General features: G+C 72.9%; 28 protein-coding genes (1 of these 28 only partly in view). 14 read left to right on the forward strand and 14 right to left on the reverse strand.

What is annotated here, in order from left to right:
• Positions 1 to 48 carry the final stretch of a hypothetical protein gene (locus ACFQSB_RS04905; protein WP_380824471.1) on the forward strand. The gene continues 570 nt to the left of window position 1, outside the view, so only the last 48 of its 618 coding nucleotides appear in the window; the start codon falls outside the window, past its left edge; it ends in the stop codon at positions 46 to 48.
• A 159-nt stretch (positions 49 to 207) separates the two neighbouring features.
• Here the strand turns inward: ACFQSB_RS04905 and ACFQSB_RS04910 are convergent, their stop codons facing one another.
• The 4 genes from ACFQSB_RS04910 to ACFQSB_RS04925 all read right to left on the reverse strand — a co-directional run bounded on the left by ACFQSB_RS04910 (position 208) and on the right by ACFQSB_RS04925 (position 6,034).
• A complete protein-coding gene (locus ACFQSB_RS04910; RefSeq protein WP_380824472.1) occupies positions 208 to 918 on the reverse strand; it encodes a GNAT family N-acetyltransferase in 711 nt (236 codons plus the stop codon).
• Positions 919 to 1,103: 185 nt separating this feature from the next.
• Positions 1,104 to 2,258 (reverse strand): dTDP-4-amino-4,6-dideoxygalactose transaminase, encoded by a 1,155-nt coding sequence (rffA, locus tag ACFQSB_RS04915; protein ID WP_380824526.1) that lies wholly within the window; start codon positions 2,256 to 2,258, stop codon positions 1,104 to 1,106.
• A 153-nt stretch (positions 2,259 to 2,411) separates the two neighbouring features.
• Positions 2,412 to 4,484 (reverse strand): DUF4082 domain-containing protein, encoded by a 2,073-nt coding sequence (locus ACFQSB_RS04920; protein WP_380824474.1) that lies wholly within the window; start codon positions 4,482 to 4,484, stop codon positions 2,412 to 2,414.
• 419 nt (positions 4,485 to 4,903) lie between these two features.
• A complete protein-coding gene (locus ACFQSB_RS04925) occupies positions 4,904 to 6,034 on the reverse strand; it encodes an ice-binding family protein (protein ID WP_380824475.1) in 1,131 nt (376 codons plus the stop codon).
• A gap of 174 nt (positions 6,035 to 6,208) precedes the next feature.
• On the opposite strand from ACFQSB_RS04925, the gene ACFQSB_RS04930 reads away from it, so the two are divergent.
• The gene (locus ACFQSB_RS04930) at positions 6,209 to 7,468 is read left to right on the forward strand and encodes a nucleotide sugar dehydrogenase (RefSeq protein WP_380824477.1); all 1,260 of its coding nucleotides are present in this window, start codon (positions 6,209 to 6,211) and stop codon (positions 7,466 to 7,468) included.
• A gap of 64 nt (positions 7,469 to 7,532) precedes the next feature.
• On the opposite strand, the gene ACFQSB_RS04935 is transcribed toward ACFQSB_RS04930, so the two are convergent.
• Positions 7,533 to 8,282 (reverse strand): SDR family NAD(P)-dependent oxidoreductase, encoded by a 750-nt coding sequence (locus ACFQSB_RS04935; protein ID WP_380824478.1) that lies wholly within the window; start codon positions 8,280 to 8,282, stop codon positions 7,533 to 7,535.
• 117 nt (positions 8,283 to 8,399) lie between these two features.
• Entirely contained in the window at positions 8,400 to 9,377 is a 978-nt protein-coding gene (locus ACFQSB_RS04940; RefSeq protein WP_380824479.1) for a pirin family protein, read from the reverse strand.
• A gap of 244 nt (positions 9,378 to 9,621) precedes the next feature.
• Here ACFQSB_RS04940 and ACFQSB_RS04945 point away from each other — a divergent pair, with 244 nt between their 5' ends.
• Together ACFQSB_RS04945 and ACFQSB_RS04950 are read left to right on the forward strand one after the other, a co-directional pair.
• Positions 9,622 to 10,323, forward strand: coding sequence for a hypothetical protein (locus ACFQSB_RS04945; protein WP_354927119.1), 702 nt, complete (start codon positions 9,622 to 9,624; stop codon positions 10,321 to 10,323).
• A 17-nt stretch (positions 10,324 to 10,340) separates the two neighbouring features.
• A complete protein-coding gene (locus ACFQSB_RS04950) occupies positions 10,341 to 13,478 on the forward strand; it encodes an AAA family ATPase (RefSeq protein ID WP_380824481.1) in 3,138 nt (1,045 codons plus the stop codon).
• 54 nt (positions 13,479 to 13,532) lie between these two features.
• Here ACFQSB_RS04950 and ACFQSB_RS04955 read toward each other — a convergent pair whose 3' ends face one another.
• The 3 genes from ACFQSB_RS04955 to ACFQSB_RS04965 form a co-directional block, all read right to left on the reverse strand.
• On the reverse strand, positions 13,533 to 15,074 hold the full coding sequence (locus tag ACFQSB_RS04955; protein WP_380824484.1) for an aldehyde dehydrogenase family protein: 1,542 nt from the start codon (positions 15,072 to 15,074) through the stop codon (positions 13,533 to 13,535).
• A gap of 284 nt (positions 15,075 to 15,358) precedes the next feature.
• Positions 15,359 to 16,336, reverse strand: a complete 978-nt coding sequence (locus ACFQSB_RS04960) for a CHRD domain-containing protein (protein ID WP_380824485.1) — start codon at positions 16,334 to 16,336, stop codon at positions 15,359 to 15,361.
• A 150-nt stretch (positions 16,337 to 16,486) separates the two neighbouring features.
• Positions 16,487 to 17,794: an MFS transporter gene (locus ACFQSB_RS04965; RefSeq protein WP_380824487.1), complete on the reverse strand. Its 1,308-nt coding sequence runs from the start codon at positions 17,792 to 17,794 to the stop codon at positions 16,487 to 16,489.
• Positions 17,795 to 18,097: 303 nt separating this feature from the next.
• Here ACFQSB_RS04965 and ACFQSB_RS04970 point away from each other — a divergent pair, with 303 nt between their 5' ends.
• A complete protein-coding gene (locus ACFQSB_RS04970) occupies positions 18,098 to 19,009 on the forward strand; it encodes a site-specific recombinase (protein ID WP_380824488.1) in 912 nt (303 codons plus the stop codon).
• On the opposite strand, the gene ACFQSB_RS04975 is transcribed toward ACFQSB_RS04970, so the two are convergent.
• Both ACFQSB_RS04975 and ACFQSB_RS04980 read right to left on the reverse strand, forming a co-directional pair.
• Positions 18,996 to 19,595 carry a cupin domain-containing protein gene (locus ACFQSB_RS04975; RefSeq protein ID WP_380824528.1) on the reverse strand — a complete coding sequence of 200 codons (600 nt, stop codon included), beginning with the start codon at positions 19,593 to 19,595 and terminating at the stop codon, positions 18,996 to 18,998. The genes ACFQSB_RS04970 and ACFQSB_RS04975 overlap by 14 nt on opposite strands.
• A 56-nt stretch (positions 19,596 to 19,651) precedes the next feature.
• The gene (locus ACFQSB_RS04980) at positions 19,652 to 20,005 is read right to left on the reverse strand and encodes a VOC family protein (RefSeq protein WP_380824490.1); all 354 of its coding nucleotides are present in this window, start codon (positions 20,003 to 20,005) and stop codon (positions 19,652 to 19,654) included.
• A gap of 87 nt (positions 20,006 to 20,092) precedes the next feature.
• Here ACFQSB_RS04980 and ACFQSB_RS04985 point away from each other — a divergent pair, with 87 nt between their 5' ends.
• The 7 genes from ACFQSB_RS04985 (at position 20,093) to ACFQSB_RS05015 (ending at position 32,236) form a co-directional block, all read left to right on the forward strand.
• A complete protein-coding gene (locus ACFQSB_RS04985; RefSeq protein WP_380824491.1) occupies positions 20,093 to 21,838 on the forward strand; it encodes an SWIM zinc finger family protein in 1,746 nt (581 codons plus the stop codon).
• Positions 21,835 to 23,445 carry a DUF5691 domain-containing protein gene (locus ACFQSB_RS04990; protein WP_380824492.1) on the forward strand — a complete coding sequence of 537 codons (1,611 nt, stop codon included), beginning with the start codon at positions 21,835 to 21,837 and terminating at the stop codon, positions 23,443 to 23,445. Before ACFQSB_RS04985 ends, ACFQSB_RS04990 begins: the two co-directional genes overlap by 4 nt.
• 348 nt (positions 23,446 to 23,793) lie before the next feature.
• Positions 23,794 to 24,858 carry an ATP-binding protein gene (locus tag ACFQSB_RS04995; RefSeq protein WP_380824493.1) on the forward strand — a complete coding sequence of 355 codons (1,065 nt, stop codon included), beginning with the start codon at positions 23,794 to 23,796 and terminating at the stop codon, positions 24,856 to 24,858.
• Positions 24,859 to 25,183: 325 nt separating this feature from the next.
• Positions 25,184 to 27,418: a DUF5682 family protein gene (locus tag ACFQSB_RS05000; RefSeq protein WP_380824494.1), complete on the forward strand. Its 2,235-nt coding sequence runs from the start codon at positions 25,184 to 25,186 to the stop codon at positions 27,416 to 27,418.
• Positions 27,419 to 27,537: 119 nt separating this feature from the next.
• Complete coding sequence (locus tag ACFQSB_RS05005) at positions 27,538 to 28,719, forward strand: VWA domain-containing protein (RefSeq protein ID WP_380824496.1); 1,182 nt, start codon at positions 27,538 to 27,540, stop codon at positions 28,717 to 28,719.
• A gap of 308 nt (positions 28,720 to 29,027) precedes the next feature.
• A complete protein-coding gene (locus ACFQSB_RS05010; protein WP_380824497.1) occupies positions 29,028 to 30,455 on the forward strand; it encodes an MFS transporter in 1,428 nt (475 codons plus the stop codon).
• 665 nt (positions 30,456 to 31,120) lie between these two features.
• A complete protein-coding gene (locus tag ACFQSB_RS05015) occupies positions 31,121 to 32,236 on the forward strand; it encodes an enolase C-terminal domain-like protein (protein WP_380824498.1) in 1,116 nt (371 codons plus the stop codon).
• A gap of 166 nt (positions 32,237 to 32,402) precedes the next feature.
• On the opposite strand, the gene ACFQSB_RS05020 is transcribed toward ACFQSB_RS05015, so the two are convergent.
• From ACFQSB_RS05020 to ACFQSB_RS05030, 3 genes are all read right to left on the reverse strand, one after another.
• On the reverse strand, positions 32,403 to 33,998 hold the full coding sequence (locus ACFQSB_RS05020) for an FAD-binding oxidoreductase (protein ID WP_380824499.1): 1,596 nt from the start codon (positions 33,996 to 33,998) through the stop codon (positions 32,403 to 32,405).
• A gap of 334 nt (positions 33,999 to 34,332) precedes the next feature.
• A complete protein-coding gene (locus tag ACFQSB_RS05025) occupies positions 34,333 to 35,880 on the reverse strand; it encodes an LCP family protein (RefSeq protein ID WP_380824501.1) in 1,548 nt (515 codons plus the stop codon).
• Positions 35,881 to 35,997: 117 nt separating this feature from the next.
• Positions 35,998 to 37,491, reverse strand: coding sequence for an alpha/beta hydrolase family protein (locus ACFQSB_RS05030; RefSeq protein WP_380824502.1), 1,494 nt, complete (start codon positions 37,489 to 37,491; stop codon positions 35,998 to 36,000).
• Positions 37,492 to 37,691: 200 nt separating this feature from the next.
• On the opposite strand from ACFQSB_RS05030, the gene ACFQSB_RS05035 reads away from it, so the two are divergent.
• Together ACFQSB_RS05035 and ACFQSB_RS05040 are read left to right on the forward strand one after the other, a co-directional pair.
• The gene (locus tag ACFQSB_RS05035; RefSeq protein ID WP_380824504.1) at positions 37,692 to 38,819 is read left to right on the forward strand and encodes an exonuclease SbcCD subunit D; all 1,128 of its coding nucleotides are present in this window, start codon (positions 37,692 to 37,694) and stop codon (positions 38,817 to 38,819) included.
• A 268-nt stretch (positions 38,820 to 39,087) separates the two neighbouring features.
• The coding region (locus ACFQSB_RS05040) for an AAA family ATPase (RefSeq protein WP_380824505.1) at positions 39,088 to 40,837 on the forward strand (1,750 nt) is incomplete at its 3' end.

Genomic DNA, 40,837 nt, shown 5'->3' on the forward strand with positions numbered 1-40,837 from the left:
CCCGTAGAGATCGAGGCCCTGCGCCTGGCATGGCGGCGCCTGCCATAAGAGGCACGCGCACTTACCGGCGCGTAGGCCGGTGGGGGAGCGTCTCACCATCGGGAGAGATCAGGCGACGATGGATTTCGCTTCGCCGGCGTCTTAACTCGTCATCCTGTCATCGCCGGGCCGCTCCAGGGCGTCTCCGGCGTGACGGCGGGTGGGGCGTTATCGGAGCAGGTGCACCGTCAGGACCGTGCGGACGGGTTCGAAGCCGTAGCGGGACCAGGCGCGCTGGACGCGGACGTTGTGGGCCTGGGTGGAGATGAGCACGCGCGTCGCGCCGCGGGCGAGGGCGCGGTCCTCCACGCCCTTGAGGAGGTGACCGTACAGCCCGCGTCCCTGGGCCGAGGGGACGACCCCGGCCAGCAGGATCTCCGTCGCGGGGCCGTCCTCGTCCAGGGTGGCCAGGCCGAGCAGCGCCTGGGTGCCGGGGTCGTGCAGCGCGAGGCAGTGCCCTTCCTCGGCGGAGCGCAGCGCCCATTCGCGGTATCCCGCGGTCGCCTGGGCGGCGGTGAACAGGGGGTTGGCCGCGTAGTGGTTGGCGTAGCCGGAGAAGATCGCGTCCACCAGGTCCTCGACCTCGACCGCCCCGCTGATCGGCCTGGTGCCGAGGTCCGGGGACGGCTCGGGCGGGCGGCCGCGCCCGGCGACCAGGTGCCAGTACACGAGCGCGTCGGCGAACAGGGCCGTGCGGCCCAGTCCGGTGAGCCCCGCGTACCAGGTGACGTGCTCGGCGGGGTAGCGCAGGACCAGGACCTCGGCGGTCGAGGCGAGGATCGCCTCGCGCACGTCGTCCAGGCGGGCGGGGGAATCGGCCGTGACGGTGAGGCGCTCCACGGTCCGGCCGAACCGCGCCGTCTCCAGTGGAGAGGGCATGGCGCGCAGATGCGAGGGCCAGGCGCGGGTAAGAGACGGCGCGCCCGAGATCGGGTCCGTTGCCGGTAGTCGAGTCGCGTCCGGCTTCGGGTTCCGTGTCGCGTCCGGGGCCGGGTTCGATGTCGTGGGCGTCGCGGCGTTAGTGGGGGACGCCGGGGTGGGGCCGGTGTCGGTGTCGCGGGGCGTCACGGTGTGCGGGGGGTGTAGGAGCGGACGGCCTCGATGACGCGGGTGATGTCGGAGTCGGTCAGGCCGGTGAACAGCGGGAGCCGGACGAGGCGGTCGGCCACGTCCTCGGTGACCGGGCAGCCGCCCTCGGCCGTGCGGCCGTAGCGCAGGCCCGCCGGGGCGGTGTGCAGGGGCTGGTAGTGGAACGCGGCCCGCACGCCCCGCTCCGCCAGGTGGGCGATGATCCCCTGACGGGAGCCCAGACAGGGCATCAGCAGGTAGTACAGGTGGGCGGGGTGGGCCAGGCCGGGCGGGACGGTGGGCCGGGTGACGCCGTGGGCGTCCGCCCAGTCGGCCAGCCCGGCGTGGTAGGCGTCCCACACCCGGTGCCGCCGCGCCTGGATGGTGCCGAACTCCTCCAGTTGCGCGGTGAGCTGCGCGGCCAGCACATCGGAGGGCAGGTAGCTGGAGCCGATCTCGACCCAGCGGTACTTGTCCACCTGGCCGCGGAAGAACCGGCTCCGGTCGGTGCCCTTCTCGCGGACGATCTCGGCGCCCGCCACCAGGTCGTCGTCGTTGAGCAGCAGCGCGCCGCCCTCGCCGCACTGCGCGTTCTTGGTGACGTGGAAGCTCTGCGCCGCCATGCGGCCGAAGGACCCGAGGGGCCGGCCGTGGTGGGAGCCGCCCAGCCCGTGGGCGTTGTCCTCGATCAGGGCCAGGCCGTGACGGTCGGCGATCGCGCACAGGGTCTCCATCGCGCAGGCCACCCCGGCGTAGTGGACGACCACGATGGCGCGCGTGCGCTCGGTGAGGGCGGCCTCGACCAGCCGCTCGTCCAGGTTGAGCGTGTCGGGCCGGCAGTCGGCGAACACCGGGACCGCCCCGCGCAGGGCATAGGCGTTGGCCGTGGACACGAAGGTGAACGACGGCATGACGACCTCGTCGCCGGGGCGCAGGCCGAGCAGGATCGCCGACATCTCCAGCGCGTGCGTGCAGGAGGTGGTCAGCAGCGCCTGGCGGGCGCCGGTCAGCTCGCGCAGCAGCGCGGTGGCCCGCCGGGTGAACGGGCCGTCGCCGGAGGTGAGCCCCCCGCGCACCGCCTCGGCGAGGTAGTCCAGCTCGTTCGCCGCCAGGTGGGGATGGTTGAAGGGGATCGTGCTCAGATCGATCATGCTCACCCGGGCAGTCGACCACCGGCGGGCGGCGAGAGGAACCGTGTCGGCGCCGGCGTTGGCGAGCTCTTGCGAAAGCCTTACGTCCGCGTCGACCGGGCCCGGCTCCGCCCGCCAGGGGAGAGCCGGGCCCGTCAGGGGGCGGGGGAAGGGCTAGGTGATGGTGAACACGACGTCCACCCAGTAGTTGGAGCTCTGGTGGGTGTTGGTGGGGAAGGTGTTGGTGGCGTTGTAGGCGTAGACGCCGTTGCCGCCCTGCTGGCCGTCCAGCAGCGCTATGAGCGAGCCGCTGGTGAACTGCGAGGTGAAGTACGGGGTGGTGTTGGAGAAGAACCCCGAGGTCGTGTGGTAGGACGCCACGTAGGTGGTGTCGGCGCTGATGGACACCGGGGTGGAGAAGTTGGCCTGCTGCCACCCCGAGGCCGTCTCGCCGCTCGCGGTGGCGCTGGCGAGCAGCGTGCCGCCGGCGGTCCACAGGCTGACGGTGTGGGTGCCATTGTTGAACAAGCCCTTGTAGAACCGGATGCCCTCGATGACGCCGGCCGTGGTGGCCTGGAACTTGACGCCGAGCACGACGGGGCGCGAGTCGGGGTTGTTGGCCACCGCAGGGGTCGCCGTGGGCGCCCACAGGCTCTTGGCCGGCACGAACACCACGTCGACCCAGTAGTTGGCGGACTGGTAGGTGCTGGAGGGGAAGGCGCTGGTGGCGCTGTAGCCGTAGACGCCGTTGCCGCCCTGGACGCCGTCGGCGAGCGCGACGAGCGGGCCGTTGGCGTGCTGCGTGGTGAAGTAGTTCAGAGTGTAGGAGAAGTGCCCCGACGGGGCGAAGTACGAGGCGATGTAGGTGGTGCCGGCGGTGACGGCGACCGGGGTGGAGAAGTTGACCTGCTGCCATCCCGAGGCCGTCTCGCCGCTGAAGGTCGCGCTGGCCAGCAGCGTGCCGCCGGTGGTCCACAGGCCGCCGACGTGGGTGCCGGTGTTGGTGGAGCCCTTGTAGAAGCGGACGCCCCTGATCGTGCCGTTCGACGTCGGCTGGAACTTCACGCCGAGCGTGACGGCGCTGCCGTCGGACGCCGCGGCGACGGCCGGGGTGTCGGAGGGCGCCCAGATCGACGTGGTGACCGTCTGCACGATCTGGTTGGACGTGCTCGGCGCGAAGTGGACGATGCCCTCGCTGCTGGAGGTGTCCCCGCCCAGGTAGACGCCGGTGATCGGATGCTGCCCGGTGGGAAGGGCCGAGGTGGTGAAGGTGGCCACGCCCGAGGGGTCGACGAAGTCGGAGCCGATGACCGAGTCGCCGTCCTTGAAGGCCACCCGGCCCTGCGGCACCAGGGTGCCCGAGACCTGGCTGACCGTCGCGGTGTAGGTCACCGACTGGCCGTCCCTGGTGGGGTTGGCCGAGGTGCTCAGGGCGGTGGTGGTCGGCGGGTCGTTGGGCACCGTGATGCGGGTCTTCGGCCCGCTGGTCGTGCCCTGCAGGACGGCCGTGCCGCCGAGGGCGACGACGCGGCCGAACACGGCGGCGCCGCTGCTGACCGTCACGTTGTCCGCGGCCAGCACGTTGCCGCGGAAGGTGGAGGTGGTGCCCAGCGTGGCCGAGCCGCTGATCTGCCAGAAGACGTTGTCGGCCTGCGCGCCGTTGATCAGGGCGATGTTGCTGACGTTGGCGGTCGTGAGCGTGGCGGCGCGGAAGATGAACAGGGCGTCGGGGTCGTCCTGCGCGTCCAGCGTGAGGGTGCCGGTGATCTGGAAGGTGCTGCCGGTGTTCGGGGAGTACACGCCCGGGGGCTTGGTGGTGGCGCCGAGTTCGGCGGCCGCCGGGACGATCGGGGTGCGGGCGGCGGCGGCGTCGTAGGCGGCGCCGGCGTCGGCGACGGCCGCCGCGGCCGCGGCGTCGCCGGCGTGGGTGGATCCGCTCACGGTGCCGGGCGGGAAGCCGACCACCGAGCTGCCGGGGCTGACCCCGAGGTCTCCGGTGACGGCTGTCTGGTTGGTGTTGGAGACGGCGGTGCCGGCGAGCACGCCGAACGAGGCGGCGTCGCCGAGGGGGATCGGCGGCTGCGCCGCGCCGGCGGGCGCCGGGACGGCGATGGAGACGGCGACCGTCAGCAGGGCCGACAGGGCCGCGGCGAGACAGGCCCGGCCGGCGTGCCGGCGCAGGCGGACGCCCGCGCGCGGGCGGTCGCTGGGGAGAGGGGAACTGCTGGTGTGCGGTGACTTCGACATGCGAATCAACTTCTCGGCGATCTCGGCGCCCGGGAGGGGCGGCCGATGGGGAACGCGTCGAGGCGGGACTCAGGATCTTCCGCGTAGGGGCGTCCGGGTCATCGGGACGGCCGGAGATGGGGCGTGAAGGCGCGCCACGCCTGGGGGAATCTCCTGACATGTGCTGACAATGGCGCCTTTAATAGTGTCGACTGGGATTGCGGGGATCATGGGGCCTCGGTAACGCTTTGCGTCGCCACTTTACGCCGCCGGTTCTCGTGCTGACAATACTTTCCGGAGTGTTATTCGCTTTCCTATTGTTCATATGATGATTTGAAGCCATTTATTATCATAAGGGGCCGCGGAAAGGTCGCGCCCGCCCTCGCCCGTGTGGGGGGAGGCGAGGGCGAAGCGGGCCGGGCGCCCGTGGCCGCCGCGGGTCAGCGGATCACCTGCTGGACGAGCACGGCCGACTGGCTCGGCTCGAAGTAGACCCACCCCTCGTTGACCGCGGTGCCGTTCGGCACGTAGACGGCGGTCATCTGGCGCGCCCCCATCGGCAGCGCCGAGGTGGTGAAGGTGGCCACGGCGGAGGTGTTCAGCGGCGCCGAGCCGATGATGACCGAGCCGTTCCTGAACAGCACCGTCCCGGTGGGCACGAACCCCTGGTCGGTGCCCATGACCGTGGCCGTGAAGGTCACCGGCTGGTTGACGTGCGAGGGGTTGGGCGAGGAGGTCAGCGTCGTCACGGTCGGCGGGTTGGTGGGAACGGTGATGCGGGTGGCCGGTCCGGAGGTGGTGCCCGCGGCCTGGACCACCGAGTTCAGCGCGATGGCCCGGCCGAACATCGCCGCTCCGGAGTTCACCGTGACCGAGTTGCGGGCCAGCACGTTGCCGCGGAAGGTCGACAGGGTGCCGAGGAACGCCGAGTCGCCCACCTGCCAGATGACGTTGTCGGTGCGCGCTCCGTTGAGCAGGTCGATGTTGCTGACCCTCAGCGTGACCAGGGTCGCGGCCTGGAAGATGAACACCGCGTTCGGGTCGCCCTGGGCGTCGAGCTTCAGCGTCCCGCTCAGGATGAACCCGTCGCTCGGCGTGTCGTACACGCCCGGGGTCATCACGGCGTCGTTGCCGATGACCTGGGGCACGGTGGCGGTCGGCGGGCGTCCGGCCGCGTCGTTGTAGGCGACGATGGCGGCGGCCCTCTCCCGCCGCGCCTCGGCGTTGTCCTGGTCGATGCTGCCCCTGACCATGCCGGGGGGAAAGCCGTTCACGGTGGTTCCCGGGCTCACGTTGACGTCCCCGACGACCAGGGTCTGGCCGGTGTTGGTCACCGCGTTCCCGGCCAGGATCGCGCAGTCGGCCGCGTCGCCGAGCAGGACGGGCGGCACCACGATCCGCGCGCCGCGCGGCTGCCCCGCGGCGGCCCGCGCGCCGGGGGGAGACTCCGCCCCGGCCGCGGCGTGCGCGGCCGCGGGGACGAGCGCCAGGCTGGCGGCCACGAGGGCCGCGGCCGGCAGGAGACGGCCGGCGCGTTGCCGGGAGAAAGCCGAGAAAAAGGTCTTCGACATATTATCGTCCGCTCTTCAGGGTCAATACCGCTCTAATCGGCGTCTCGCCTCACTATCTCCGGTGCGGTTCGCGTGCGCGGAACGACACGCCCGGGGCGCCGCCGGATCGGCGTTATAACAAGGGCGGCCTTTTACAGTCGTGCATATCGTTTCCGAAGACCCGGGGGTCTGGATATGCGTGAAAAGCTGGTCGTCGTCGGGCAGGGATATGTGGGCCTGCCACTGGCCATGAGGGCGGTCGAGGCCGGGTTCGATGTCGTGGGCATCGACGTGGACGAGTGGCGGGTCAAGCGCCTGAACGCCTTCGAGTCCTACGTCGAGGACATCAGCGGCGAGGAGCTCGAGGCCGCGCACCGCTCCGGCCGCTACCTGGCCAGCGCCGACTACGCGGACGCCGAGGCGTTCGACGTCTGCGTGATCACCGTGCCGACGCCGCTGCGGGACGGGGTGCCCGACCTGCGCCACATCGGCTCCGCGGGCGCGGCCATCGCGCCGCTCGTGCGGCCGGGCGCCACGGTGGTCCTGGAGTCCACCACCTACCCGGGGACCACCGAGGAGCACCTGCGCCCGCTGCTGGAGGAGGGCTCCGGCCTGCGCACGCCCGAGGACTTCCACCTCGGCTACAGCCCCGAGCGCATCGACCCCGGCAACACGCGGTGGCGCCTGGACAACACCCCGAAGGTCGTCTCGGGCATCGACGAGGCCTCCCTGGAACGCATCCGCGCCTTCTACGGGCGCATCGTGCGCGAGGTCGTGCCGGTGTCCTCCCTCCAGGTCGCCGAGCTGTGCAAGCTGCTGGAGAACACCTTCAGGCACGTCAACATCGCGCTGGTCAACGAGCTGTCCATCTTCGCCCAGCAGTTGCGCATCGACGTCTGGGAGGCCATCGACGCCGCCTCCACCAAGCCGTTCGGCTACATGCGCTTCACCCCGGGGCCCGGCGTCGGCGGCCACTGCCTGCCGATCGACCCCTCGTACCTGTCGTGGCGGGTCAAGCGCAGCCTCGGGCACAACTTCCGGTTCGTGGAGCTGGCCAACGACATCAACGACCACATGCCCGACCACGTCGTGCAGCGGCTCGCCCTGGCGCTGAACCAGCGAGGCAAGCCGGTGAAGGGCAGCCGCGTCCTGGTGCTCGGCCTGTCCTACAAGAAGAACGCCGGCGACTGCCGCGAGTCGCCGGCCATCGAGGTGACCAAGGCGCTGTGCAAGCTCGGCGCGCGGGTGAGCGTCGCCGACCCGCACGTGGACACCTTCCTGATGCCCACCGACTTCGACATGGTGCGGCTGAGCGAGGCCGAGCTGTCGCGCGCGGACGCCGTCGTGGTGCTCACCGACCACGACTGCTTCGACTACGAGCTGGTCCAGAGGGCGAGCGCCTTCGTCTTCGACGCGCGCAACCGCTGCCGGGGGGACAACGTCGAGCGGCTGTGACCCCCGGGACCCCCGGGACGCCCGGCGGCACCGGCTTGGGCGGCCCGGGGAACGCCTGGGCCGCTCAGCGGCCGGCGCGGCGGGACAACCGGCCGAGCACGCCGCGCGGGACGTACCTGCCCACCGCGGCGATGAGTTTGTAGCGGGGGTCGGGCACGCTCACCGGCACGCCGCGGGCCAGGTCGCGCATGGCGGCGTCCACCACGCGGTCGGCCGACAGCCACAGGTAGGCCGGGATCTCCGATGCGTCGATCGAGGCCCGCTCGTGGAACTCGGTGCGCACGAACCCGGGGCACAGCGCCATCACGCGCACCTGCGGCTCGGGGATCTGCGCGGCCAGTGACTCGCTGAAGTTCACCACCCACGCCTTGGACGCGCTGTAGGTGCCGTAGGGGAAGAACGCCGCGACCGAGGCGACGTTGATCACGCCGCCGCGTCCCCGGGCGCGCAGGCCCGGCAGGGCGGCCAGCGTCAGGCGCAGCACCGCCTCGCAGTGCACGCGCAGCATGACCAGTTCGTCGGCGACCGGGACGTCCAGGGCCTCGCCCGGGTGACCGAATCCGGCGTTGTTCACCAGCAGGTCGACGCCCTCGCGCAGCCGTTCCTCCACCGCCGCGATGCCCTTGTCGGTGGCGAGGTCGGCGGGCAGCGTCTGGCAGGACACGCCGTAGCGCCGGTGCAGCTCCGACGCCGAAGCGGCCAGGCGCTTCTCGTCGCGGGCGACCAGGATCAGCGAGAAGCCGTCGGCGGCGAGCCTGCGGCAGAAGGCGGCGCCGATGCCGGCGGTCGCGCCCGTGATCAGTGCGGTGGGCATGCGGAAAGACTAGCGAGAAGTGCCGTCCGGTCGTCGGCCGCCCGGCGGCAGGGGCGGGGTCGCGCCCTGCCGCCGGGGATCGCCGGGGATCCCCGGGGATCGGCGGGGACCGGTGGATCAGCCCCGGGGGCCGCCCTCGGACATCCCGTGCACGGCCGGGATCGTTCCCAGCCGCCCCGCCTGGAAGTCCTCGAACGCCTGCTGCAGCTCTCGCTGGGTGTTCATGACGAACGGCCCGTAATGCGCCATCGGCTCGCGGATGGGGCGGCCCCCGAGCAGGACCACCTCCAGGTCGGGCGTGTGGGAGTCCTGCCTGTCGTCCGCGCGGACGGTCAGCGAGGAGCCCTCGCCGAAGACGGCGGTCTGGCCGAGGTGGACCGGGCGGCGCTCGGCGCCGGCCGTGCCGCGGCCCGCGAGCACGTACGCCAGGCCGTTGAAGTCCTCGCGCCACGGCAGGGTGACCTCGGCGCCCGGCGCCAGCGTCGCGTGGATCATCGTGATCGGCGTGTGGGTGATGCCGGGACCCGCGTGGCCGTCCAGTTCGCCGGCGATGACGCGCAGCAGCGCGCCGCCGTCGGGGGAGGTGAGCAACTGGACGCTGCCGCCGCGGATGTCCTGGTAGCGGGGCGCCATCATCTTGTCCTTGGCCGGAAGGTTCACCCACAGCTGCAGACCGTGGAAGAGCCCGCCGGACACGACCAGGTGCTCCGGGGGCGCCTCGATGTGGAGCAGCCCGCCTCCGGCCGTCATCCACTGGGTGTCGCCGTTGGTGATGGTGCCACCGCCGCCGTTGGAGTCCTGGTGGTCGAAGATGCCGTCGATGATGTAGGTGACGGTCTCGAAGCCCCGGTGCGGATGCCAGGGGGTTCCCTTGGGCTCTCCGGGCTGGTAGTCAACCTCGCCCATCTGGTCCATCATGATGAACGGGTCCAGGTGACGGTAGTGGATGCCGGCGAAGGCCCGGCGGACCGGGAAGCCCTCGCCTTCGAAGCCGCTCGGCGCGGTCGTGACCCCCCGCACGGGACGGGGCACGGCATCGGCCGGCGCGGCCACGCGCGGCAGGCTCAAAGGGTTGTCGATGGTTACGGCCGGCATGGGAACCCTTCCTACAGGTCGGCGGCGAGGAGCCGCCAGGGGAGCGACGATACTCCCCCTAACAGAAGTTTAGATTTCAACTATTCCCGGAGCGGTGGCGGGGTCGCCGAACGTCCGGGCATGTAACAAGTTGAGCTAACTTGCGGCAAGATTTGGTCAAGATTTCCCCAGCCGGGGAAGGGGAGGAGCTCCGAAAAGCGGGCACAGTTACCGTGTTGGCCCGCAAAGCGGAGGTATGGCCCCTGTGGAGAGAACGCGGGTGGGGGCACGGCTGGTCGTGGCGGCGGCGATCGCCGTCCTGGTCGGGGCGTCGGCCGGCTGTGGTGGTGCGGATTTCACCTATGTGATGGGCGGCGACGGGCAGAGCTACTTCAAGGTGCCCGCGTCGTGGCGCAAAGTGGACCAGAAGTCCCTCGACGAGAAGATCTTCGGCGACATGAGCTCCGCGCTCGCGCAGGCCGAGAAGAAGTTGTCATGGACCGTCGCCTATGACGGGTTCGGCACCCCGTCCGCCGACCACCTGCTCGCCCCGGCGGCCGTGCCCGACGAGCCCTTCGCCTTCGCCATGGTGTCCGCCCTGACCGAGGCGCAACGCGACCAGGTCTCGCTGAACGGGCTGCGCAACGCCGGGATGCTGCCGGTCGTGGTCACCGACGAGCTCCGCAAGCAGATGGAGGAGTCGGCCGCTTATCCCTTCAAAGGTTTCGAGCTCCTGCACGACGAGGTGCTGCCGTCCGACAACGGCGTCCGGGGCGTCCACGTGGTCTACAACTTCAAGGTCCTCGGAGGACCGGTGCAGACCTTCGACCAGACCGCCTACCTCGCCGCCGACGGCACGCGCGTATCGGTCCTGCTCATCCGCTGCTCGGCCACCTGCTACCGGGAGCGCGCCGGGGAGATCGGGAAGATCGCGCAGTCCTTCAAGGTCAAGCGAATTCCCGGGTGACCGGGTGAGGAGCCCCGATGAACCAAGCCCCCGCCCCTGACCGGCCCATGGGCCTTCGCGCTCCGGACTCCGGCCCCGCCGACCTCGGCAGGGGCACCATGCCGTTCTGGGACCGCGTCAAGTTCCTGTTCGTGCTGACGCTCGCCTTCTTCGTCCTGGTGTGGCACACCATGGCGGAGTACGAGGGCATCATGCCGTTCGGCGATGCCGTGCGGGTCATGGCGGCGGACCGCACCGGACAGATCATCATGGCCCTGATGGGCCTGGAGGTCCTGCGCCAGGTGCACTTCCTGGTCAGCGAGCGCTCGCCCCGCTACCACCGCCTGTGGACGGTGCGGGTGTTCGGCGGGTTCGACCGGTGGAGCCGCCGCCGGTTCAGCGACTGGAACCGCTACCGCATCGCCCGGGCGCTGAAGTGGCTGTTCTGGATCGCGGTCCTGGCGCTGGTGCTCGGCCAGGTGCTCGACGTCTCGCCCGCCCTGGCCCTGTTCCAGGCCCCCGCCCTGCTGTGGCAGGTGCTCCCCTACGGGCTGCAGCTCGCGTTCGGGTTCTTCTTCGTCATCGTCCAGTTCGTCGGCCTGTTCTGGTTCATGTCCAGAGGCGGCGTCGAGACCTACTTCCCCGACGACATCAAGACCCGCTTCTCCGACGTGTGGGGACAGGACCACGTCGTCGAGCGGGTCAAGGAGAACATCGTCTTCCTGGAGAAGCCCGACGAGATCGAGGCCAAGGGCGGCTACGTGCCGAGCGGCCTGCTGCTGTGGGGACCGCCCGGCACCGGCAAGACCCTGATGGCCGAGGCCGTCGCCGGCGAGACCGGCCGGCCCTACGTCTTCGTCGACCCGGGCGCCTTCATCAACATGTTCATGGGCATCGGCATCCTGAAGGTGAAGTCGCTGTTCCGCAAGCTGCGCAAGCTCGCCCTGCGATACGGCGGCGTCATCGTCTTCTTCGACGAGGCCGACTCGCTCGGACGGCGCGGCGCGCTCGCCCAGCAGGCGCCTCCCGGGTCGGCCGGCTTCTCGCCCGCGGCGCCGTTCCGCACCGACGGCTGCCACGGGTTCGGCTACCTGTCGGAGAACACCCGCGCGGAGCTGACCCGCCAGGCGCTCGGGCCGTCCCGGGCCGAGGCGCCCGCGCCCGGCCGCGACCGGGTCGTCAGCCCCATGGGCGGCATGATGGGCAGCGGCGACCAGGGCACCCTGCAGGCGCTGCTGACCGAGCTGTCGGGTCTGAAGAAGCCGCGCGGCTTCCTCAACCGCTACGTGCGGCGGCTGCTCGGCATGCGGCCCAAGCCGCCGCCCAAGTACCGCATCCTGGTCATGATGGCCACCAACATGCCCAACTCGCTGGACGAGGCGCTGCTGCGGCCCGGCCGCATCGACCGCATCTACAAGGTCGGCTACCCCTCCAAGGCCGGGCGCGTGCGCACCTACCAGGGCTACTTCGAAAAGGTCCGGCACGAGCTCACCGCCGAACAGCTCGACAAGCTCGCCACGATCACCCCCTACGCCACCGGCGCCACCATCAAGGACCTGGTCAACGAGTCGCTGATCACCGCCATCCGGGGCGGGCGCGATGTCATCACCTGGGCCGACGTCCTGACGGCCAAGCGGCTCAAGCAGCTCGGCCCGCCCGAGGACGTCGAGTACATCGAGCGCGAACGCCACGCCGTCGCGGTGCACGAGGCCTGCCACGCCGTGGCCGCCTACCGCACCCGCCAGCACCTGGAGATCGACCTGGCCACCATCGAGAAGGGCTCGGACTACCTCGGCATGGTGTCCAGCATCAAGCCCGAGGACCAGTTCACCCGATGGCGCAGCGAGTACGAGGCCGACATCATGGTCTCGCTCGCCTCGCTGGCCGGAGAGCGCATGTTCTTCGGGGAGGACAACTCCTCGGGCGTCTCCGGGGACCTCGAGAGCGCCACCATGGTCACCGGGCTCATGGAGGCGTACTGGGGCATGGGCGTCGGCGTGGCCTCCCTGCCCGCGCTCCAGCAGCTCGGCATCCGCGACGGCAAGGCCGCGCCGCCCGCCGGCGGCGGAGGCGGCATCGGCTACACCCAGGAGCCCGGCGGGCGCCGCGACCACCTCACCCCCGACATGCTCGCCGAGCGCATCGAGTTCAACCTGGCCAGGCTGCTGAAGAAGACCGAGGACCTGCTGCGGGCCAACCGCCGTGAGATCCTCTGCGTCGCCCACGCCCTCGAGCAGCACAAGACCCTCAACGGCGACGACGTCGTCGCGGTCATCGAGTGCACCCGGGGGCCGCTGATCGACGGCGCGGACTACGGCTCCGACGCGTTCTTCGAGGAGATCGAGGCCTACCACGAGGTGGCCGCCGACGCGCACCGCACGCACAGCCGCGTCACCACGGCGCTGCCCCGCCCCCGCGTGCCCGAACCGCCCGTGCCGGTCATCGCCGGCCGGCTGCTTCCGTACACCGGCACCGCGACGCCCACCCTGATGCCGCACGCTCCGGGCGAGGGGCACGGGCCCGCCGGGCCGGGAACCGGCGACGGCCCGGGTGCGGTGACCGGTGAGGGAACGGGGCTGATCGCGGCACCCGGCAACGGCTCGGGAACGGGCAACGGCTCGGCGGCCGGGAACGGTTCGGCGCGCGCACCCGGAAGTCAGGCGGTGCCCGGGGGTCAGGCGGTGTCCGGGGGTCAGGTCGTGCCCGGGGGTCAGGCGGTGCCCGGCTCGGCCGGGTCGCCGGAGTTCATCCCCTGGAGCCCCGACCGCCCGCGCTCCGGCCCGGGCCCGGGGTCGCAGCACGGCATGGAACCGCCCGCCGTCAAGGCCCGGCGGATCCGTCCCGTCCTCATCGCGCTGGCCGCCGCCGTCGCCCTGGTGGTGTTCGTCCTGGCCGGCCTGGCCCTGTTCGGCGGCGCGCCCGCGATGGGCGCGGACGTCTCCGCGCTCTCCTCCACCAACCTGGTGGCCGGGCTGGTCGTCCTGATCGGCCTGCTGATCGTCTGCGGGGTGCTCGCGTTCGTCATGCTCAGGGCCCAGCAGGCGACCCGGGCCAGGGCCGAGGAGGCCAGAGACCGGGCCACCGAGCGCGCGCAACTGCTGGCGGCCGCGATGGACCCCGAGACGGCCATGCGCCTGCTCGGCTACGACGGGCGAGGCGGCCCCGGCGCGCCCTGACATCACCGGCCTGCCCCTGAAGACCTCCGGCCGTGACACCGCGCGCTCCGAGGGTCACAGGCGGAACTCCAGGTCGGGGATGATCTCGGCGACGTCCATCTGCGCCTTCTGCAGACGGCCCGAATAGTCCCAGTTCATCGCCTGCCAGCGGGTGAACTGGTCGAGCACCCACTGGCCCGACTGCCGGCTGCCGTTGCCCGATTTGCCGTTGCCACCGAACGGCAGGTGGGCCTCGGCGCCGGAGGTGGAGTTGTTGACGCTGACCATGCCCGCGCCGATGCCCGACCGGAAGCGGAACGCCGCCGCCGGGTCGGTGGTGTAGATCGACGACGACAGCCCGTACCCCGGCCGGTTGGCCAGTTCGATCGCCTCGTCCAGTCCGCCGAACGCGGTGACGCCGACGATCGGCCCGAAGGTCTCCTCCATGAACAGCCGGTCGCCCGGACGCACCCCGTCCACGACCACCGGGTGGTAGTACAGGCCGCCCGCGCCGTCGAAGCCGCCCCGGGGATTGTCGGCGGTGATGCGGCCGGTCGGCCCGGTGACCACCGTGTGGTGCGGCTCCACCCAGCCGAGGTAGTGCTCGTAGCGTTCGGCGAACCGGTGGTCGAGCATCGGGCCGTACAGCACCTCACCGGTGGGGTCGCCGACCGTGGCCTTGGCCACGGCCCTGGCGTACCGGCCGACGAACTCCTCGTGCACCGACCGGTGCACCAGGACGGTGCCCAGGGACGTGCAGCGCTGCCCGGCCGTGCCGAACCCCGAGAACAGCGCCCCCTCCACGGCGAGGTCGAGGTCGGCGTCCGGCATGACCACCATGGGGTTCTTGCCGCCCAGCTCCAGGCACGGCGACTGCAGATGGCGCCCGCACAGCGCGCCGATCTCGCGGCCCACGGCCGTCGACCCGGTGAAGCCGACCTTCTGCACCGTGCCCTCCGTCAGTGCCTGGTCGAGCCCGGCGAAGGTCGTCGCCCCGTCGGCGAACACCAGGTTCAGCACCCCGTCGGGCAGGCCCGCCGCCGCGAACAGCCGGTACAGCGCGTGCGCGGAGGCGGAGGCGTACTCGGCGGGCTTCCACACCACGCTGTTGCCGCACAGCAGCGCCGGCACCAGATACCAGCTCGGGACCGCCACCGGGAAGTTGCCGGCCGTGATCACCGCGGCCACCCCGACCGGCGTCCGGAAGGTGAACAGGCTCTTGTCCGGCATCTCCGACGGGACCGTCTGGCCGTACAGCCGCCGGCCCTCGCCGAGGAAGAAGTCGCACGTGTCGACGATCTCGCGGACCTCGCCCATGGCCTCGGCGTACGGCTTGCCGATCTCGTCGGTCACCAGCCTGGCCAGCGTCTCGGCGTTGGCCTCGACCAGCCGGCCGATGGAGGCGATGACCCGCCCCCTGACCGGCGCGGGCACCCGCGCCCACTCGCGCTGCGCCGCCGAGGCCACGCTGCACGCCCACGCGAACGTCGCGGCGCCGGCGAGCCGGACGCTCGCCACGGTCTCGGCCGTCCTGGCGGGGTTCACCGAGTCGTAGGTCGAGGCGTTGGCGTCCTCGGCGGCCTTGCCACCGACGACGGAGACGATCTGGCGGGTCACCGTTGACCTCCTCGCATGGGCGCTTGCCTGCCATTGTTCCGCCTGACCAGTCATTCCCCAACTCGCGCCGCCCTCCCGCGCGGGCCTCGCCGGACCCGCCGGCCGCGTCCGCGACGTCCTGGAACGCCACCGCCCGCCGCACGAGGACGCACGGCGGGCGGGGCGGTGAGGGTCCGCGGAGACCGCGGGGGACCGGAAGATCTTCCAGCGTCCGGGGTCACCAGAGGACTTCCGGGGTCATCGGGAGGTTCCGGCTCCGTGGAGCGTCCAGGGGGCCTCGGGGGTCACCAGGAGCCGTGGTCGGAGTGGAGCTGGCCGCGTACGGCGCCGTCGGGGAACCCGGTGGTGTGCAGGTTGGTGTACCAGTTCTTCGGCGTCTTGACGATGCCCCTGGCGATGTCGCCCTTCACCGGCGCGACGCCCGCGATGCCGTACACGCCCGCGGGCAGGCCGTTGGCGTCGGCGAACAGGTCCACGACCACCGGGCCGTTCTTCCCCCTCTTGCCGCGGTGGATGTGCCCGTTGGTGACCGGGTCCAGCCGGGTCCAGACGGTGGCGTAGTACAGCTTGGAACCCTTGACGCCGACCAGCCACTGCGAGGCGCCGTCGGGGTCTCCGACCTTCTTGCCCGGTTCACGGACCTCCTGCGCGCCGCTGCCCTCCGAGTGCAGCCGCGTGTGGGTGTCCCGCGCGAGGACGCCGGCCAGGTCGATGGGGTGCGACACCCGCTTGAGCTGGGCGCGTACCGCGCCGCCGGGGAACTCGCCGGTGTGCACGTTGAGGTAGAACTTCGACGGGCTCGCCTTGATCGAGGCCAGCAGCCCCCGGTCGGCCTTCACCGTGCCGGCCACGGCGCGGGCGCTGCCCGGCAGGGCTTCCCCGAAGAACGGGATCTTGACGTCGCCGTTGACGCCCGCCTTGCCCTTGTGGATGTGGAACGCGGTGGGGACGGCGATGCCTTCCCACCGGACGGCGTAGGTGACGCGGTCGCCGCTGACCCGCAGAGCGACGAGAGCGGCGCCGTTCTTGTCCCCGACGGCGGGCCCGCCCTTGACCGGGACCTCGTTGCGGCCGGTCAGATGCCCGACGAAGTAGGCGTCCGACGAGACCGCCGCCGCCGGGGCCGCCGAGGCGGAGGCCGGTGCGGCGGCGGTCCCGGCGCTCGCGGACCGCGGCGCCGCCTGGGCCGCCGACGGCGCGAGGGCCGCCGCCGCCAGCCCGGCGGCCAGGACGACGCCCGGAAGAGCGAGGGTCTTGTTCATTTCCGGTACCTCTCATGTCACTGCTCGGTTGCGGTGCTTGCCCCCTTCATTCGCGGGTGAGCCACTGTTGGATTGCCTGTCGAATGTGCACATTTACTCATTCGCATCACCGAACAAATAGGACATAAGCCGCTACAATCCCACCCTCGGTCAGACCCGCGCGGCCTCTTCGGTGGTCGCGGCGGCATCGGCGTCCTCCACCCCGGCCGGGGCCGCGGGCAGGCCGCGCACGCCGGGAACGGCGAGGACGACGCAGCAGGCGACCGCCTGCCAGACCGCGCCGAAGGCCAGCACGCCGGTCACCCCGGCGGCCGAGGCCGCCGGACCCGCGACGGCCAGCCCGACGGGGCCGAGGACGAACGCCCCCACACCGGTCAGAGAGGTGACCCGCGCGAGCACCCCCGCCGGCAGGTACCGCTGGTTGGTCGTCGCATAGAGCGTGCCGCACACCGCGGAGCCGGCGCCCGCGACCAGCGCGCCGGTCGCGATCACCGCGACCGGCGCCCCGGCGGCGATCGCGCCCGACGGCAGAGCCCAGCCGAAGGTGGCGACGGTCGCGACCAGGAGGGGGCGGCGCACCGCCCGTCCGCCCATCATGGCGAGCCCTCCTCCCACGGCCCCGCCGCCGTAGCACGCCATGATCAGCCCCCACGCCCCGGCCCCGCCCAGCCGCTCCTGCGCGACGACGGGCCCGAGCACCAGGAACGGCGCCCACACGAGCATGTTGAACAGCGTGAACTGCAGGGTCGTGACCCAGAGCCAGGAGTGTGCGCGAAAGTGCCGCCACCCCTCCGCCAGTTCCCCGATCGCCCTTCCTCGCATGGCCGGCACCGGTGGGGGACCGGGGCCGGCCAGGCGGAGGAGCATGAGCGCGACGGCGCTCACCGCGTACGTGCCCGCGTCCAGGGCGACCACCGCTCCCGGGCCCAGCGCCGCCACGGCGACCCCGGCGAGCGCCGGGCCGCTCACCGACGCCAGGGACTGCGCCAGGCCCGCGAGCGCGTTCGCGTCCCGCAGCTTGCCCGCGTACCGGTCACCGCCGGCGGCGACCCGCGGGATGAGGGCGCCCCGTGCCGGCATGAAGAACGCCTCCCCGGCCCCCCACACCGTGACGAGCGCGACGAAAGCCCACAGGGGCGGACGTCCGGCGAGCAGCAGCACGGCCAGGATCGCCTGGGTGACACAGCGCAGGACGTCCGAGCTCACCATGACGCGCCGCGGGCCCACCCGGTCGGCGACGACTCCGGCGAACGGCATGAGCACGACCATGGGGACGATGCGGGCGGCCATGACGTATCCCAGCTCCGACTGCGTGCCCCCGCCGCCGAGCAAGGCGAAGGCCAGGGCCAGCGACGCCATCGCCGAACCGAGCAGCGAGGTGGCCTCGCCGACGAAGAACAGCCACAGATCCCGATGAGCCGGCGCGGCCATGCGCCGCCGAAGCCTTCTCCCGACCATGCCCCTCACCCTGCGCGGTGGGCATCACGCCATGCAACGGTTCGGCTGAGAGAAGTTGAGTCCCTTTACTGCATCATCTGTCAGCGACGCATCCGCTCTCGACGTAACACCATTGACCTGATGATCCGTCCGGCTAGACTTCGACCGCCGACGGTCGTCCGACAGGTCTTTTACTGCGGCAGTGCTCGTCTCGAAGATGCCGGTCGGCGATGTTTTACTGCGGTTTCGTGCATTCGGCAACGAGGTGGCGAAGCGACGCCACCTCGGCACCGCCCGTGGCGGGCGAGAGGGAGGCGACACGTCGTGCACCCGAGCACGCACGGTGGCGAGGGCGATGTGACCACATCCCCGCCGCCCGTCGAGTACGCCGTCGCGATCGACCACTATCTGGCCACGCTCCGGCTGGGAGAGGCGTCGCGGCGGGTCTACCGCATCGCGCTGGCCACCTGGGCCTGGGCGCTCGTCGGCAGGACCCCGCCGCGGGGGAGGGCGCGCCGCGGCGCCGTCCCGCCCATCGTGCCGCTGGCCCTGCTGGACGCCCCGGCCACCGCGCTGCGCCTGCGTTCGGCGCTGGACGAGCGCGCCGCGAGCGCCGACCCGCGCACCGTCGGGCGCGAGCTGTCGATCCTGCGCGGAGCCCTCGCGTGGTGGCGCGTGCGCGGCTGGATCGACGGCGATCCGCTGCACGTCGCGGGCGCCCGGCTCCGGTCTCCCGCGGCGCCGGCGGCCGCGCTCGCGGTGCTCACCCCGGAGCAGGTGGCGCAGATCTTCGGCCTGCCGGCCGACCTGCGCGAACAGGCCTGCTGGCGCCTGCTGTACGAGACCTCGGCCACCGTGGAACGCGTGCTCGCCCTCGACGTCGACGACCTCGACCTGGCGCGGCGGCGCGTCAGGGACTCCCCGTCACTGCGCTGGGGCCCCGGCACGGCGCGGCTGCTGCGGCTGCTCCTGCTCGGCCGCACCACAGGCCCGCTGCTGCTGACGCGGCGCCGCGCGGCCCCCGGCACGCCCGAGCACGACCGCTGCCCCGTGACCGGCCGCGGCCGGTTGTCCTACCGGCGCGCGGCCGAGGTGTTCACCGCCGCCACCGTCCCGCTCACCCCCACCGGCCACGGCTGGACGCTCCGCCAGCTGCGCTCGGCGGGGGCGGCCCACCGGCAGCGGCCCGCGCGCACATCCCTCAGGCCGGACGGGCACGAGGTCACAGGGCCGTGAAGTCGGCGAAGTCGAAGCCGGGAGAGACCACGCAGCTCACCAGCACCTGTTCGGCGCCGGCCGGGCGTGCCGCCTGCCAGGTGCCCGCCGGCACCAGGGCCTGCGGCACCTGACCCCGCTCCACCGCAGGGCCGAGCGTGATCTCCCGCCCCGCCGCCGGCCGGTCACCGTCACCGCCGAGCACGAGGGTCAGCGGGCCGCCCCGGTGCCAGAACCACACCTCGTCCGACCGGACCGCGTGCCACACCGACTCCTCGCCCGGCTGGAGCAGGAAGTAGATGCCGGTCGCGCTCTGCCGCAACGCGCCGTACCCGGCCGGCTCGAAGCCTTCCGAGGTCCGCCACGTCTCGCGGAACCACCCGCCCTCAGGGTGGGGGAGCAGGTCCAGCGCCTCGGCCACCGGCGGGCGCCGCTGCACCGCGACGAACCGTCCCGACACGTCCCGGCGCAGGAACCGCAGCCCGCCGTCGTCGTCCACGGCCACCACCGGCTCCGGACCGTTCAGGCTCGCGTTGGCGACTCGGAGGGCATCGTCGTCATCGGCCGCCTCCAGACCGGGACCATCGGGACAGGCGGCGAGCGTCATCACGAGCACAGCCGGAACTCTAGTGCCCTGCTCGGCTCGCGACACCAGTGCCCTGCTCAGCTCGCGCGTTCGCCGAGGACGCAGAACTCGTTGCCCTCGGGGTCGGCGAGCACCACCCACGGCACCGTCTCCTGCCCCACGTCGGCCCGGCGGGCGCCCAGTGCCAGCAGGCGATCGACCTCTGCCTGCTGGTCGACCGGGCGGAAGTCCAGGTGCAGCCGGTTCTTGCCCGCCTTCTCCTCCGGCACGGGGGCGAAGAGAAGGCCCGGCAGCACGTCCTCGGCCAGCCGGATCTCGTACTCGTCCTCGGCGTCGTTGACCACGACCCAGCCGAGCGCCTTCGCCCACCACTCGCCCAGCGCGACCGGGTCGGCCGAGTCGATGACCACTTGCTCCCAGATAAGACTCATGGTGCTCCCGTACCCCTGGTCCGGGAGGTATTCCGGCCCTTTCGCGCGGCCCGGTTTTTGTCGGAGGCCGTGGCTAATGTGCCTGGTGTGATCGAACGTTGGAGCCGTGAACAAGTGCTCGCGCTCGCCCCCGACGCATCCTCCCAGAAGGGCGCGCAGAGCGTGAGCACGCCGGCGAAGTGGCCGGCGACGGGGGCGACGCCCGACGTGCTCTGGGGTGAGTGCAAGGGCAGCGGCGCCACGCCGTACCGCGCGTGCGTCGACCTCGCCGAGCCCGCCTACCGCTGCACCTGTCCGAGCCGCAAGTTCCCGTGCAAGCACGCGCTCGGCCTGCTCCTGCTGTGGTCCGCCGACGGTGTCCCGTCCGCCGATGCCTCACCCGACTGGGTCACCGAGTGGCTCGAGCAGCGCCGAACCCGCGCCGCCAAGGCCGCCACGCCACGAAGCGGCACCCCGACCGCCGGCCCAGGGACGGCCGGTCACGCCGGCTCCGGCTCGGGCCCCGGCCACGCGGCGATCCCGCCCACAGGCGACACCGAAGGCGCGGCCGGTGAGGGCATCGGCGCGCAGGCAGAGCCCGGCGAACCAGGGCTCGCCGACGGGGGGACGAGGCTCGCGGACGGCGGACCCCGGGGTGTCGTGGACGGCGGGCCGGGTTCCGCCGACGGCGGCGAGCCCGATCGGCGGGCCGTCCAGCGTGAGCGGCGGGTGGCGGCGGGCCTGTCCGAGCTCGAACGATGGCTGGCCGACCAGATCGGCCAAGGCTTGGCCGGGGCCCGGAAAAGCGCTCCGGCGCAGTGGGAGGAGCTGACCAGGCGGCTGGTCGACGCGCAGGCGCCCGGTGTCGCCGGCGTCGTCTCGCGTCTGCCCCGCGTGCTGGCCGAGGAAGACTGGCCCGCCCGGCTCCTGGGCGAGTACGGCCTGCTCCACCTGCTCGCGGTCGGCTACCGCCGCGCGCCCGAGCTTCCCGCGCCGCTTCGTGACACCGTCCGGTCGCGGGTGGGTTTCCCCACCTCCCGAGAGGAGGTGCTGGCGGGGGCGGCCGTGCGCGACCACTGGCACGTGCTCGGCTCACGCGACGAAGAGCAGGACCGTCTCGTCTCACGCCGGGTCTGGCTGCGCGGGCGCACCAGTGGCCGTTCCGCCCTGGTGCTGTCGTTCGCTCCGCCCGGTCAGGCCCTGGACGCCTCGCTGGTCACCGGCACCGTCATGGACGCCGAGCTGGCCTTCTATCCCGGCGCCGCCCCGCTGCGCGCGCTGGTCGCCGTCCGGCACCAGGCGGCGCCGTCCGGGCCCCCGCCCGGGACCGGGGCGCGTGCCGCGCTGGACGAGCTGGCCGCCGCGCTCGCCGCCGACCCGTGGCTGGAGTCCTGGCCCGTCGTGCTGACCGATGTCGTCCCCGCCAGACGCGCGGACCGATGGCTCCTCGCCGACCTCACCCCGGCCCCGGATGACCGACACAACCCAGGGGCTGACCGGCACGGCCCGGGAGGTAACCGGCAGCACCCGGGGGACGACGAGCACGGCCCGGGGAGTGAGCGCCACGACACGAGGGGTGAGCTACGCGGCCCGGGGGGTGAGCGGCAGGGTTCACAGAGCGAGCGGCACAGTCCGGACGGTGACCGGCATGGCGCACTGGACGAGTGGCACGGTCCGGGGGGTGCGCGGCCGGGGCTACTCGGCGGAATGCCGCTGCATGCCTCGGTGGGCGTCCCGTGGCGGCTGCTGGCCGTGTCCGGGGGCGAGCCCGTCACCGTCGCCGCCGAGTGGACGCCACGCGGCCTGCGCCCCCTCACGACATGGGACGAGGAGAACCGGGTGGTGGTCCTGTGAGTACGGCTGAGGAGCGGGGGAGCGGCGGCGTGGTGATCACCGTGGAGGAGTGGGAGCGGTTGGTGTCGGCCGCGCTGGTGGGCACCGATCGGCGGCCCGTGCCCGGTCTGCTGGGCAAGGCGGCGGCGCACACGGCGGGCACGCGGGCGGGACAGCGGCTTCACAGGGGCGAGCCGCTGCCCGTCGCGTCTCCCGAGGAGCAACCACTGGTGCCGCGCGCGGCCGGTGAGCGCGCCGCGCGCATCCTCGGCGGTGAGCATCCCCGGCTACTGCCCGAATGGCTGGAGGCCGCCGCCGCGCGGGGGTACCGCCTGCCGTCGAAGCTCATCCCCTCGGTTCTGGACCAGGGGGCGCGCGACCGCTTCCTGCGCCCTCCCATCGGCGTGCTGGCCGGGGCCAGGGGGCGCTGGCTGGCCTCCCTCAACCCCTCGTGGGCCTACCTCCTCGAAGAGGCCTCCGCCCACCTGCCCGCCACCGGTGGCCGACCACCGGCCACGGTCGGCTCCCCACCCCCTGGCGGACCTCCGGCAGGTGGCGTCTCTCCGGCTGGTGGCCGGTCGCCGGGCCTGGGTGGAGGGCCGGCCGTTGAGGGGACCGGAGGGCCTGCGGAGTCGGGCATGGGGGGTGGCGAGGGGGAGGGGCCGGACGATGTGAGTGTGCCGACGCATCCTCTCTGGGAGTTCGGCACGCGTGGCGATCGGCTGTCCTACCTGGGAAGTCTGCGCACGGCCGACCCCGTGGGCGCTCGCACGCTCCTGCTGCGGAGCTGGGATGAGGAGTCTCCGGAAGACCGGGCCGCGTTCGTCCATGCCCTGGCCGAGGGGTTGTCGATGGCGGACGAGCCGTTCCTCGAGGCCGCGCTCGACGATCGGCGGCGCGAGGTCCGCGGCCAGGCGGCCGACCTGCTCACCCGGCTGCCCGACTCCCGGCTCGGCCGCCGGATGGCCGAGCGGGCCGCCCGGTGCCTGCGGCTGGCCGGTGACCGGCTCGTCGCCGAGCCGCCCGCCTCCTGTGACGCCGCCATGGAACGCGACGGCGTCCGCGCGCGTGCGCCCGGCGGCACGGGCCCGCGCAGCTGGTGGCTCCAGCAGATCGTCGCGCACACCCCGCTCGGCTTCTGGACCGGCCACTTCGGGCGTACGGCCAAGCAGATCGTCGCCCTCAACAACGGTGACTGGTCCAGAGAGGTGAGGCTCGGCTGGGAGCGGGCCGCCGTGCTGCAGAACGACGCCACGTGGGCGCGGGCGCTGTTCGCCGTGGAGCCGCTCACCGACCTGCTCGCCGTCCTGCCTCCCGGCGAGCGCGCCGACAAGGCCGCCGAGCTGGTCCGCGACCAGCCCGTCGACGGCCAGCTGATCATGATGCTCGGTGGCGTCCCCGCTCCGTGGGGCGCGGCGCTGGCGAAGGCCGTCCTGGAGAAGATCCTCGACACGGTCGAACGCCAGCCGTGGAACCTCGGCGAGCTGGTGCGGCTGGCGGGTGAGCGCGTCGACCCGGCCTTCCATCCGATAGCGGCGCGGCTGTCCCTCGAACCGCCGGTCCAGGAGGTCGCCGCCACCCTGCGCTTCCGCTCCGACATGCTCGCCGAACTGGAGGCCGGCGCGTGAATCTCGTCCCGCCTCGCCGGCCCGTCACGCGGCCCGGCTTGCCCCGTCTCCCCGAAGGGGGGCATGCCGACCCTCCTTCCGCGATCTCGCCTCCGGGCGAAGCGCGCGTGAAGCGTTCTGATGCGCTCCCGCCTCCAGCGGGCGGGGGCGTCGAGTGCACTCCTTCGATCTTCTTGTCCACGGACGGACGCGGGACGCGTCCACCCGCGAGGTCGCGGCGCGCAGGCGGACGTGATCCCGTCGGCCCGCCGCGACGGCCGCGCGGAGGCGCGGTGGCGGCGCGACCGGTTCGTCCTCTGACCCCCATCTTCGATCTGGCCGACTACGCGGAAGCGAGCTGAAGCCGACATGACCGTCCTGCGTCCGCATGCGGAAGACCTTTATGCCGAGGAGCTGGCGATCCTGGCCAAGTCCGACGACCGGCCGAGGCCGCCGGGCTGGCGGCTCTCGCCTTGGGCGGTGACCACCTACCTGCTCGGCGACGGCCGGGAGATCACGCCCAAGTACATCGGGCCGCGCCGCATCGTCGAGGTCGCCGTCGCCACCCTCGCCACCGACCGGGCACTGTTGCTGCTCGGCGTCCCCGGCACCGCCAAGACCTGGCTGTCGGAACACCTGGCGGCGGCGATCAGCGGCGACTCCACGCTCCTGGTTCAGGGCACGGCCGGCACCGCCGAGGAGGCGATCAGGTACGGGTGGAACTACGCGCGGCTGCTCGCCGAAGGGCCCTCGCGCGAGGCGTTGACGCCCAGCCCTGTCATGCGCGCCATGGCCGAAGGCCGGCTCGCCCGTGTCGAGGAGCTGACCCGCATGCCCTCAGACGTGCAGGACGCGCTGATCACCGTCCTGTCCGAGAAGACGCTGCCGATCCCGGAGCTGAACCAGGAGGTCCAGGCCGCGCGCGGGTTCAACGTCATCGCCACGGCGAACGACCGCGACCGCGGCGTCAACGAGCTGTCCAGCGCTCTTCGGCGGCGGTTCAACACCGTCGTCCTGCCCGTGCCCAACACGGCCGAGGAGGAGGTGGAGATCGTGTCCCGCCGGGTGGCGCAGCTCGGCCGTTCGCTGGAACTGCCGCCGACGCCCACCGGGCTCGAAGAGATCCGCCGGGTGGTCACCGTGTTCCGTGAGCTGCGCTCAGGGATGACGGCGGACGGGCGCACGACGGTGAAGTCCCCCAGCGGCACCCTCAGCACCGCCGAGGCGATCTCCGTGGTGACCAGCGGCATCGCGCTGGCCGCCCACTTCGGTGACGGCGTGCTGCGCGCCGCGGACGTGGCGGCGGGCATCGTCGGCGCGGTGATCCAAGATCCGGTGTCCGACCGCGTCGTCTGGAACGAGTACCTGGAGACGGTCGTGCGCGAGCGCGCCGACTGGCGCGACTTCTACCGGGCCTGCCGCGATGCCTCCTGATTCCCCCGCACACGTCATGACGCCCCTGGTCCCGGCCACCGGCGAGCCGGCTCGGCGACCCGCGAAGCCGGCCCCGGCCATCGCCGAGGCGGTCGAGGGGCCCGCCGCGGCGCCCGCGGTCCCCTCCACGGTGTCCGCCCAAGATCCTCCAGTCGCTCCGGCCGAAGGCGGAGTCGCGGGTCGAGCGGAAGACGAAGCCGATGCCGGTCTCGAGGCCGAGGATTCCGGCATCGGCCAGGTGACCGATGGCCGGAGCGCCACAGGGCGTTCGTCCGAGGGGCGGGAGGCCGGTGGGCGGCGGGTGGGGGCTGGGGCGGCGGTCACGGTGCTCGGTATCCGTCACCACGGGCCGGGCTCCGCCAAGGCCGTGCTCGCCGAGTTGGACAGACTGCGCCCCGACATCGTGCTGATCGAGGGCCCGCCCGAGGCCGACGCGCTGGTCGCCCTGGCGGGCGATCCCGGCATGGAGCCGCCCGTCGCCCTCCTCGCTCACGTGCCGGGCGACCCGGCCAGGGCGGCCTTCTGGCCGTTCGCCGGGTTCTCACCCGAATGGCAGGCCATCCGGTACGCGGCCCGCGCGGGCATCCCCGCCCGCTTCTGCGACCTGCCCGCCGCCCACAGCCTCGCCGAACACCCCGCCCCCCCACAGCCGGACACCGCTCCCGAGGCCGATCGGAGACCGGAGGAGGGGGTGCGGCTGGATCCCATCGGGGAGCTGGCGCGGGCGGCCGGGTACGACGATCCGGAGCGTTGGTGGGAGGACGCCGTGGAGCACCGCGGCGGTGACACCCCGTTCGAGGTGATCGCCGACGCGATGGCCGCGGTCAGAGAGGGGTACACCCCGCACGAGCACGAGGCCCGGCGCGAGGCGTACATGCGCAGGACGATCCGCGCCGCCTTCAAGGAGGGGCACCGACGCGTCGCCGTGGTCTGCGGCGCCTGGCACGTGCCGGCGCTGCGCGAGCCGGGGCCCGCCGCGCCCGACGACCGCATCCTGCGCGGGCTGCCCAAGGTCAAGGTGGAGATGACCTGGGTTCCGTGGACGCACGGCCGTCTGGCCTCCTGGAGCGGCTACGGCGCGGGCATCACTTCGCCGGGCTGGTACGACCACCTGTTCAGCGCGCCCGACCGCCCGATCGAGCGGTGGCTGGCGGCGGCCGCCCAGGTGCTGCGCGAGGAGGACCTTCCGGTCTCCTCCGCCCACGTCATCGAGGCCGTGCGGCTCGCCGAGAGCCTCGCCGTCGTCCGGGGCCGCCCGCTGGCCGGGCTGAGCGAGGTCACCGAGGCGGTCAGGGCGGTGCTCTGCGAGGGCGACGAACTGCCGGTGGAGCTCATCCAGCGGCGCATGGTCGTCGGCGAACGCCTCGGCCACGTCCCCGACGACACTCCGATGGTTCCGCTCCAACGCGACCTGCGCGACCGGCAGCGGCGGCTGAAGCTCGACCCCGAGGCGCTCGAACGCGACCTCGACCTCGACCTGCGCAAGCCGCTCGACCTCGAACGCAGCCGCCTGCTGCACCGGCTCGGCCTGATCGGCGTTCCCTGGGGGGCCGCGCGCGCGTCGCGTGGCAAGGGCACCTTCCGCGAGTCGTGGACACTGCGGTGGCTCCCGGAGTTCGACATCGACCTCATCGAGGCGGGCGCGTACGGCACCACCGTCCCGGCGGCGGCCACCGCGCGGGTGCGCGAACTGGTCGACCTCGGCACGGTGCGGACGGCCCGGCACGCCGCGCCGAGCGCCGGCTCCGCCGCGCGGCCCGCGGTCACGCTGGCGGACCTGACCGGGGTGGCCGAACGGTGTCTGCTCGCCGACCTGCCGGAGGCTCTTCCCGACGTCCTCACGTCCATCTCCGCAAGGGCGGCGCTGGACAGTGACGTCACCCACCTGATGGCGGCGCTGCCGGCCCTGGTGCGCGCCCAGCGCTACGGCGATGTCCGCGGCACCCCGGCCGCCGGCCTGTCGGTCATCGTGGAGTCCCTGCTCGGCCGCATCTGCGCGGGACTCCCGGCCGCGGTCACCGGGCTGGACGACGACGCGGCCCGGGAAGTGCTCGGCCATGTGGACGCCGTCCACGCGGCGGTGGGCCTGCTGGAGTCGCGCAGGCAGGGCTGGCTGGCCGCGCTGCGCGGCGTCGCCGAGCGGCGCGACCTGCACGGGCTGATCGCCGGCCGGTTGACCCGCATCCTGCTCGACGCCGGCACGATCGCGACCGAGGAGGTCGCGCGGCGCATGTCCCGTTCGATGTCGGCCGGCAACCCGCCCGCGCGGGCGGCGGCGTGGGTCGAGGGGTTCCTGTCGGGCAGCGGCCTGCTGCTGGTCCACGACCCGGGCCTGCTCGGCCTGATCGACGCGTGGCTGACAGGGCTCACCGCCGAGGCGTTCGTGGACGTGCTCCCCTTGCTGCGGCGGACGTTCGCCGCCTTCAGCCCGCCCGAGCGCCGCGCCATCGGCGGGCGCGTGTCCTCCGGCGAGTCCGAGAGGGCGAACACGCCCGAGGCGGACGCGGAGCGCGCCGCCCCGGCCGTGCACACCGTGCTCTCCATCCTGGGGAGCGCCTGATGCGCCGGACGGCGGGCCGGGGTGCCACTTCCCTTGGCACTCCGGCCCGCAGCCGGAGCCGGCGCGGGACGCCCGCCGCCGGAGATGACGGTACGCCGGACGGGTGGAGGGAGATCGGCATGGATGAGCGGTTACGGCGATGGCGGCTGGTGCTGGGCGGCGACGCCGACGGCACCGGATGCGCGCTGGGCGGCGATGACGCCCAGATGGACGCCGCACTCGCCGCGCTCTACAACGGAGGGCGCGGCTCGGGCGAGTCCGGCCGCGGCGGGGGCGGCGACTCCCCGCGCGGTGCGGGGCTGGGCGCCTCGGCGCCGCGGGTGGCCCGCTGGCTGGGCGACATCCGCACCTACTTCCCTTCCACGGTCGTCCAGGTGATGCAGAAGGACGCCATCGAACGGCTCAACCTCACCCGCCTGCTGCTCGAACCCGAGATGCTCGAGGCCGTCGAGCCCGATGTGCACCTGGTCGGCACGCTGCTGTCGCTCAACCGGGTCATGCCCGAGACGGCTCGCCAGTCCGCCCGCGCGGTCGTGCGCAAGGTCGTCGAGGACCTCGAACGGCGGCTGGCGCAGCGCACCAGGACCGCCGTCGCCGGGGCGCTCGACCGGTCGGCCCGCACGCACCGCCCGCGCCGGGTGGCCGACATCGACTGGAACCGCACGATCCGCGCCAACCTGAAGAACTACCTGCCGGACAGGAACACGGTGGTGCCGTCCCGGCTGGTCGGGTACGCCCGCCGGCAGCGCGCGGTGATCCGCGAGGTGACCCTGTGCATCGACCAGAGCGGTTCGATGGCGGCGTCGGTGGTGTACTCCAGCGTCTTCGGCGCGGTGCTCGCCTCGATGCGGTCGCTGCGCACGTCCCTGGTGGTCTTCGACACCAGCGTGGTGGACCTCACCGAGCAGTTGCACGACCCGGTGGAGCTGCTGTTCGGCACGCAGCTCGGCGGGGGCACCGACATCAACCGGGCCATCGCCTACTGCCAGGGGCTGATCACCCGTCCGGCGAACTCCATCTTCATCCTCATCAGCGACCTGTACGAGGGAGGGGTGCGTGAGGAGATGCTGCGCAGGGTCGCCGCGATGACGGCGGCCGGCGTGCAGGTCATCGTCCTGCTCGCTCTGTCCGACGAGGGTCAGCCGCACTACGACCGTGACAACGCCGAGGCGCTGGCGGCCCTGGGCGTCCCCGCGTTCGCGTGCACGCCGGACGCCTTCCCCGGGCTGATGGCCGCGGCGATCGAACGGCGGGACATCGCCCAGTGGGCCGAACGCACCCTGTCGGTCCGCGCGACCTGACGGCCACCGCGCCGGTTCGACGCCATGCGGTGGTGACGGGCCATGAGTCGGGAGGTGATGTGGCCGTGGTTATGGGGGCGATGAGGGTGAGAAGGACTTTGCGGGATGGGAGCGTTTTGGGATGGTATGTGAGTTTTGTTGATTCGCTCGTACAGACTGAGAAGCTCAATCATGATCGGGGCCGTGACCGGCGGGCCGTTCCGGAGCCGCCGCACCTCGGGTGACGCGGGCCGGGAGGGCCGGCTTAGGGCGAAAGGCCTAGGTAGGGGGCCGATGTGGCGGACGCGACGGACTCATACGGTGAGCGCGTGTCCTCAGCAGTGATCGAATCTCCGCCCATCTCGCCGCCTGGCGTGTTCAGCCGTCCGTACCGGGGACTCAGCGCCGGCATCGTCGCTCTCGTGCTGCTCATCGCGTTCGAGTACCTCGCGGTGGCGACGGCCATGCCGGTGGTCGCCCGCGCGCTCGACGGGCTGCCGCTCTACGGGCTGGCCTTCAGCGGGTCGATGGCCGCCAGCGTGATCGCCACCGTCGCGGGCGGCCGGTGGAGCGACGTGCGCGGCCCGGTCGCGCCGCTGTGGACGGGGATCGGCGGGTTCACCGTGGGCCTGCTCATCGCCGGGCTCGCTCCCACGATGCACGTCCTCGTCCTGGGCCGGTTCGTACAGGGCATCGGCGGCGGCCTGTTCTCGGTCGCGCTGTACGTGGTCGTGGCGCAGGTGTACCCGCCGGAGATGCACCCCCGCGTGTTCTCCCTGCTGGCCACGGCATGGGTGCTGCCGTCCATCGTCGGTCCGGCGATCACCGGCACCGTGGTGGAGCACGCCGGCTGGCGGTGGGTCTTCCTGGGGATCCCGCTGCTGGTGGCCCCGGCCGCCGTCGTGCTGTGGCACGGGCTGACCGGACGGTCGGCCACCGACAGGCCACAGGACGCACCGCAGGGCGCGTCACCCCAGGTCGCGCCCCAGGCCGCCCCGCAGAACGCGCCGCATGGCGCGCCCTCCGGCGCCGATTTTCGTGCTCGGCTCGCCTGGGGCGGCGTCGTCGCCGTCGGCGCGGCCCTGCTGCAGTACGGCAGCGGTCTGGGCGGCGACGGCTATGTGCTGCTGGCCGTGGGGCTCGCCGTCCTCGCCGTCGCCCTCCCGCGCCTGCTGCCCCGCGGCACGATGCGCGCGGCGCGCGGGTTCCCGACGGTGGTGCTGCTGCGCGGCCTGGCCGCCGGGGCGTCGTTCGCCGCCGATGTGTTCGTGCCGCTGATGCTGACCGGCGAGCGCGGGCTGAGCCCCACCTTCGCAGGCCTGTTCCTCACCGGGTCGGCCCTGACCTGGTCACTCGCCTCCTGGATCCAGGGGCGCCGCCGGTACGACCGCACGCGGTTGCTGCGCGTCGGGACGTTCCTGGTCGCCGCCGGCACCGCCGGCACGGCGTTGCTGGTCTTCGACTCCGTGCCGCTCGCCGCCGGACTGGTCGCATGGCTGGCCACCGGGTTCGGCATCGGCCTGGTCTACCCGACGCTGTCGGTCCTCACCCTTGAGCTGTCCGCCCCTGGCGAGGAGGGCAGGAACAGCTCCTCGCTCCAGATCGGCGAGTCGGTCTTCTCGGTCGTCGCCATCGCCGTCACCGGCGCGCTGTTCGCGGCGTTCGACACCGCCTGGTGGGTGTACCTCGCCTGCTTCGGCCTGATCGTCGCCCAGGCCGCCCTCGCCACGCCGATCGCCGGCCGCACCGGACGCTGACGGCCCCGCAGCCGCCCCGCGTCCCGGCCGGCCTGACCGCCGCCCGGTCCGCCGATCACCCGCCCGGGCCGTCCCGGCGTCATGATGTGACCAGGACTCATGACAGAGCAGGGGTCGCCCCGCAGCGTCGCGATGCGGCCCGGACCATGACGGGGCGCCGGAGCCCCCCCGCGTCCCGGCCTGGCCTGGCCGCCGCCCGGTCGGGCGATCACCGCCCCCGGGCCGTCCTGGCCTGACCGGGACTCTTGGCCAGTCGGGGGTGCCCCAGCGGCCTATGACCGGGCCGGATCGCCCCGAGCGTCGAGATGTGGCCCGGATCCATGACAGCGCGCCGGAGCCGCCCCGCGTCGTGATGTGGTCCGGACCATGACGGATCGGAACCTAGGTGACCCGTGTCGTGATGTGGCCTGGACTCGTGACGGACCGGAGCCTTAGATGGCCCGTGTCGTGGTGTGGTCGGGCCTGTGATGGGACGGGGAGGCCCCTATCGTGGCGTGGTCTGACCGTCTGTCGGGCCGGGGGCTGACAGTCGGGCCACCAGCGGGTATGTCGCGCGCGGAGCGCCTCGCCGACCGGAGGTTTCCGCCCGCGCGGGCGGCCCGCGTTTCGAGCGCCTCCCCGCAGCGGGCACCATGGAAGGGACAGGTGTTCGATGAGGGGGTTCCATGCCGCGCGTCCGTGAGCTCGAGGTCTTCCGGCTCGTGCTGCCCTACGGCAGGCGTCCGGAGAGCATCCTGGTCAAGCTCACCGACTACGGGGGGATGACCGGGTGGGGGGAGGTCGTCCAGCCCGCGGAGCTCCGGCCCGCGCTGGGGACGCACACCGCCACCGCCCATGGCCGGGACGACATGGGCGCCGCTGAGGCCGCCGACCGCGATCACGTGCTCGGCAAGACGTGGGCGACGCTGGAGGAGTCTCTCGGCCCCGCGCTTCTCGGCGTCGACTGGGAGCACCCCGACGAACTGGGCACCGTCCCCGGCGGCACCGCCGTCGACCTGGCCTGCTGGGACCTGTGGGCGCGCATGCAGGGCGTCCCGCTGGCCCACGCGATCGGCGGCACCCGCACCTCCCTCATGGCGACGGTGCGACTGGCCGCCGAGCGGTCGCTCGAGGCGATGGTGGCCCGGGTGAACCGCCACGTGTGCGCCGGATACGCCCACGTCACCCTGGACGTCCATCCCGGCTGGGACGTCGAGCCGGTGCGCGCGGTGCGGCAGGCCTATCCCGCCCTGGCGCTCGCCGTGGACGCCCGCGGCGCCTACACCGACGTCTCGGCGCTGGAGGCGCTGGCCTCCTATGACGTGACCGCCATCGAGCGCCCGTTCGGCGGCCCGGACACCGCCCCCGACCTCGACATGCACGCCGAACTGCAGGACCGGGTCACCTCGCTCGTCGCGATCGAGGTGCACTCGGTGGCCGCGCTGCGTGAGGCCGTCGCGGCGCGGGCCGGCGGCGCGCTGCTGCTGCGCCCGTCCCGCTTCGGGGCGCTGCGCGCCGTGCGGACGGCGCACGACGTGGCCGTGGCGGCCGGGTGGGACATCACCGCCGCCGGGGGGCGCGGCACCGGCCTGGCGCGCGCGGCCACGGTCGCCGTCGCCAGCCTGCCCGGGTGCACGCTGCCCAGCGACGTGACCGAGCCGCCGCGCAGCGCGCAGATCGTGACACCCCCGGTCGGGGCCTCCGGCGGCGTCGTCGCCGTCCCGCTCACCCAGCCGGGCCTCGGCCACCTGGTCGACGAGGACCGCGTCCGCCGGCTCGCGGGCGACTCCTTCCGCCTCTGAACACCGAACCGGCAGAACCGGCAGGACCACCCAGTGCAGGTCAGGCCCGGCAGGACGGGCAAGACCGCCCAGGATCGTCAGGACCACCCAGTGCAGGTCAGCCCCGGCAGGACCGGCAGGACCGCCCAGGGAAGGTCAGGACCCAGGTTGCCGATGAACGGGGGCGTCATCTGATCGACTGGTCGTGCCGGAAGATGTCGTGCGGGTCCCAGGTGCGCTTGGCCTGCCGCAGGCGTTCGTAGTTGTCGCCGTAGTACAGGCGGTACCACGGCACGTCGGAGGTGTTCCACTGTGGGCTGCTGAGATCGCGGTCGGGGTAGTTGATGTAGCACCCGTCGGTGACGGCGTCGGGGTCGGTCGCGCCGTCGGCCGAGGCCGGCACCGGGACGCCGCCGGAGGCGTGGTAGACCCGGCGGTACAGCTCGCGGATCCAGCGTTCGTGGACGGCGTCCTCGGCCGGGTCGGTCCAGTACGTCTGGTACTGCAGCTTCATGATCGAGTCGCGCTGCGCCACGGCGGTCTCGTGCGCGCCGACCGCGTTGATCGCGCATCCGTAGGTGTCCACCTGGATGAGCGCCTCGGGGTTGGCGTAGGCGGTGGTGTCGTAGTCGTCGCCGGGGACCTCGGTGTCGTCGCGCGCGCCGGACAGGAAGTTCCACATGACCCGCACCTGCTGGTCGGGGAACGGTTTGCGCATGTAGGCCGACTTGTACTTCCCGCGCCAGCCCGCGCCCGCGCCGTTGAGGGTCTGGGTCGCCTGGATCCACGGCATCAGGCGGGGCTCGTCGTGCAGCCCTTCCATCGGCGGGTGCTCGCCCGTCTCCACGTCCAAGGTGGCGCGCGGCGCGTCCACGCCGTCCTCCATCTGGGCGAGGAAGGCGTCGAGCCGGTCGCGGCCGGCGGCGGGGTTGGTGGCCTCCACCTGCGTGATGAGCCCGATCTTCCCGGCCGCTCGCTGCGTGAGCTTCAGGATGGAGAACAGGCCGGCGTACTCGCTGCCGGGGGCGCTGTTGTCAGCGCAGAACCGCCCGAAGTTCCCGACGAGCCGGGCGAAACGGTCATAGGTCATGCCCTCCCAGCTCCAGCCGACGGCGCTGAGCCAGACGTTGATCGGCGGCCGGGGGAGGTCCTTGAACCAGTAGCGGGTGATCACCCCGAAGTTGCCGCCGCCGCCCCCGGTGTGCGCCCACCACAGCTCGCGCAGGTCGCCGTCGTCGTCCCTGCGGGCGATCACCGCCTGCGCCTGGTAGTCGCCGCGCGGCTCGCGGCGCACGACGACGACCTCCACGGCGTACAGGTAGTCGACCGTCAGGCCGTGCCGGCGCGACAGCAACCCGTACCCGCCGCCGCAGATGTGGCCTCCCGCGCCGACCGAGTAGCAGGACCCGGCGGGCAGCGTGCGCCCGGACTCGCGGTACAGCCGGGCGTAGTTGTGCCAGTTCGTCGCCCCGGCCTCCACGCAGTACGCCCCCATGGCGGGATCGTGGTGGACGCGGTCCATGCCGCCCATGTCGATGATCACCTGGACTCCGTCGGCGGCCACGAAGTTCTCGTAGCAGTGGCCGCCCGAGCGCACGGTGACCCGGGTGCGGCCGCTGTTGAGAGCCTCGTTCAGGGCGCCGATCACCTCGCCGGTAGACCGCACGACTTTGACGTAGTCCGGACGGGCGGTCCAGCGCTGGTTGGAACCCTGGCACAGCGCGCCGTACCTGTCGTCGACGCCGGTCACGGTGATGCCCGAACCGGCTTCCGCGTTGGACACTGCGCTCTCCTTGTGGGGGTTGGCGGCGCCGCCGGCGGGAGGCGCCGGGACGCGGGCGTCCGGGACCTGCCGGCCCGGTGGTGCGGCGGCCGGGGATCGCGGGACGCGCAGGGGCGTGGGGTTCGCGGGCCGCCGGAACAATGCTCGTAACAGGCCACCCGGAGCGCGGATGAGGGAACGGGGAGGACGCGTCATGGCGGACGGCTTTCAGCACGGCCGCGTCGCGGGGGGCGGACACACGAGTAAGACTTACCGTAGCCGACCGACTACGTGATGTGGTCGAAGCATCGCCGTTATCGAACCGTGACCAAGGGTCGGGTGGAGCTCCCGGTCCTCAGGCGCCGCAGATGCTCCGGTCGGCGTGCTTGTCCGGCGTGCCCGTGCGGGTCGTCGAGGGCGACGGGGTGCCTGGGCCCGAGGCGGCCGACGAGGGCGAAGCCGTGACCGGGCCGCCCGCCGAGGGCGAGATCGCCGGGGATGCCGCGGACGCCGAGGGCGAGGTCACCGCGGACGCCGGGGGGGAGGGCGTCGCGGGGCCCGCCGCCGAGTCGCGTATCGCCTTGGCGCTGCGCGCGCGGATCAGCGCCCAGTCGGGGTCGGCGGTGCTGACCAGCGGTGGGACGAACTGCACTCCGGTGACCCGCGCGTCCCGCACCTTCAGCGCGAGCGGCACCAGGTGCTCCAGCATCGACCGGGGGATGTCGGTGCGGAACATGCCCTTCGACGCCCGCGCCAGCTGGTTGAACCTGATCAGCACCGTGCCGGGGTCGGTCTGGTGGAGCAGGGCGTCCAGCACGCACCGCTGGCGTCCCATGCGCGTGTAGTCGTCGCTGTAGGTGCGCGAGCGGGCGAACCACATGGCGTCCGCGCCGCGCAGCTTGCGGGTGCCGGACTTGACCAGGCCCTCGTTGTACTTGCCGAACACCACGTCGGTCGGGACGGTCAGTGTGAGGCCGCCGAGGGCGTCGATGATCCTGGCCAGCCCCCACATGTTGACCAGGGCGTACCAGTCGACGTCCAGGCCCAGGGTGTAGCCGATGGTCTGCTTGAGCGTCTCGGGGCCCATGCCGTGCCGGCCGCCGAACAGCTCGGGGTGGGTCTCGGCGTACTCCCACACCGAGAACAGCAGGTCCTCGCGGGAACCGTCGGGGTTGGCGGGCAGGCGGAAGCCGTCGGGGAACCTGCGCCGCATCGGAGTGCCCGGGGGGAAGCGCACCTTCTCCAGGTTGCGGGGAAGGCTGAGCAGCACGGTGTTGCCCGTGCGCACGTCCACGCTGGCCATGTTGAGGCTGTCGGTGCGCACGCCCACCCGGTTCGGCTGCCAGTCGCCGCCGAGGAGCAGGATGTTCACCCGCGTCCTGCCCGCCCACGGGTCCACCGGGCGGGAGCCGGGCGTCGGCGCCGCCGCCGCCACGGTGGGCGGGGCGTCGAAGACCGTGTCGAGCGTCTCCCCGGACACGATCGCGTACTGGGCGACGACGACGAACGGCAGTGCCACGCCGACCGCCAGGATCCCGGCCAGGACGCCGGAGACCACCTGGCCCGCCTGTGGCAGCTCGCCCGGTTTCAGGACCACGTACGAGCGGACCAGCAGCGTGAACCAGCCGAGCGCCGCGACCAGCGCCACGGCGATCACGGCGCGCAGCCATCCGGGGTCCAGCAGGCGCCCGGCCAGGCCGGCGTCCGCCGTCAGCGCGACGGCCGTGACCGCCGCGAGCAGCACGCCGTACGCGCCGAGCAGCAGGAACCCGGTGCGGCGGTGGCCGGCGCGCAGGTGCGCCGCGCCTGGCACCAGGGCGGAAAGAGCCGTCCACCCGATGACCGCGGCCGTCCCTCGCGGCTTGATCTTCTCCGGCAACGCTGCCCCATCCTCTTCGATCAAGGGGGCAATGTATCCAGCGCAGCCGACGCGGACGTGAACATGCCGGGAACGGCGGTCGAGTTGTACGGGTATGCCGGGAAAGATGTGTCCGACAGGTCAGCGGGCAGGCACGCCGGGTTACCAAGGGATGCCGAACAGCCCGTAGTAGGCCGCGGTGACCATGAGCAGGGCGGTGCCCCCCAGCACCGCGGCGAGCGCGAACCGCTGCCAGCGCCCCGGCTCCCACCCGTCCCGCAGCGCGGCGATCAGGGCCGCGACCGTCGTCACCTCCTGCACCAGCATCAGCACGGCCAGCACCCGGACCACCAGCCACCCGGCGAGCACGGCCGGCCACGCCCCGGCCTGGTTCACCGAGAACAGCACGATCAGCGTGATGAACGCCGTCACGGCGGCGAGCAGGCCCACCCCCGTCCACGCCATGCGGCGCAGGCGGCGGCGGATCCCCGGCCACAGGTCGGGCCGGGACACCAGGGCGTCCCGGCCGCGTAACCGCACGACCATCTCGGTCACCGGGGCCGCGACGTACCCGACGGCGGTGAGGGTCAGCGCGAATCCGAGGATGGCGCCGCGCGCGTACCAGGGCGCCGTGGGCACGTCGGCCGCGACGTAGCGCTGCACGGGCGTCGCCCCCGCGACCTGCAGCCCCGCCGCCGGCACCGCCGTCCTTGGCAGGTTGAGCACCCAGTTGGCCAGCGTCTCCAGGTAGCCGTGGGCGAACGGCCCGCCGTTCACCCGCATCGCGTGGTCGGCCCCGCCCAGGAAGCGGATGGTGTAGTCGGCGTTGTCCGCCTCCCGCAGGGCCGCGGTGAGCTTCTGGGTGCTCTCGACGAACGGGATCGAGGGGTCCATCGTCCCGTAAAGCGCCAGCATCGGCTGCGTCACCCGCCGCAGCACCGGCACGCTGTCGTAGCGCAGGAAGTCGAAGCCGACGCCGCCCATCGCCTTGGTCAGCAGCTCGCGGACCCCCGCGGGGGCGTGCAGGCGCTGGAGCTGCTCGTTCAGCGCCCACGCCACCTGGCGCACCGGCGAGACGACGGGGGCGGACACCATGACGGTGTAGGCGACGTCCATGCTCCTGGCCGCGGCGATCGGCAGCACCCAGCTGCCCTCGCTCACGCCCCACAGGCCCGCACGGCCCGGGTCGACGTCCGGGCGCCCGCGCACCGTTTCGATCATGCGCAGCGCGTCGTCGGCGAGCAGGGAGAAGTCGCGGTGGCGGAAGTCGTACCCGACGGTCCGCTTGTCGTAGGTGAGCGTCACCACACCCGCCCGGGCCAGCCAGGTCGCCTGCGTGGTGAACTCGCCCCGGTCGCCCGACCCAGAGCCCTGGACGAAGACCAGCGCCGGGTGACGGCCGGGAGTGCGCGGCGACCTGATCGTCGCCGTCAGCGTGGTGCCCTGGGCCGGCACGGAGATGTCCTTGACGTCGATGGCGCCGTAGTGCGGGACCGGGCGGTACTCGGCGGCGGGCTGCGCCGGCAGGGCGCTCAGGCCCGCGCTCTGGGTCAGCGGGGGCGGGTCGAAGGAAGGCGGGGACAGCACGTAACCCACCGTGGCCAGGATCCCCAGCAGGACCCCGGTCGCGACGCTCAGCCGGCTCCGGACGCTCACGCCACCTCCTCGTGCGGCGGCTCGTCGTCGGACCGTCGTGCCGCGTCGGCCCACAGGCCAGGCTCTGGCGCGCGCATGTCCTCTATACGAGGGCGTTCCGCCCTTAATATGACCTCCGATCATCAGGTTAAGTCACACGGATGGAACGATGGTGCCGGAGGGGCCACCTTTGTCGGTGGGACCTGTTAGCTTCCTGCGACATGCGTGTCCTGCACACCTCCGACTGGCACCTGGGCCGGGCCTTCCACCGCGAGAGCCTGCTCGAGGCCCAGGCCGCCTTCGTCGACCACCTGGTGGAGACGATCAGGTCGGAGCGCGTCGACGTGGTGGCCGTCGCCGGTGACGTGTACGACCGCGCGCTCCCCTCGGTCGACGCCGTCGCGCTGTGCAACGAGACCCTGCGCCGGCTCGTCGCCGAGAACGTCCACACCGTCCTGATCAGCGGCAACCACGACTCCGCGCGCCGGCTCGGCTTCGGCGCCGACCTGATGGACGCCTCCGGGGTGCACCTGCGCACCGATCCCGCCCGCGTCGGCGAGCCGGTCGTCGTCGGCGATGTGGCCTTCTACGCCATCCCCTACCTCGAGCCCGAGGCCGTCCGCGCGCCGTGGGCCCTGCCCGAGCGCAGCCACTCGGCCGCTCTCGAGCACGCCATGGGCCTGGTCCGCGACGACCTGGCCGGGCGCGGCATGCCCTCGGTGGTGCTCGCCCACGCCTTCGTCACCGGCGGCAAGGGCAGCGACAGCGAGCGCGACATCAGCGTGGGCGGCGTCGCGCACGTTCCGGTCGCCGCCTTCGACGGCGTCGACTACGTCGCCCTCGGCCACCTGCACGGCCGGCAGCGCATGAGCGAGTCGGTCCGCTACTCCGGCTCCCCGATCGCCTACTCCTTCTCCGAGGCCACGCAGGTGAAGGGGTCCTGGCTGGTCGACATCGGGCCTGGCGGGTTCCGGGGCGCCGAGTTCGTCCCCGCCCCCGTGCCGCGGCCGATCGCCCGCGTCAGCGGCCGGCTGGCCGATCTGCTCACCTCAGAGCGCTGGTCGCCGTTGGAGGGCCACTGGCTGCAGGTCACCCTCACCGACCCGGTGCGGCCCAAGAGCGCCATGGAGAACCTCCGCCGGCGCTTCCCCCACACGCTGGCCCTGTCCTTCGACCCCGAGGACGCCCCGCAGGCCGCGCCCCGCGCGCCCCGGCTCGCGGGCCGGCCCGAGATCGAGGTGGCGCTCGACTTCATCCGCGAGGTGCGCGGCGAGCCGGCCGACGACGGCGAACGCCGCCTGCTGCGCGAGGCCGTCGAGGCATGCCGCGCCAAGGAGGCCCTCGCGTGACCCCCCTCCCCAGGGCGGCCGACGCCCCCATGCCGCCTCCGGTCACCGTCCGTACGCCTCCGCAACCGCCCGTGACCTGGATCAACGCCCCCGCGGCCACGCGACGCACGGGCACCCGGTCGCCGGCGATCCCGATCAACGCAGGCGCGACCGGGTCGCGTACGGGCACGCGACCGGCGGTCGTCCGAGATCACGGTGCATACGGTCTCCGCGCGTACGATCACGCGGGGACGGGTGGCGGCGCCGCTGTGCGAGAGGGGGACGCGCGATGAGATTGCACCGATTGCGGCTGACCGCCTTCGGCTCCTTCCCCGGGCAGGAGGAGGTCGACTTCGACGCCCTCGGCGAGGCGGGGCTGTTCCTGGTCCACGGCCCGACGGGCGCGGGCAAGACCACCGTGCTCGACGCTGTCTGCTACGCCCTCTACGGCCAGGTGCCCGGCCAGCGCAACAGCGCCCGCCGCCTGCGCTGCGACCACGCCCCGGCCGACCGCGGCCCCAAGGTCGAGCTGGACGTCACGCTGCGGGGCAGGAGGTTCCGCGTCACCCGCTCGCCCGTCTGGCATCGTCCCAAGCTGCGCGGCGAGGGGCTCATCGAAGAGAAGGCCAAGGTCCTGCTCGAAGAGGTCCTGCCCTCCGGCGAGCGCGTGTTCCTGTCCGGGCGCGCCGACGAGACCGGCGAGCTGATCGGCGGGCTGCTCGGCATGAACGCCGACCAGTTCTGCCAGGTCGCGATGCTCCCTCAGGGCGACTTCGCCCGGTTCCTGCGCGCCGACGGCGACGAACGGCGCAAGCTCCTCGAGAAGCTGTTCTCGGTGAAGATCTACAGCGAGGTCGAGCGGTGGCTGGCCGACCACCGCACCACCGCCGGCCAGGAACGCCAGGAACTGCGCCAGCGCGTCGACTCGGTCGTCGACCAGATGCGCGGCGCCGCCGGCCCCGCCCTGCTCGCCACCCTCGCCGAGCCGTCCTTCTCCGGGGTCGCCTTCCCCCGAGCCGTCCATCGCGAGGTGGTCTTCCTCTCTGACGCCGTCCCTCCCCATGGGGCCGTCCCGCTAGGTGAGGCCGTCATCCCCGAGGCGGCGGCGGCTCTCGATCCCCGGGAAGAGCCGCTGGAGTGGGCGCGGGCGCTGCTCGCGATGGCGCATGAGGCGTACGTCACCGAGGCGGGGGCGCAGGTGGCGAGCGCAGCGGCGCTGCGGTCCTCGCGCGCCGCGTTCGAGGCGGCACGCGAACTGGCCCAGCGGCAGCGCGCCCACGCCGAGGCTGTCGCCCGCCGCGACGGCCTCGACCGCACCGCCGACGAGCGCTCCGACCTCGCGTCCATCCTCGCCGACGCCGCCCGTGCCGAGGCCGTGCTGCCGCTGGTCCAGCAGGCCGAGCAGCGAGCGGAGGCCGCCGCCAAGGCCGAGGGCCTGGCCGCGGACGCGCTGGCCCGAGCCCTTCCCCTCACGCGCCGTCCCTCCATCGGCCCTGGCGGCGCCGATCACGACGCCACCGATCACAACGGCGCCGATCACAACGGCGCCGATCACAACGGCGCCGATCACAACGGCGCCGATCACAACGGCGCCGATCACGACGGCACCGGCCACTCTGATACGCGCCACGATCGTGCGGGCACTCCGCATACAGGTACGGAAGACCAGGACGCGACGCACACGGGCATCGGACAGACACGTCCGCCCCAGCCGGGCGATGGGCAGGCGCGCCCGCCCCGACCGGATGGTCCCGAACGGCTGGCCGAGCTGGCGCGCGCTCGTCGCGATGAGATCGTCCGGCTGGAGGAGCTTCGTCCTGAGGAGGCCCGGCTCGCCGGCCTGCGTGAGCAGCTCGCTACGTCCGGCAGGCGGCTCGCGGACCTCACGGCGCAGGAGGCCGAGACGGCCGAACGGCTCGCCGCGCTGCCCGAGCTGCGCCGCCGGACCGGTGAGCGGCTGGCGCAGGCCCGCCTGGCCGCCTCCGGCCTGCCCGGGGCCCGCGCCGCCGTGGCCGCCGCCACCGGCGACCTCGCGGCCG

Source organism: Sphaerisporangium rhizosphaerae (assembly GCF_042665155.1).
In the GTDB taxonomy this organism is placed as follows: Bacteria; Actinomycetota; Actinomycetes; order Streptosporangiales; family Streptosporangiaceae; genus Sphaerisporangium; species Sphaerisporangium rhizosphaerae.

Coding starts and splice junctions, on each gene's coding strand:
- ACFQSB_RS04910 (WP_380824472.1), bottom strand. CDS start 918: ATGCCCTCTCCACTGGAGACGGCGCGGTTCGGCCGGACCGTGGAGCGC.
- rffA (WP_380824526.1), bottom strand. CDS start 2,258: ATGATCGATCTGAGCACGATCCCCTTCAACCATCCCCACCTGGCGGCG.
- ACFQSB_RS04920 (WP_380824474.1), bottom strand. CDS start 4,484: ATGTCGAAGTCACCGCACACCAGCAGTTCCCCTCTCCCCAGCGACCGC.
- ACFQSB_RS04925 (WP_380824475.1), bottom strand. CDS start 6,034: ATGTCGAAGACCTTTTTCTCGGCTTTCTCCCGGCAACGCGCCGGCCGT.
- ACFQSB_RS04930 (WP_380824477.1), top strand. CDS start 6,209: ATGCGTGAAAAGCTGGTCGTCGTCGGGCAGGGATATGTGGGCCTGCCA.
- ACFQSB_RS04935 (WP_380824478.1), bottom strand. CDS start 8,282: ATGCCCACCGCACTGATCACGGGCGCGACCGCCGGCATCGGCGCCGCC.
- ACFQSB_RS04940 (WP_380824479.1), bottom strand. CDS start 9,377: ATGCCGGCCGTAACCATCGACAACCCTTTGAGCCTGCCGCGCGTGGCC.
- ACFQSB_RS04950 (WP_380824481.1), top strand. CDS start 10,341: ATGAACCAAGCCCCCGCCCCTGACCGGCCCATGGGCCTTCGCGCTCCG.
- ACFQSB_RS04960 (WP_380824485.1), bottom strand. CDS start 16,336: ATGAACAAGACCCTCGCTCTTCCGGGCGTCGTCCTGGCCGCCGGGCTG.
- ACFQSB_RS04965 (WP_380824487.1), bottom strand. CDS start 17,794: ATGGTCGGGAGAAGGCTTCGGCGGCGCATGGCCGCGCCGGCTCATCGG.
- ACFQSB_RS04975 (WP_380824528.1), bottom strand. CDS start 19,595: ATGACGCTCGCCGCCTGTCCCGATGGTCCCGGTCTGGAGGCGGCCGAT.
- ACFQSB_RS04980 (WP_380824490.1), bottom strand. CDS start 20,005: ATGAGTCTTATCTGGGAGCAAGTGGTCATCGACTCGGCCGACCCGGTC.
- ACFQSB_RS04995 (WP_380824493.1), top strand. CDS start 23,794: ATGACCGTCCTGCGTCCGCATGCGGAAGACCTTTATGCCGAGGAGCTG.
- ACFQSB_RS05005 (WP_380824496.1), top strand. CDS start 27,538: ATGGATGAGCGGTTACGGCGATGGCGGCTGGTGCTGGGCGGCGACGCC.
- ACFQSB_RS05015 (WP_380824498.1), top strand. CDS start 31,121: ATGCCGCGCGTCCGTGAGCTCGAGGTCTTCCGGCTCGTGCTGCCCTAC.
- ACFQSB_RS05035 (WP_380824504.1), top strand. CDS start 37,692: ATGCGTGTCCTGCACACCTCCGACTGGCACCTGGGCCGGGCCTTCCAC.